This window comes from Pseudomonas marincola, from assembly GCF_900116605.1.
Lineage (GTDB): Bacteria > Pseudomonadota > Gammaproteobacteria > Pseudomonadales > Pseudomonadaceae > Aquipseudomonas > Aquipseudomonas marincola.
In genome coordinates this window covers 228752-283788 of the sequence record NZ_FPBC01000007.1, presented here as the reverse complement: position 1 = coordinate 283788, position 55037 = coordinate 228752, and the positions used below count along the sequence as shown (strand labels likewise).

41 protein-coding genes (1 of these 41 cut by a window edge) are annotated in these 55037 nt (G+C 58.3%); 15 read left to right on the top strand and 26 right to left on the bottom strand.

From position 1 onward, the window contains the following. Positions 1–369 precede the first annotated feature (369 nt). The 11 genes from pelG to pmrG all read right to left on the bottom strand — a co-directional run bounded on the left by pelG (position 370) and on the right by pmrG (position 17003). Positions 370–1740: an exopolysaccharide Pel transporter PelG gene (pelG, locus tag BM395_RS13725; RefSeq protein WP_090512698.1), complete on the bottom strand. Its 1371-nt coding sequence runs from the start codon at positions 1738–1740 to the stop codon at positions 370–372. Between the two features lies 1 nt (position 1741). Then, positions 1742–3271, bottom strand: a complete 1530-nt coding sequence (gene pelF / locus BM395_RS13720) for a GT4 family glycosyltransferase PelF (RefSeq protein WP_090512695.1) — start codon at positions 3269–3271, stop codon at positions 1742–1744. Beyond that, on the bottom strand, positions 3268–4257 hold the full coding sequence (locus tag BM395_RS13715; RefSeq protein ID WP_069900801.1) for a HEAT repeat domain-containing protein: 990 nt from the start codon (positions 4255–4257) through the stop codon (positions 3268–3270). Before BM395_RS13715 ends, pelF begins: the two co-directional genes overlap by 4 nt. After that, entirely contained in the window at positions 4235–5611 is a 1377-nt protein-coding gene (locus BM395_RS13710; protein ID WP_170860595.1) for a PelD GGDEF domain-containing protein, read from the bottom strand. Before BM395_RS13710 ends, BM395_RS13715 begins: the two co-directional genes overlap by 23 nt. Next, entirely contained in the window at positions 5611–6129 is a 519-nt protein-coding gene (locus BM395_RS13705; RefSeq protein WP_069900805.1) for a penicillin-binding protein activator LpoB, read from the bottom strand. Before BM395_RS13705 ends, BM395_RS13710 begins: the two co-directional genes overlap by 1 nt. A gap of 27 nt (positions 6130–6156) precedes the next feature. Beyond that, positions 6157–9768 carry a tetratricopeptide repeat protein gene (locus BM395_RS13700; protein ID WP_090512689.1) on the bottom strand — a complete coding sequence of 1204 codons (3612 nt, stop codon included), beginning with the start codon at positions 9766–9768 and terminating at the stop codon, positions 6157–6159. Further along, positions 9746–12481 carry a bifunctional glycoside hydrolase/polysaccharide deacetylase family protein gene (locus tag BM395_RS13695; protein ID WP_425287615.1) on the bottom strand — a complete coding sequence of 912 codons (2736 nt, stop codon included), beginning with the start codon at positions 12479–12481 and terminating at the stop codon, positions 9746–9748. Before BM395_RS13695 ends, BM395_RS13700 begins: the two co-directional genes overlap by 23 nt. 305 nt (positions 12482–12786) lie before the next feature. Next, positions 12787–14010 carry a CaiB/BaiF CoA transferase family protein gene (locus BM395_RS13690; protein WP_090512684.1) on the bottom strand — a complete coding sequence of 408 codons (1224 nt, stop codon included), beginning with the start codon at positions 14008–14010 and terminating at the stop codon, positions 12787–12789. A 94-nt stretch (positions 14011–14104) separates the two neighbouring features. Beyond that, positions 14105–15283, bottom strand: coding sequence for an acyl-CoA dehydrogenase (locus tag BM395_RS13685; protein ID WP_069900811.1), 1179 nt, complete (start codon positions 15281–15283; stop codon positions 14105–14107). A 159-nt stretch (positions 15284–15442) separates the two neighbouring features. After that, complete coding sequence (locus tag BM395_RS13680) at positions 15443–16291, bottom strand: phosphatase PAP2 family protein (protein ID WP_090512681.1); 849 nt, start codon at positions 16289–16291, stop codon at positions 15443–15445. A gap of 46 nt (positions 16292–16337) precedes the next feature. Next, positions 16338–17003, bottom strand: a complete 666-nt coding sequence (gene pmrG, locus BM395_RS13675) for a lipopolysaccharide core heptose(II)-phosphate phosphatase PmrG (RefSeq protein ID WP_090512679.1) — start codon at positions 17001–17003, stop codon at positions 16338–16340. A 447-nt stretch (positions 17004–17450) separates the two neighbouring features. Here pmrG and BM395_RS13670 point away from each other — a divergent pair, with 447 nt between their 5' ends. From BM395_RS13670 to BM395_RS13655, 4 genes are all read left to right on the top strand, one after another. Continuing rightward, on the top strand, positions 17451–18359 hold the full coding sequence (locus tag BM395_RS13670) for a LysR family transcriptional regulator (protein ID WP_090512677.1): 909 nt from the start codon (positions 17451–17453) through the stop codon (positions 18357–18359). A gap of 533 nt (positions 18360–18892) precedes the next feature. Continuing rightward, complete coding sequence (locus tag BM395_RS13665) at positions 18893–20014, top strand: Re/Si-specific NAD(P)(+) transhydrogenase subunit alpha (protein WP_069900819.1); 1122 nt, start codon at positions 18893–18895, stop codon at positions 20012–20014. A 12-nt stretch (positions 20015–20026) separates the two neighbouring features. Next, positions 20027–20344 carry an NAD(P) transhydrogenase subunit alpha part 2 gene (locus BM395_RS13660; protein ID WP_069900821.1) on the top strand — a complete coding sequence of 106 codons (318 nt, stop codon included), beginning with the start codon at positions 20027–20029 and terminating at the stop codon, positions 20342–20344. Positions 20345–20346: 2 nt separating this feature from the next. Continuing rightward, a complete protein-coding gene (locus tag BM395_RS13655) occupies positions 20347–21783 on the top strand; it encodes an NAD(P)(+) transhydrogenase (Re/Si-specific) subunit beta (protein ID WP_090512675.1) in 1437 nt (478 codons plus the stop codon). Between the two features lie 79 nt (positions 21784–21862). Here the strand turns inward: BM395_RS13655 and BM395_RS13650 are convergent, their stop codons facing one another. Then, positions 21863–22417 (bottom strand): cytochrome P460 family protein, encoded by a 555-nt coding sequence (locus BM395_RS13650; RefSeq protein ID WP_069900825.1) that lies wholly within the window; start codon positions 22415–22417, stop codon positions 21863–21865. Between the two features lie 612 nt (positions 22418–23029). Between BM395_RS13650 and BM395_RS13645 the strand changes: the two genes are divergently transcribed. Then, positions 23030–23245 carry a DUF1127 domain-containing protein gene (locus BM395_RS13645; protein ID WP_069900827.1) on the top strand — a complete coding sequence of 72 codons (216 nt, stop codon included), beginning with the start codon at positions 23030–23032 and terminating at the stop codon, positions 23243–23245. Between the two features lie 220 nt (positions 23246–23465). Here the strand turns inward: BM395_RS13645 and BM395_RS13640 are convergent, their stop codons facing one another. Further along, positions 23466–24902 carry a mannose-1-phosphate guanylyltransferase/mannose-6-phosphate isomerase gene (locus BM395_RS13640; RefSeq protein ID WP_090512672.1) on the bottom strand — a complete coding sequence of 479 codons (1437 nt, stop codon included), beginning with the start codon at positions 24900–24902 and terminating at the stop codon, positions 23466–23468. A gap of 244 nt (positions 24903–25146) precedes the next feature. Between BM395_RS13640 and BM395_RS13635 the strand changes: the two genes are divergently transcribed. The 3 genes from BM395_RS13635 to BM395_RS13625 all read left to right on the top strand — a co-directional run bounded on the left by BM395_RS13635 (position 25147) and on the right by BM395_RS13625 (position 27901). Then, a complete protein-coding gene (locus BM395_RS13635; RefSeq protein ID WP_069900831.1) occupies positions 25147–25464 on the top strand; it encodes a DUF2388 domain-containing protein in 318 nt (105 codons plus the stop codon). A 167-nt stretch (positions 25465–25631) separates the two neighbouring features. Beyond that, positions 25632–25952 (top strand): DUF2388 domain-containing protein, encoded by a 321-nt coding sequence (locus BM395_RS13630; RefSeq protein WP_069900833.1) that lies wholly within the window; start codon positions 25632–25634, stop codon positions 25950–25952. Positions 25953–25981: 29 nt separating this feature from the next. Then, on the top strand, positions 25982–27901 hold the full coding sequence (locus BM395_RS13625) for a DUF7844 domain-containing protein (protein ID WP_090512727.1): 1920 nt from the start codon (positions 25982–25984) through the stop codon (positions 27899–27901). 5 nt (positions 27902–27906) lie between these two features. Here the strand turns inward: BM395_RS13625 and BM395_RS13620 are convergent, their stop codons facing one another. Beyond that, on the bottom strand, positions 27907–28320 hold the full coding sequence (locus BM395_RS13620) for a GFA family protein (protein ID WP_090512670.1): 414 nt from the start codon (positions 28318–28320) through the stop codon (positions 27907–27909). A 95-nt stretch (positions 28321–28415) separates the two neighbouring features. Between BM395_RS13620 and BM395_RS13615 the strand changes: the two genes are divergently transcribed. Next, the gene (locus tag BM395_RS13615; protein WP_090512666.1) at positions 28416–29321 is read left to right on the top strand and encodes an AEC family transporter; all 906 of its coding nucleotides are present in this window, start codon (positions 28416–28418) and stop codon (positions 29319–29321) included. Between the two features lie 28 nt (positions 29322–29349). Here BM395_RS13615 and recD read toward each other — a convergent pair whose 3' ends face one another. From recD to recC, 3 genes are read right to left on the bottom strand one after another with little or no spacing between them, the layout of a single operon-like run. After that, the gene (gene recD / locus BM395_RS13610; RefSeq protein ID WP_090512663.1) at positions 29350–31188 is read right to left on the bottom strand and encodes an exodeoxyribonuclease V subunit alpha; all 1839 of its coding nucleotides are present in this window, start codon (positions 31186–31188) and stop codon (positions 29350–29352) included. Beyond that, positions 31185–34754, bottom strand: a complete 3570-nt coding sequence (gene recB, locus BM395_RS13605) for an exodeoxyribonuclease V subunit beta (RefSeq protein ID WP_090512662.1) — start codon at positions 34752–34754, stop codon at positions 31185–31187. The genes recD and recB overlap by 4 nt, the downstream gene beginning before the upstream one ends. Continuing rightward, a complete protein-coding gene (gene recC / locus BM395_RS13600; protein WP_090512659.1) occupies positions 34751–38005 on the bottom strand; it encodes an exodeoxyribonuclease V subunit gamma in 3255 nt (1084 codons plus the stop codon). Before recC ends, recB begins: the two co-directional genes overlap by 4 nt. Positions 38006–38194: 189 nt before the next feature. On the opposite strand from recC, the gene BM395_RS13595 reads away from it, so the two are divergent. Next, positions 38195–39313 (top strand): PilT/PilU family type 4a pilus ATPase, encoded by a 1119-nt coding sequence (locus tag BM395_RS13595; RefSeq protein WP_090512657.1) that lies wholly within the window; start codon positions 38195–38197, stop codon positions 39311–39313. A gap of 137 nt (positions 39314–39450) precedes the next feature. Further along, the gene (locus tag BM395_RS13590; RefSeq protein ID WP_090512654.1) at positions 39451–41097 is read left to right on the top strand and encodes a Na/Pi cotransporter family protein; all 1647 of its coding nucleotides are present in this window, start codon (positions 39451–39453) and stop codon (positions 41095–41097) included. A gap of 110 nt (positions 41098–41207) precedes the next feature. Here BM395_RS13590 and BM395_RS13585 read toward each other — a convergent pair whose 3' ends face one another. Both BM395_RS13585 and BM395_RS13580 read right to left on the bottom strand, forming a co-directional pair. Further along, positions 41208–43793: a TRAP transporter permease gene (locus BM395_RS13585; protein WP_090512652.1), complete on the bottom strand. Its 2586-nt coding sequence runs from the start codon at positions 43791–43793 to the stop codon at positions 41208–41210. 160 nt (positions 43794–43953) lie between these two features. Beyond that, complete coding sequence (locus BM395_RS13580; RefSeq protein WP_069900849.1) at positions 43954–44925, bottom strand: TAXI family TRAP transporter solute-binding subunit; 972 nt, start codon at positions 44923–44925, stop codon at positions 43954–43956. A gap of 200 nt (positions 44926–45125) precedes the next feature. On the opposite strand from BM395_RS13580, the gene BM395_RS13575 reads away from it, so the two are divergent. After that, positions 45126–46154: an AraC family transcriptional regulator gene (locus BM395_RS13575; RefSeq protein ID WP_090512649.1), complete on the top strand. Its 1029-nt coding sequence runs from the start codon at positions 45126–45128 to the stop codon at positions 46152–46154. 19 nt (positions 46155–46173) lie between these two features. Here the strand turns inward: BM395_RS13575 and BM395_RS13570 are convergent, their stop codons facing one another. Beyond that, complete coding sequence (locus BM395_RS13570) at positions 46174–47127, bottom strand: SDR family oxidoreductase (protein WP_090512646.1); 954 nt, start codon at positions 47125–47127, stop codon at positions 46174–46176. A 181-nt stretch (positions 47128–47308) separates the two neighbouring features. On the opposite strand from BM395_RS13570, the gene BM395_RS13565 reads away from it, so the two are divergent. Both BM395_RS13565 and BM395_RS13560 read left to right on the top strand, forming a co-directional pair. Further along, complete coding sequence (locus tag BM395_RS13565; protein ID WP_090512644.1) at positions 47309–48694, top strand: M16 family metallopeptidase; 1386 nt, start codon at positions 47309–47311, stop codon at positions 48692–48694. A 116-nt stretch (positions 48695–48810) separates the two neighbouring features. Beyond that, complete coding sequence (locus BM395_RS13560) at positions 48811–49824, top strand: DUF5924 family protein (RefSeq protein WP_090512641.1); 1014 nt, start codon at positions 48811–48813, stop codon at positions 49822–49824. Positions 49825–49932: 108 nt separating this feature from the next. Here the strand turns inward: BM395_RS13560 and BM395_RS13555 are convergent, their stop codons facing one another. The 6 genes from BM395_RS13555 to BM395_RS13530 all read right to left on the bottom strand — a co-directional run bounded on the left by BM395_RS13555 (position 49933) and on the right by BM395_RS13530 (position 53968). Then, the gene (locus BM395_RS13555; protein ID WP_090512638.1) at positions 49933–51162 is read right to left on the bottom strand and encodes a nucleoside recognition domain-containing protein; all 1230 of its coding nucleotides are present in this window, start codon (positions 51160–51162) and stop codon (positions 49933–49935) included. A 169-nt stretch (positions 51163–51331) separates the two neighbouring features. Next, a complete protein-coding gene (locus BM395_RS13550) occupies positions 51332–51793 on the bottom strand; it encodes an inhibitor of vertebrate lysozyme family protein (protein ID WP_090512635.1) in 462 nt (153 codons plus the stop codon). Positions 51794–51842: 49 nt separating this feature from the next. Further along, positions 51843–52007: a DUF1328 domain-containing protein gene (locus tag BM395_RS13545; RefSeq protein ID WP_069900861.1), complete on the bottom strand. Its 165-nt coding sequence runs from the start codon at positions 52005–52007 to the stop codon at positions 51843–51845. 89 nt (positions 52008–52096) lie between these two features. Then, on the bottom strand, positions 52097–52351 hold the full coding sequence (locus BM395_RS13540; RefSeq protein ID WP_090512632.1) for a hypothetical protein: 255 nt from the start codon (positions 52349–52351) through the stop codon (positions 52097–52099). 236 nt (positions 52352–52587) lie between these two features. Then, positions 52588–53022, bottom strand: coding sequence for a ferritin-like domain-containing protein (locus BM395_RS13535; protein ID WP_069900865.1), 435 nt, complete (start codon positions 53020–53022; stop codon positions 52588–52590). A 109-nt stretch (positions 53023–53131) separates the two neighbouring features. After that, a complete protein-coding gene (locus tag BM395_RS13530; protein WP_069900867.1) occupies positions 53132–53968 on the bottom strand; it encodes a BON domain-containing protein in 837 nt (278 codons plus the stop codon). 230 nt (positions 53969–54198) lie between these two features. Here BM395_RS13530 and algB point away from each other — a divergent pair, with 230 nt between their 5' ends. After that, positions 54199–55037, top strand: the 5' portion of a protein-coding gene (gene algB / locus BM395_RS13525) for a sigma-54-dependent response regulator transcription factor AlgB (RefSeq protein WP_090512630.1). Its footprint extends 508 nt past the window's final position; 839 of the gene's 1347 nt are visible here — the first part of the coding sequence; it begins with the start codon at positions 54199–54201; the stop codon falls past the right edge of the window.

Below are 55037 nucleotides of genomic sequence, written 5' to 3'. Positions count from 1 at the left end.
TGTCAAGCTGTTTTTCGAAGAATTTCTTCAATCTACTCAACCACTTGCGCTTCCGATCAAACCAGCTTCTCGTCAGCGGGAGGCGCATTCTACAGCGTTCAAAGCCGCTGTCAACACCTCGTTTTCTACCGCTTCCGATCACCGTGGCGATCACTCTAAAAGGCTTTAAAACCACCCTTCAGAGCCCGACGCATTCTACACAGCTTTCGCTGTTTTGCAACCCCTCTTTTTAAGCTAACTTCTTGTTTTCTAAGAAGTTTTCCGAGAGGTCGACGCCGGAAGAGGTGCGCATTATAGGCACCTCAGTTTTGCCGTCAAGGGTTTATTGCGGATTTGTTTCAAATAGTGGTTATACCAGGTGCAACCCACCTAACGACTAAGCATGAAGGTTTCATACTCAAGGTCGTCCAACGAGCTGGATAGCCGCCCCAGCGCCAGCAGTACGCATACCAGCAGCGACAAGGTAAAGCCGTAGCCGAAGAAGCTTGGCCCCATATAGATGCTTAACAATGTCAGTGCTGCGTTCTTCACCACGAACAGGATGCACAGCTCAAGCACTATGGCGCGCTTGTCCAGGTAGAAGAAGACGTTAAGCAGTGCCATGAACACCACCTGAATACTCACGCCCACCACGTCGACGTAAAACAGCGGCAAATAGTGGCTGGACATGCCCAGCCACTCGAGCAGCTGTGGCGCCAACAGGAACAACAGCGTAATGGTCACGCCCTGAACCTTGCAGATCTCGAGCAGGCCCTGACGGATAGACAAGACCATCTGCTCTTTTAACTGAGCCACGTGTTGCAGGGTTTCACCCCCACGAATCGCCGAGTACAGGCGCTCGTTCCATTCGGCAAAATCGGTTTCGATACGCACCAGGAACACGGCCATGCCCGGAATAATGGCCAAGTACGCCAGAAAGATTGGCAAGTCATATAAGAGAGAGGCACGCATAGGCCCAATGACCTGGCTGGACGTGCTGGGCGTGTACCAGAAGATGAACTTGTCGATCCACACACCAAGGTTGTAGCAGAAGCCGGTAATGAAGAGGCTATAGAACACCCGTCCGCGCTTGACGAAGTCGAAGGCAACCAGCTGCTTGGACGGATACTCGCGCAGGATGTCGAACAGGTACATGAACAACAAACTGGCGTGACCAATAAGGAACGCCAGCAACAGGCCTTCGGTTTTCAGGAAGCGCAGTAGTACAGCGCACACCAGCATTAACGAATAACCCAGCACCATGACCATCAGGATGCGGTTATAAGCCTTCATGCCCGAGAGGAAGGTAATAACCAACCAGAGATTGCACAGCACCACGAAAATCGAGACGACCAGCAAGCGATAGGTGAACGAAGCATCGAATAGCGTTGCCATCAGCACAAAGGCCAGCAGCCCTGCAATGACAGTAGTCACCAACAGCATGCCGACCAGATTGGGCAAGATCGTGTCATTGGCTTTCTTGAACAACTGATCCGATATAAAGCGGGTAAACATCAACTGGATGCCGCCGGTAATAATCAGCGAGCTAGCCATCAAGTAGGTGATGGTGATCAGGAACTGGCGAATGAGCAGCTCCGGCACAACGATGCCAATACTCAACACGCCGATCATCATCACACTGAGAATCGACAACACCCAGGGGCCGGAGCCGATCAGCCCGGCGTATACATAGGCGCGTAAGGTCGAGGTGTAGGAGTCGCGCGAAAGAATCTTGCGCAGTTCAAAGCCAATGCCAGCCATCTTATTGTGCCTCCTTGGCAATAGCTTCAAGGTAAAGGTTGCGATAGCGCTGCAGCATCAAGGTCTCGGTGTAATATGTGTTAACCCGCTTGAGGCCGACGGCTTGCGCTGCATGCCAACGTTGAGAGTCGCTCAACAGGCCGACAATGGCCTGCGATGTCGCTTGAGGATCGGCAATGGCGACCACTTCCCCCGCAAAACCAAGCGCTCGGTCTTCCCCCGCAGCACCTTCGATCAACTCGCGACACGAGCCCACATCGCTGCTCACCACCGGCGTGCCTGCCGCCCACGCCTCAAGAATCACCAGCGGCTGCGCTTCACTAATAGAGGTCAGCACCATCATGCCGAGATTGGGTAACAGCTCGCGGATGTTCTGGTAGCCGAGAAACTTGACCTTGTCTTGCAGCCCCAGACTCACCACGAGGCTGTGGCATTCGCTGGCGTAATCAGGATCTTCTTCCTCAGGGCCGACAATCCAGCCTTCGGCTTCAGGGATCGCACTGATAACACCGCGCATGGCGCGGATAAAGGTTTTTACGTCCTTGATGGGCACAACACGGCCAACCAAGCCCACCGTCAAGGGAATACCGGCCGGCCGTTGCTCGATCGAGCTGGCCCAAACGTCCATGGCAATCCCATTGGGGATTACCAGCGTGCGCGCAAAGTCCGCACCATCGGCAACCTGACGCTGACGGTTACCGTCATACAAGGCCGTTATTGGATTCGCCGAACGGTAGGCCAACAAACCAATGCGCTCAAAGAAGCGAATCCACAAGCGCCGGACATAGTTCACATCCGAATTGATGCCGGTTTTCAGCGCTTCATCAGGACTTTCGGAGATCCAGTTGGCCTGCGCCAGATCGATCTTGCGCTCCTTGGTGTAGATGCCGTGCTCACTCAGTAAATAGGCGCAGTTCCAACGGGCCTGCAGAATGCTCCCCAGCAAACCGGCATATCCTGTTGAGATCGAGTGCAAGGCACGCGCACGCGGCATGCGCATGGCGGCCTCGCAGAGCATCATCAACGGCGCCTGCATGGTGCGCACGGTCCAGAAGTAATTGACGAAAGAGGGGTCGCTGCAGTGATGGGTATAACCATCGGTCACAGCGTCCCAACTGGCGCGGCTGTGCAGAACGTCATCGAGTGTCACGCTGCCTGCAGCGAGGATATCCAGCACGCGCGCACCGTCCTCCGGCAATGGCGTGCCGGGATGATGGAAGAACTCGTGCAGTGCATTGATCTCATCCCGGGGCCCTTCACGCTTGGCCGACATAACGGCTCGCCCAGCGGTCCATGAACTCTCAAGGAAGTGTTCTTCGATGTGCACAACATTGGGCGGGATCGCATATTGACGCTTGGGATAGGCACTTTTCTGCCCGCCAATGAAGAAAACCGAGAACGTCATCTCGGGTAGCCCGAGGATCAGCTGGTTAACCCAGCTGGAGACACCGCCGCGAACATAAGGCCAGGTCCCTTCCAGCAACAGGCAAACATCAGCAATCGGCGCGGTGTCTTGCGCTTTGAACTTCATAACCAGTATCTCGCCAGCTCGGCAAACGGTGGACGCTTCAGGGTTTCGGCCGAAAGCTGGGAAAGGTACATCGGAATATCGGTGTAGCGACCTTGCTGAAACGCAATCTCTGCCTTGAACGGGGCAATCTTTTCCTGCGCCAGACCCGCTGCCTTGGCTGTCAGCAAATGACTGACCGCCTCATCCAGAAAACCCTGCTCCATGGCTATACGGGCCGCCAACAGATGCGCGTCATCACCCACTCCCTGAGCCAAGGCCAACTCCACATGCTCACGCGCCTGGCTCAGTACATGCTCCAGTACACTGCCTTGCGCCAATCCCATATAGGCGAGTTCCCAGTACCAGCGCGCCAGCGTCGAATGTAAGGGACCATGCTGCTGCTCGGGCGCCGCCTGCAGTTGCGCAAGGGTCTTCTCGATTCGCTGGTTGATCTGACTTTCCTGCTGATCAAGCATCGAATAGGCCAGCAAGCGCACATCATCAGATGGATCGCGCAGGGCCAGTTTGAGAATCGGGATGGAGTCCTTGCCATTCATTCGCCGTGTCGCCATCAGCGCCATGGTGCGGCGCTCCGGGTTCGGCGCATGACGCAGTACATCCTGCAAGCCGCCATCGTTGAACATCAACTCGCCGCTTGCCTCCTGAGCCCGGAATGGCAATTCCGGCACACCCATTGAGCGCCATACCGACTCTTTTTGCCGACGCGGCAGGTACAGAGCCGGGAACACTGCCAGCACTACGCCCAGCGTTCCGAGAATCGGCATAAAGAAAGACAAGCTGAAGAGCACCAGCGGGCTCCACGGCAATGGAAATTTGTAACGGGTAGGCAACAACAACCAGACACCGGCACTCAGCAGCGCGCTGGCCGCTCCATGCGCTGAGATATACAGCAGGGTGGCCTCAACTATTGATAACTTATCGAGGAAAGCGGCAAAGCTGCTGACCTCAAATAATACCGCCCCGCTAAATAGCCACTTGCTGATCATTGATCGCACACTCGTTGAACAGGAAACGCCGCAAGCTCTCGCGACCACCTTGGCCGCTGATGTCGAACTCGCGGATGTTTATGCCTAGCGACTCGAAACTCTGATCCAGACCAAAACGCTCGTGAATGATGCCGTTGAGACGCGTCAGATAACCCTGCCCGCCATCAGCCGAAGTCAGCGGCAACAGCACCAAGACACAGGGATTGCCGTGCTCGTTATCCACCCGCAATTGCACATCGAGACCACGGCGACTGTCTTCGACCAGACGCAGCAAAGCATCACGGTGCTCACCGGGGCTGGCCTCTATGGCGAACATGTGCGCTTCCAGATCATGTTCGACTGCATCATTGAGAGAACGCTTAAGCTGCTTGCTGAAATCCTGCGCATCCATGTCAGCCAGTTGCAGAGTCTGCTGATCGGTCTGCAGCAAGTCGGCAATGTGCCCGCACAGAATCATCAGCAGGCTCAATACCCGCTGCGTGAAGGCGAAGAACGGCATCTGCTCGACCGCCAACAGAGCGACAATCCGATCTTCGGTGTCTTTCAGCGGTACGCACACCTGGTATTGGGAAAACTTGCGATTCTCGCCGCGCTCCATCAGCTCCTCGCGGACGCTGACCAACTGCCCTTGTTTCAAACACTGGCGCACCAGCAAATCATCAGCCGGCATCGGGCGCACTTCGCCCATGCTGCTCAAAGGCTCAAGCACCACGGAGTGATCAGCGTTGACCTTATGCAGGCTGGCAACCCGGAATGAGCCATATTGCGCGAGTAGCGTAAGAATCGACTCGGAGAGCACCGAAATAGCTGCTTCACCGCGAGGTAAATCGCGCATCTTGGCGCGCAAACCCAGCAAGGAACTGCGCAAACTTTGATCGTTGCCCGCAACACGCTTTTCGAGACGGTCATGGGAAATGCGCAGGATATAGTGCGCCCGCGTGAACTCATCAAGGCGCAGCTGACGGTATTCGTTAGCCAGATCGAGACGCTCTACGCGCCGCTCCCAGATGTCACGAAACTCACCAATCAGCATCGTGCTGATCATCACGCCCACCACAAAGGACGCCGGCAGCTCGGCATACAGGCCCAAGCCACTGGCCCGGTATGCAAACAGCGCAGCAACCAGAATCAGCGCACTGATCAACCCGCGCATGAAGCCGTAGCGCACAGCCAGCAGCAACGGGGCAAGAATCAGCCATGAGAACGTGCCGTATACCAGCAGCGGATCGGCGGGTGACAACCAATAGCCCAGCGCGATAACGACCACGCTGAGCAAAATGGTTTCAATCCAGGAGACCTGACCACTGGCGCGCGGCGCCAGGACAAAGTCCTTGTGAGCAGACTCAGTTGCCATTATTCAACCTGCAATTCGCCGACCAATTCGCGGAGTACTTTCTGCGTGGTACCGGACAGACTTTCGCGTGACCAACCCGCGCGAGCGCCACTGTTGCTCCAGAGCACACGCCCTGTTGCCGGCTCCAACACCTGCAGGCTCAAGCCGACCGCTGGCTCGCCGTCCAGGCCGCTCTTGTACTGCCATTCTTCAACACTGCCGCTGATGACATAGTCCAGGCCTTCTTTACGTGCCCAGTTGAGGGCTTCGTCCAGTCGGGCGCGGTCATCCAACAGCGGCAGCTCGCTCTGCACACCTGCCGGATAAAGGCGCGGATGCAAGCCCTCTTCCGACAGTACGCTGAGCAAAATTTGCTCACTGCGCTGACCGGCTTGCGGAGTCTGCGAATAGTTGACCATTGGCAGCACGCCCCACTGAGCCGCGCGCGGGAACACCTGACCATCTGGGCTGGTGAAACTCGAACAGCCCGAGACAGCTACAACCACAGCCAACAAAGCCAGCTTACGAATACTCAACATTGTCAGTTCCTCCATTTAAATCGTTGTTCAGCGCCCAAAGCGGGAGCTGTAAGTAATTGCTGCCGTACCGCCCGGCTCGCCATTGCCGTTTTGCGGTGCCGACTGATAGCCCATGGAAAATGCCAGCTCATCATCGCCCAGCACTTCCATGCCGACGCCGGTGCTAACGGCGTAGTTGATGTCTTGCTCGACCCACTGCCAACCGGCCTGCAGATCAACAAACCAGGTGAATTGCGGGTGACTGCGGTTCAATGAACCGGGCAAGCCCCGCTGCCAGCTAGTCCCCAGATAGAGTTGGCCATAACGTTCTTCCAGTAAGGTCTCCGGCGTTGCGTCATCAACCGCCAAAGCGCCGCCAAGCGGAATGAAGAAGTCATCACCGTTGTCGTTGACCACCTCTTTGCGCACCAGCAGATCATCCGGCAGGCTGTCTTCCAGATTGTTGCGTTGATACGTCACGCCGCCACGAACGAACCAGGCCGGCCCCTCGAAGAACAAAGCATGATTCAGTTCAAGGTTGTAGTTCTGGCCGCGGCCGATGTCATCGCCCTGACGGGTCTGATAATGCTGCTGGCCAATCGACCAGGAGAGCTGGTCACGCGCCGTCAGGCTGTGCTGGCCGCCAATGGTCAAACCATCACGCATGCCCAGCGCCCGGAGCAGCCCTGTTTCATCCGCTTCGCGGTGATAATCGAGATCGACGCGCAGCACATCACGCGATGTCAGCTGCAGGGTGCGAAATAGTCCAAAACCGAAGCGGTCTTCGTCATCACGCCAGCTGTTGTCGGAGGTGATACCCAGCAAACCATCACGCAGCGTGCGCTGTAGCGACAATTCAGCGTTGCGCTCAGTACCGATCACACTGGAATCGAGGCTTGAAGAGTCATAACGGCCCTCTGCCATATCCAGCCGCGCGTACCAGTCATCATTGAGATTGCGCGCAATGGCGCCGCGCTCGCCCTCAAATTTCAACCCACCGAAGTCCTCGCTTTTCCAGCCCAGTTGTGCGCCCTGCGGCGTGCGCTCCAGCATGCTGGTCGCTGTAGCCCTGAGCTGATGACTGATATCTTGCGGGTATACATCAGAGATATGGCTGAGCGCGAATGCACTAGCCCGGCCTTCTTCGCCCAGCGCTGCGAGGACTTCAACCTGCTGTAATGGGTCGAGCCCGCCCTTGTCCAGCTGGGTCTGCAACATTGGACGATTAACCGTACGCAGCGCTTGTGCCAATTGCTCATAACGCTCGATCTGCAAGCCCTGGCCCCGCGCCCAGCCGGCCCAGTTCGAAGCGATATCGGCCTGGCCGTTAGCACTCAGCTGTGCGGTGAAGTACTCGTACCAGATTTGCAGCATGGCTTTTGAGTCGCCGCGCCCTTGAGCCGCCTGCAGACTGGCAGCACCCGGAGACTGGGAACTGCTCAGCAGGCGAAGATAGGTGCGCAGGGTTTCCGGTTCTGCCGGCAGAGGCTGCTCCTGCAGTTGCTTGAGCAAGCGGGTGCGCAATCGCAGCGATGCGTCCTTATAACCCGCCGAATCAAGGGCATCGGCGTAGGTGGCATTTGCCAGAAGGTCGTTCGGATTACCTTGCAGGTACAGCTTCAACCAACCCAGCGCCCGCTCGTTACGGTTGAGCATCAGGTTGGCACTGGCGAATGGCAGCCACATGATGCCATCGGCGCGGGCAATCATTTGCCACTTGGCCAACGACTGCTGAATGTCTTCGCGCCGGCCCTGCTCGATGTAGAGCCACATCAGTTGCTCACGGTAAATGTTCTGTTCCGGGAAGCGACTGAGCGCCTGCGCGTAGATGCGCTCTGCAGCAGCAATATCGCCTGCACGCATAGCTAGCACCGCCCGTGCGTTCCAGAGAACCGGCAACTTCTCGGTGCCCGGAACTTTCTGTGCGCCTTCAACCAACGCCGCGTATTGTTCCCAGTCACCCAGCTTTTCAGCCAGATCCAGCGCACTGACCAGACGATCCGGTTTGTGCCGGGCATTCCAGAATTCAACCAGCAATGCCAAAGCCTTTTGCGGGTTCGAGGTCTGATAAATGGTCAGCAGTTGTTCGCGGTCAGAGCTGTAGAGTGGCGAACCCAATGCCAGCAGACGCTCGTAAGAATCCTGGGTGTCCTGATCGTTTTCGGTAATCCAGGCAAGCTCCGCCCGAACACGCCAGTACTCGGGATCAGTGATCTTCTCGGCATTAGCGTTTTTGGCAGCCATCACGCGCCAGGCGGCATCTTCGTCAAACAGCTTCCAGTGTGTTTGCGCCCAGCTAACACGGTCGGCCGGGGACAAACCAAAGCGCTTGTCGAGTTGCGCCCACGCCTCGGTTTCTGCCTGGAATTGCTGAGTACGCTCAAGCAATTGCTGCAAACGCACCCATGCCAACTGCTGATTCGGCTGCGCCTTGAGGTAGCTGCGCAGCCATTGTTCCTCTTCTTCGGGCTCACCCAGCGACTCGTAGCTGTAGACGAGAGCGTCCAGCTCTTCCGTCGTCAGTTGACGCATCTCGCTGAGCGTCACCAGCAAGGGGATGGCCCGTTCAAACTCAAACAACTGCGCCGCCAGACGCCATGAGTGCTCGCGTATTACCGGGTCTTCTTCCAGAGCAAGCAAGCGTTCCCAATAGTCCAGCGCCTCGACGGAATTACCAACCCACTCACCCAGCATACCCATGGTGCGCAGCAGCTCCGGGTTTTCCGGGTCGTTATCCACCAGCATATTGCCTAACGGCCACGCCGCCACAATATCGCCCGAGGCCATGCGCAGATCGAACTCGGCCTTGATGGCCTGCATGTCTTGCGGTTGTTGCTCGCGCCAGAGCTGAACAAACTTCTCGGCCAGATCGTAACGATTGCTGCCCAGCGCGGCATGAAAACCTTCATCCAGCAGGATCGAGTCATCGCCGCTGAGTTCAGACAAATGCCCAGCCAGAAACTCTGCTGCCTGACTTTCCCGGCCCGCTCCGCGCAGGGCCATAACCGCTTGCTGAATCAAATCGAGACGCTTTTCGGCAACCTGCTCATCTGCCAGCAATTGTTGATAGATCAGCGCAGCGCGCTCGGACTCAGACGCCGCCATGTGCCATTTGGCCGCCTCGGTCAGCCACTCGGTCTTTTTCTCGGGCTCACGCGCTGCCAACACTTCATAGATCGGCGCGGCAACAACCGGCGCGCCGAGCGCGAGGGCATATGTAGCTTCACGCCGGAGTTGCTCTGGGGTAAGGCTGTCGAGTGACAGCGCCTGCATGCGTGCAACCAGTTCGGCGCCGGTCTTGGCCGGAACACCGCCGCTCAAAGACAACGCTTGCAACGTGTCGAGCTCAAGCGCGAGGAAATCTTTAAGGCCATCACTGGACTGCGGCAACTCTTGAATATGCCGGCGTGCAGCGTCGTAATTACCAAGCTCGATCAGTTGGCCGATGAGTTTTTCGCGAAGCGCCTGATTGGTCGGATCTGCCTTTAGCAACAGTTCGGCGTAGTTCACCGAAACAGCGTCGGGCTTGCCGTCATCGGGCAAGAAGGCGTCTTTACCGGAAAAACTGACGACCAATAACGCGCCGACTACGACGACAATCAGTAGCAGAATCCAGGGGCTCAGCAACCGGGTCTTATTAGCGACAGGTGAGTTGCGCATCTTTCACCTGTTTTTGATCGAGATTGAACTGCCAAAGGCCACTCACTGACTTGGCTGCGTGCTTTTTGCCCGCGACATCCAGCGTACAGGCGCCCTTGGCGCGGACGCTGAACTGCAAGGGGAATTCTCCAGAAAAGGAAATGCGTACGCGCTGATCGTCCTGGTAAGTCCAGCCGGTCAACGGAATATTCGCCTCTTCAAGGGAAGGGCGCGGGTCACGCTTATCACGCAGCGCCAGCAGCGGAAATTCGCTGCTGAAATGCACATAACGCCCCTGCGGCAGATCCCGCACGCCCGCTACACCCTTGGAGCGCGTGAGGTCTGGCCAGCCCATAGAAGGATCAATGCGCACGGTGCGCAATTTATCCAGCCCACGAAATTGCCAACTGCCATCTGCTAGCTGCGCCATGCTGGTTTCATACAGGCCATGCATGCGCGGAATGTAATCACTCATCCACAGCGAAATCGGATGTTCGTCCTGCATCGAGCGATAAATCTTGTTCATCACTTTAATCGAGGCCTGCTTGGTGCCTGAATAGAAGTGGTAATACAGATGCAGGCCGCGCAAGCGACGTGGCTTATCAGTTAACGCATATGTCTGCAGCACATCGCGGAAACCGTAATAAGGACCGTGCCAGAGGTTGGTGTAGATATTTTCGTTGATTACCGGCGCGTAGTACTGCACGCCGCCCGCACTTGGCTTGATCAGCGGCGACAAGTTGGTCAGCGAAGGGAAGGCATTGGTCAGCGCCGTGTTGCCGCCGTTCACGTTGGCCAGTCCTTTGTCGTAGGCCAGCTTGACGGTGGCGGCATCGGGGATTGCATCGCCCGACCAGAAAATCATTTTCACCGGTTTATCAGGCGTAGTCAGGCGCTCGTTGATGTAGTCGGTAGAGCCGATTACCTCGCGCTTGAAGTCAATTTTCTTGTAGCCGGGAATGGCCATCATGAAGCCGTATTCAGGATCGAATTTTTCGCTGTTGCGCGCATCATCCGGCCGCCAGAAAAACGGGTGACTAAAGGTGTGAGTGGCGACCTCGACTTTGTCTTCGGCAAAAATCTTGCGCGCAATCGGCTCTAATTGGGCAGACAAGAACGGGTACATGCCTTTCGGGCCAACTTCACCTTCAATGACCGAAACCGAGGTCAAAAATGGATGAGGCTGGATAAACGACTTGAGCACTTCCTCACCGGAATACGGGCTGCCCGGCACCTCCGCGCGAGAGACGAAACCATCGCCGTCGATATGCACGGTCGCCACGCGACGACCGTTCTCGGTGGTCACATCAGGGCGCGGCAAGGTTTGCAGCTTCAAGGTGCGCTGGACGAATTTGAAAGGATCAATAATCCAACGCTTCTGATCCGGAATCGCCTCGAATACAAAGGGGCTCAGTGCAATGCCGCCCCAATCGCCGAGAGCGACCGGGTTGTATTGATTGTCCTGGTCGTGAACGGTCAGCGCTGGCTTGGGGCCATCCGCCAGAATACTGATTGAAGCCAATTCACGCGTGCGCATTTTCACCGGTGCTTCAAAGCTGCCAAGCAAGGTTTTGTCATAACTGCCAAGCGTCGCGCTCTTGCTGATAACCTCGTTGCTTAACTGCAAACCCAGACGACGCAAAAGCTGCGGGTCACCAATGGGCAAGCCCTGCATGAAGGCCAGCGGCACATGTTCATCAAGGCGCTGATTGATCCACTTGTTGAATACGCTGGAGTTCACCGGTGGCCCGGTATTCATCCAGGTAATAACGCCGGCGTAGAGGCCGGCGGCAGGCACTTCAGGCAACTCATCGGCCGGGATGTAGTCAACCCGGTAGCCCATGTATTCAAGGAGGCCGCCGAGAATGTTGAACCCGGTCGACTGATAGAGCATGCCTTCGCGCAAGTCGTAAATCAGGGCGATACGCCTGGGTGTCACCTCAATCGAACTGATGCCCAGGTAATTCAGGTCCGGCATTGTCACGAACGGAATAAAGCCTTCACGCTGCAACTTGGCTGCCAGCTTGCGCGCCTCATCGCGGCGCTCGGCAGGTAGATAATCGATCGCGACAAGCGGGATGCCTTGCTCACGCAGCGGCTTGAGATGCCCCTCCAACCATTCACGGTCACTGGCCGGCACTTCACGGTAAGTGCGTTTGTCCGGGTTCCAGCCAGCATGGATCGATTCGACCGCTACAGCGGCTGCAACACCCGGCAACTCCGGCAAGACTTCGAAGCCGCGGTTGAAGAACAATTTGAGATCGGGCTCTTGCCTGGCCAACTGCTTGAGGAAGTCGCGCAAGGCAATACGCTCAGCTTCTTGTTGATCTTTGGGCAGCAACTGGAAGCTATCGAGGGTGTCGAGGAACAGACCGCTGTAACCCTGTGCTTTTAAGGCCTTGGCCCGGGCCAACAGGTGGCGCTGCCAAACATCAGAGCTGAGCCGCATAACCTGGCTTTGCCACGCCTCGTTGCGCGTCGGGCTGGCGCCATTTTGCAGCCCTTGATTTTCTGGCTCATCGAGGTCGCCATCGAATTCGCCAACAGAAAGGTAAGCAAAAGGCTGCGAGCCTTGGTCGCGCAAATATTTGACGTTGGCGCTGGTCAAGTGTGCCGGCTCGACTACGCTCCAATCGAACTGAGCGAGTTCGGCCAGTGGCGGCGAGTCGGCGTACCAGAACACCACGCTCTTCGGTGCCTGCGGCTGAGCCAGCGCACTACCGGTAAAAAGCACGCAGCAGCATGCCAAAAGGTGCCGTCTCTTACTGATTAAAGTAAGCGGGATTTGGACCAATGAGGAGAGAAATGAAGCGGTGAAGATCACGAAGGACCGAATACAGCAATACCTAAACATCCACAGCCCTGTAGGATTATTCTGACGACCAAGTAGTCAGAATAGTAAGTATTTGCGTAGGCGTGAAATTAAATTATTAATAATTATCTGGATATCTCGAATATTCATAGGCGCCATTAATTTGGCATCAGGTAATTTATCTGACACCTCCGAAAACGCGCGCCATAAAGCCGCTCGTATTTGAGTTAGAGCACCCGCGCCTCGCGTAACTCGGCAATTTCTTCAGCGCTCAGGCTTAACCAGTTTTGCAGCACTTCATCCGTATGCTCGCCCAATAAAGGCGGCGCATTGCGATACTGCACCGGGCTTGCAGACAGCCGAATCGGGCTGGCTACGGATGGCGCAGTGCCGCCCAAGGAGTGCGCAATATCCACGCGCAAGCCGCGGGCAACCACTTGCTCATCCGCAAACACCTGCTGCAAATCATTGATTGGCCCGCAAGGCACACCCGCCTGCTCCAACTCGGCAATCCATTGCGCCGTGGTTTTGAACACCGTGGCTTGGCGGATTAACGGAATCAGCACCGCACGGTTGGCAACGCGCGCCTGATTGCTGATAAAACGCGGATCGTCGGCCCACTCCCGAAAGCCGGCGACCTCGCAAAACTTGCGAAATTGACTGTCATTACCCACGGTCAGAATAAAGTCGCCATCTGCGGTCGGAAAATCCTGATACGGCACAATATTCGGGTGCGCATTACCGAGGCGACGGGGCGCATTGCCCGTGGTCAGATAGTTCATGGCCTGATTCGCCAGGCACGCCACTTGAACATCAAGCAGCGCCATGTCGATGTATTGCCCTTCACCGCTCTGATCACGGTGCGCCAGCGCCGCAAGAATGGCGGATGAGCTATACAGACCGGTCATGATATCGGTGAGCGCAACGCCCACTTTCACCGGGCCTGCGCCCTCTTCGCCTTCAGCTCGGCCGGTCAGGCTCATGAGCCCGCCCAGGCCTTGAATCATGAAGTCATAACCGGCGCGTTTAGCATACGGGCCGGTCTGGCCAAAGCCGGTAATCGAGCAATAGATCAACCGTGGGTTGAGCGCTCGCAGCGAATCATAATCCAGCCCATAAGCGGCCAGACCGCCAACCTTGAAATTCTCGATAAGAATGTCGGACTTGGCAGCCAACTCGCGCACCAGTTTCTGCCCGGCCGCCTGAGTGAAGTCGATGGTCACCGATTGCTTGTTACGGTTGGCACTCAAGAAATAGGCCGACTCGCGAGTGTTCTCGCCCTGCGCATCGCGAAGAAACGGCGGACCCCAATGACGCGTGTCATCACCCACCGAAGGGCGCTCCATCTTTATCACCTCCGCACCCAGATCCGCCAGGATCTGCCCGGCCCATGGTCCGGCCAGCACACGAGAAAGATCAAGCACACGCAGATGAGACAGAGCGCCAGACATCGCAATGACTTCCTTATTAACAAGAACGGGGATTTTTACCGCGAAGCAACCTGAGCGGGTGAGGAATCAATGATTCACCACCCGCCACGAAGGCTTAAAAGAACGCCTGAATACCGGTTTGTGCGCGCCCGAGGATCAGCGCATGAACGTCATGCGTACCTTCGTAGGTATTCACCACTTCCAGATTGACCAGATGGCGGGCCACCCCGAACTCGTCCGAAATACCATTACCGCCGAGCATGTCACGGGCGACGCGGGCGATATCCAGCGCCTTACCGCAGCTGTTGCGCTTCATGATCGAGGTAATCTCAACGGCCGCAGTCCCTTCATCCTTCATACGACCCAGGCGCAGGCAACCCTGCAGAGCCATGGTGATTTCAGTCTGCATGTCTGCGAGTTTTTTCTGTACCAGCTGAGTTGCCGCCAGCGGGCGACCAAACTGCTGACGATCCAGCGTGTACTGGCGAGCGGTGTGCCAGCAGAACTCGGCTGCGCCCAGCGCGCCCCAGCTGATGCCATAGCGCGCAGAGTTTAGGCAGGTGAACGGGCCCTTGAGGCCACGCACGTCCGGGAAGGCGTTAATTTCTGGCACGAACACGTTGTCCATGACGATTTCGCCGGTGATCGAGGCGCGCAAGCCTACTTTGCCGTGAATCGCCGGCGTGCTCAGGCCCTCCCAACCTTTCTCAAGAACGAAACCGCGGATTTCACCGGCATCATCTTTGGCCCAGACCACAAATACATCCGCAATCGGGCTGTTGGTGATCCACATTTTGCTGCCGGTCAGGCGGTAGCCACCGTCAACTGCACGCGCCCGGGTAACCATCGCGCCAGGGTCGGAGCCGTGGTTGGGTTCAGTGAGACCAAAGCAGCCGATGTATTCGCCACTGGCCAGTTTAGGCAGGTATTTCTGACGGGTTTCTTCGTTGCCGAACTCGTAGATCGGCACCATGACCAGCGACGACTGCACACTCATCATCGAGCGATAACCGGAGTCGATACGCTCAACTTCCCGCGCAATCAGGCCATAGCTCACGTAGTTCAGGCCACTGCCGCCGTAGGCTTCGGGAATAGTCGCACCGAGCAGGCCGGTTTCACCCATCTCGCGGAAAATCGCCGGGTCAGTCTGCTCGTTACGGAAGGCTTCAAGAACACGTGGGGCCAACTTGTCATTGGCAAACTGCTGGGCGCTATCACGCACCATGCGCTCTTCTTCAGTCAATTGCTGATCGAGCAGCAGGGGATCAATCCAGTTAAAGCTTGCCTTGGCCATTGCGAAATCCTCAGTTGAGCAAGGGAGCAACAGGCCAGCGCCCGTGCTCCACGTATTAATCTTGTGGAGTGATCCTAGGCGCGCAGACAGGTTGAAGCAAACGAGTATTTCGCACTAACTTGTGCGAAATACTCACTCCGAAAGATTAAGGCGGCTGATTCACGAGTTGCCTGGCAACGCCTCTGGTGTTGCTTCACGCGAAGCCACGGGGACTTCATCGGCGCCCAACGGTGGCTGCTGCAAAGCCTCGCGACCATAGAACGCCAGCGCGGTCAGCAGCATAGAGAACCACACGACAACGCCCGACCAGAAAGTATGGGACATGTAATGCCAGCCCTGGAAAACCCGGGTTGTGCCAAAGATGAAGCCGAGCAGCATGATCGCACCGAGTAACTTGTACGCATGCTGCCAGCGATAGCGGCGCGCCACAAAGTACAGCGCGAGCATGGTGAAGCCGCCCGATGCATGGCCGCCCGGCCAGCAGCGACCGTCACCCGCCTTGTTCAGCAGCGTGAAGTTTTCATACCACTCCATTTTTGCCTGCAAGCCGCCATACAGCGTGGTCTCGACAGGGCAATAAATACTCGTGTGGCTTTTGAAGTAATGGATAAAACCTGTCGTGATGGCAAATGACACAACAATGAACAGCAGGTCGCGGCGGTGCTCGGCAAACCAGCGCAGAGGCCCGGCCAGCTTGAAACGCTGCAAGGTGCCAAGCATTTTGGGGTGCTGGCCCTTGCTCAACAGTGGCCAAACGAACGAAAGCAGGCTGCCGATAATCGCGAACTCACCGGTCCAGTTCGGGATAATCCGCGGCCATTTATGCGTGGCCTTTTCAAACAACACACTGTGCTGCAACACAAATGAGTGAGTTGCCGGGTCGTAAAACCAGTTGCTGATGGCCACGTCTATGTTGGTCATGTCGAAGATGACGAAAATGGCCACAGCGCAAAGCAGCGGCAGCCAGACATTGAACAGATAGAAGGTGCGCGATGACGAAGTGGGCATGAATAAACCTGTCGTGAGTCAATGCGGGCAGAGGGGCTCTGCCGGATTAATTAGCCAGTACTTTCGACCATTGCTGCTCGTTGACCGAGCCAAGAATATGGGCAGCACCATCCACTTCCCCGGACGCAATCATCAATGCCGTGCCGTAAGCCGGAGTTAGCGGGGAATGCACACCCAGTTCTTTTTCCATCTGGTCAAAACACTCACTGTGAGTCACCAGAACCAGATTGCGTTGGCGCACCTTATGCTTCAGCGCATTCTCGAGCATGCCGTTGCGGCACTCCGCCAGCCAGCTCTGGCTGGCCACGGCCTTGTTGAACATGAAGCCGGCTGTTTGCTCGGTGCGGGTTCGCGGGCTGGTGTAGATGTCCGAGTTAGTCACGCCGAGGCGCACAAAACTCTGGCCAATCGATTGGGCAACCTCTTTAGCTCGCGCGGTAATGCCGTCGGCACGATCGAGACAAGGCGCGCTCGAATGATCACAACGCTCAACATGACGAACTAACACAATCACGTGACCCTGCCTCCACTGCGCCAGCATATCGGCAGTCGTTTGCGCACCCGCACTGGCCAACTCAGGCACCTGCGGCACCTTGAGCATTGCGTAAACCGCGAAAAATGCGGCGATAAATAGCGCCACAATTGCCCCGACCCGAAGCTGACGCGGTAGCTTCAGCTTCGCAGGTGTTGCATAGGCATCTACTTTCAACATCGGCCCACTCCAGAGCGCCTGAGCACTCATCAATCGCTGCCAAGTCACTCGGCCTGACCGGTTTACTCACCGAAAAGACCAGGCGACTCTAAGCTGGTAACGCCTTATCAATCGCAAAACCTGACTTAAGACTGGCCTTACAGCGTTACACGGGTGAATTAATGCAGCGCATCTTGTCTGGGCCGAGATGAATAACTTGTGAAAAATACGTCCAAATATTGCTTCAAGGCTTGCGGGCAGCCGGTTAGCACTATTACCAACAACGCTGGGATACGCACACGAAACGCTCCGGACAGAAGAATTGTGCATCCGCTACCCAGTAAGGCAGGCATGCACCAGCGCGCTAGGCAACGAGCGCTGTAACCTGTGCAAGAAAGGAATAACTGGCCAAAGCACCGCGACGCCTTGATCATAGTCAGCAGGTAGCCAACCAAGACACAGCCCACCATGCGCCGAAAAATACCCAGTACCACTGCCCTGATCGCCTTCGAATCGGCTGCGCGCCACCAAAGTTTCACCAAAGCGGCAGAAGAACTCGCACTGACCCAGAGCGCCATCTGCAGGCAGATCGCCGGGCTGGAAGAGTTTCTTAATGTCGAACTGTTCCGCCGCTCGCGCCGTGGCGTTGTGCTCACCGAAGCGGGAGTGTCCTACTCACGCCGGATTGCCAGCCAACTGGATGCCGTCGAGCGCGACACACTGGCGGTTATCGGGCAACAGGGCGCCATGACTATCGAGCTGGCGGTTGTCCCGACGTTCGGCACACAGTGGCTACTGCCACGCCTCAAGGATTTCCAGAACCTGCACCCGCAAGTCACGGTAAACCTGACCAACCGCACCCGGCCATTCCTGTTTGCCGACACCGACTTCGATGCAGCCGTCTACTTTGGCGATGGCGTGTGGTCTGGCACCAGTGCACATGCATTGATGCGCGAGAACCCGATGCCGGTGTGCAGCCCGGCCCTGCTCGCCGGCGCAGCGCAACTGACCCCGCAAGCCGTGGCCGAGTTGCCATTGCTCCAGCAAACCACGCGCCCCTACGGCTGGCGCCAGTGGTTTAACGCACAAGGCCTGAACATTGCGCGCGACATGAGCGGCCCACGCTACGAGCTATTTTCGATGCTCGCTCAAGCGGCCATGCACCAGATGGGCATCGCCCTGATTCCGCCTTTTTTAATTGAGCGCGAATTGAGCGAAGGTCGTCTGGTCATTGCATCACCGCACGGTTACCGGAGTGACAAGGCCTATCATCTGATGATCCCTGAGCGCCGGGTCGAATCATCAGCGCTGCTGGCCTTTCGCGACTGGTTAATCCGGGAAGCGGAGCTCTATGCCGACGCCAATGGGCTAAAATAAATGACACCCTGCAAACTAACTCGATCTGCCGGCGCTGAAAAGCAGCAGAGACGAATCGCCTGTTTCCATTATAAATAAAGGCTTAGCGCTTATTGCTGACCCCGTAGTCAGAATTATAAATCGCTACAAAGCGCTACCTTCCAGCCCAAAGAACTGTTTAATTTATTGAACACTTAAGTGCATCGGAAGGCCACAGGCCGCCATCTCCACGCCTACTCTGTTGTTTATGCGACATTATTTTTCCTAAACATTTTCACCCCCGGGAAAACACTCGACAAAAACCTCTAAACCCGTATAAACCCCAATTTTTTCAATAGCTTAACCAAAAGTTATAAGCTTATAGTCACACTGTGACTTGTAGTTATCGCAATGTTTTACTCCAGAAATTGTTGATGCCCTCGCGCTTCACCTGCAAAATGCCGCCCCCGCCTTAATAACAGTAATGCTGTTGCGGGAGTGTGCTGATCCCCCTCTGCCAACACGCCACCCGTAGTGTGTCGGTTCACAAAAAAAGATCACGCAGGAGATTTGAAGTGCACATCGGTGTTCCTCTCGAAACCCATGACGGCGAGACGCGCGTTGCGGCGACTCCCGAAACCATCAAGAAGCTGGTTGGCCAAGGCCATCAGGTGACAGTTGAAAGCGGTGCCGGCATTACAGCCAGCATTACCGACGAGGCGTTTGCAGCAGCAGGCGCGACTATTGGCAGCGCCAGCGCTGCATTTGGTGCCGAACTGGTGCTCAAGGTCGTCGCTCCGTCTGAAGCAGAATTGGCGCAGATGAATTCCGGCGCTGTACTGGTTGGCATGCTCAACCCGTTCAGCAACGAAACCATTGCCCTGATGAACGCTCGCGGCATTACCGCTTTCGCACTCGAAGCTGCCCCGCGCACCTCGCGCGCGCAGAGCCTCGACGTGCTCTCCTCGCAAGCCAACATTGCCGGCTATAAAGCTGTGCTGCTGGCTGCTCACCATTACCCACGCTTCATGCCGATGCTGATGACTGCTGCGGGGACCGTTAAGGCCGCGCGTATTCTGATTCTCGGTGCCGGTGTTGCTGGCCTGCAGGCCATTGCGACCGCCAAGCGTCTGGGTGCGGTGATTGAAGCTTCCGATGTGCGCCCTGCCGTTAAGGAGCAGATCGAGTCGCTGGGTGCCAAGTTCGTCGACGTGCCGTTCGAGACTGATGAAGAGCGCGACGCGGCTCAAGGTGTTGGCGGTTACGCCCGCCCGATGCCGGCATCGTGGATGGAGCGCCAGGCCAAGGCCGTGCACGAAAAAGCCAAACTGGCAGACATCGTCATCACCACTGCACTGATTCCGGGCCGCAAGGCACCGACGCTGCTGCATGAAGCCACCGTGCAGGAAATGAAGCCGGGCTCCGTGGTCATCGATCTGGCAGCCGCTCAGGGCGGCAATTGCCCGTTGACTGAAGCCGAAAAGGTTGTGGTCAAGCATGGCGTGACCATCGTCGGCCACAGCAATCTGGCGGCACTGGTGCCAGCCGATGCTTCGGCGCTGTATGCGCGCAACCTGCTCGATTTCCTCAAGCTTGTCATCGACAAAGATGGCCAGTTCAACGTCAACCTCGAAGACGACATCGTCGCCGCGTGCCTGATGTGCCGCGACGGTGAAGTTGTCCGCAGCAACGGCTAAAGGAGTAGAGACATGGATATGATTTCCGACGGTATCTACAACCTGATCATCTTTGTACTGGCAATTTATGTCGGTTACCACGTGGTCTGGAACGTCACCCCGGCCCTGCACACGCCGCTGATGGCTGTAACCAACGCCATTTCTGCGATCGTGATTGTCGGCGCCATGCTCGCAGCAGCACTGACCGTCACCACGTTCGGCAAGATCATGGGCACACTGGCCGTTGCACTGGCAGCGGTTAACGTTTTTGGTGGCTTTTTGGTCACCCGACGCATGCTCGAAATGTTCAAGAAGAAGGCGCCTAAAGCAGCGCCGACGGAGAAGCACTGATCATGAGCATGAACCTCATCACTGTTCTCTACTTAGTGGCCTCGATCTGCTTCATTCAGGCCCTTAAAGGCCTGTCGCACCCAACCACTTCACGCCGTGGCAACCTGTTCGGCATGATCGGTATGGGTCTGGCCATCGTCACCACCATCGGTTTGATGTACAAACTCAGCGCCGAAGCCACATCGCCAGGCATTGGCTGGGTGATCCTTGGCTTGCTGGCTGGCGGTACTGCCGGCTCGATCATGGCCAAGCGCGTTGAAATGACCAAAATGCCTGAGCTGGTGGCCTTCATGCACAGCATGATCGGCCTGGCCGCGGTGTTCATCGCTATCGCCGCAGTCGCCGAGCCGCAGTCACTGGGCATCGTGGCTGCACTGGGTGACGCGATTCCGGCGGGCAACCGTCTGGAGTTGTTCCTCGGCGCTGCGATTGGTGCTGTGACCTTCTCCGGTTCGGTCATCGCCTTCGGTAAGCTGTCGGGCAAGTACAAGTTCCGCCTGTTCCAGGGCGCGCCTGTATCGTTCGCCGGTCAGCACAAGATCAACCTCGCCGTGGGTATCGCGATTCTGGTGCTGGGCCTGTACTTCACCTTCACCGGTAGCATCACCGCGTTCACCCTGCTGCTGATCCTCGCGTTCGTCATCGGCGTGCTGATCATCATCCCGATCGGCGGTGCAGACATGCCGGTTGTGGTGTCGATGCTTAACAGCTATTCCGGTTGGGCGGCTGCAGGTATCGGTTTCTCGCTGAACAACTCGATGCTGATCATCGCCGGTTCGCTGGTGGGTTCGAGCGGCGCGATTCTGTCTTACATCATGTGCAAGGCGATGAACCGTTCGTTCTTCAACGTGATCCTCGGTGGCTTCGGCGCCGAAGCAGATGCCGGCCCAGCCACGGGCAGCAAAGAGCAGCGTCCGGTAAAATCCGGCTCCAGCGACGATGCCGCCTTCCTGCTGACCAACGCCGACACCGTAGTGATCGTCCCCGGTTACGGTCTGGCTGTAGCCCGTGCCCAGCACGCGCTGATGGAACTGGCCGAGAAGCTGACGCATCGCGGTGTTACCGTTAAGTACGCGATTCACCCGGTTGCCGGTCGTATGCCTGGCCACATGAACGTATTGCTGGCTGAGGCCGAAGTGCCTTACGAGCAAGTGTTCGAGATGGAAGACATCAACTCCGAGTTCGGTCAGACCGACGTGGTGCTGGTTCTGGGCGCGAACGACGTGGTTAACCCGGCCGCGAAGAACGATCCCAAGTCGCCAATCGCGGGCATGCCGATTCTTGAGGCTTACAAAGCCAAGACAGTCATCGTCAACAAGCGCTCGATGGCCAGCGGCTATGCCGGCCTCGACAATGAACTGTTCTACCTCGACAAGACCATGATGGTCTTCGGCGATGCCAAGAAAGTCATTGAAGACATGGTTAAAGCTGTCGAGTAATCGCAGCCAGGCCAAATAAAAATGCCCAGCCCGAGTGATCGGGCTGGGCATTTTTTTATCGCGTGCGTGGCGCGATTGACTACTTGGCGGTCAGCGTTGGATACGCTTCTGTGTAGACCCAGTCATTCTTCTTGGCGGGCACGTGGCAGCCAAGGCAATCCTTCTTGTAGTCGGTTGCAACGTTCTTGGCATTATCGCCTTTGAACAAAGCCCAACCCCAACCTTCGCCCCACATCGGGTTCTTCTCAGCAAAGCGATTGGTGCTGTCCTTGACCATCACAAACGTCTGCTTGACGTCACCTGCGTACTTAACACCCTTACCGGTGGTGTAGTCGCCCTCTTTGCCGTGGCGCAACTCTTTGATCATGACCGCGCCATCCGGGAACTTGCCGGTCTTGCGGAAAGCACCCACGGCATCCGGTTCCAGATAAACATCATGGAAGCCACTGGCGCCGCCTTCCGGCACATACCAAGAGCCGAGATGGACCATGGTTGCGCGGAAATCAGCCGGCAAACTGATGTTGCCCTTGGCGTCGACGCTATTTGAGAAGCCCGTTTCAGCTTGGGCCGCCAGAGGCAAAGCTGCACATGAGGCGATGATCAAAGCACTTGTCAGCGTATTTGTAATTTTCACGGTTATCACTCCTTAATAAATGACGCGTCCTGCTGGGATTGCCCCCGCAACACGCCATGGCACGTGGCCTAGCTCCCTGATACCAACCGCAACGCAGTGAACAATCCGCCTGGCGGACCCGAGCATCTGGCGCGGCCAAATACAGCGTTACCCATCCCGCCGTACGAGGCTTTCGGGCTCCCGCAGCCTATAGGAATTACTGACTCAGAGTGGCTATAGAGCCCGTCCATGGCAATTCATTACAGCAAGACCAACCTTTCGCTTGGCACAAAATTCTGCTGCCAAACTGGGCGTGGAGAAGTGGGAAATCGAAGGCAAAAAATTGAATTAGCGGTCAAGTTACAATCTCGATCAATTTGCAACTGTACCTATAGCAAGTCACTACCACCTTGCTCGGCAGTAGTGATAAATCTCGCTAATTTAGAAATAAACAGACCTTTAACTTACAGGCAGTACAGTTGAGTCAAAAATGGCAGATACAGTTACAAAGCAAGCTAGCTATCTAAATAGTAATTGAGCGCAGCTGTGACTACTGCGTATCACTGTATTTGGCGATAATTAATTCACCCTAATTAGTCACTCCAACGCCGCCACAAGCGGAAGGATATCAACATGGAACGTACCCTTAGTTCCGATCTGGTTTTTGCTGAGTCTTCATCTAAAGCTACTGCATCGCTGCCGCTACGCCTGGCATCGACTCTGGTTCTCTGGCAGCGCCGTTTGGCCAGCCGCCGTCAACTGGCTCACCTTGACTCCCGCCTGCTGGCAGACGCTGGTATCAGCGAAGCGCAGCGCATGAGCGAGCTGAGCAAGCCGTTCTGGCGTTAAGCCGAACGCCGAATCGACTGGCCCAATAGCCGCTAGATTCGCATGACAAAAAAGCCCCGCCAGTGCCAAGCACAACGGGGCTTTTTGCATTTCAGGGCCGGCGAACCCGTACAGTTTCGCCGCATCATCCAATCCCACCTGAACAGACACGCCCAACGCGGGCTAGCGCCTATGCAGCACGCTCAGTGGCGACGCTTAAACCAGTCATCCAGCTAGCCGCTCAAGCCTCGCGACCGTAATCGTCGTCGTAGCGAACAATGTCGTCCTCTTCCAGATAATCACCGCTCTGCACCTCGATCAGCACCAGATCCGACTCCCCCGGATTAGCCAGACGATGGCGCTGGCCGGCGGCAATATAGGTCGACTGATTCCGCTCCAGCACGCATTCGGTATCCCCGCTGATTACCCGCGCCTGCCCTTGCACCACAACCCAATGCTCACTGCGTAACCGGTGCGACTGCAACGAAAGAGCCGCGCCAGGGCGCACCACCACCCGCTTGATCTTGAAGCCCTGGCCCTGCTCAAGCACCGTGTAATTACCCCACGGCCGCTGCACCGTGCGGTGGATCAGGTGCGCTTCATGCGCCGTGGCCTTGAGCTGATCGACCAACACCCGCACATCCTGTGCTCGGTTTGCATGCGCGACCAGCACAGCATCGGCGGTGTCGACAATCAACAGGTCCTCAACGCCCAGCGTGGCGATCAACCGCGAATCACCATGCACCAGATTGCGCTGGCTATCGACCAGCAGCACATCGCCAAGCACCCGATTGTTGGCGCTATCGGGCGGCATCAGTGCAGCCACCGCCGGCCATGAGCCGATATCACTCCAGTCAAAACTGGCACGCACTACCGCGACTTTTGTGCTGTGTTCAAGCAAGGCGTAATCAATCGAGATATCTGCACACTGGCCAAAGTGCGCGCCGTTCAGCTCTTGCTGCACCAACGCCGGCGCGGCCAATGCGGGGCTCAGGTCTACGCAGCGCTTAACTTCAGCCAGCAGTTCTGGCGCATGCACGTGCAGCTCGCTTAGCAGGGTGCTGGCTGTGGCGCAGAAAATACCGCAGTTCCACAGGTATTCCCCGCTGCTGACAAACGCCTGAGCGGTTTCACGGTTGGGCTTTTCAACAAACCGATGAACCATCGCCCATCCCTGCCCGACCAACCCGGCTGCGGCCTGAATGTAGCCAAAGCCGGTTTCGGCGGATTGCGGTTCAAGGCCAAAGGTCACCAAATACCCCTGCTCAGCCAGATTGCGGGCCTGCGTTACCGCCTGCTCAAACGCCGCCGTGTCTGCGATCAGGTGATCGGCGGGCATAATCAAAACAATGGACTGATCACCGTGGCGCGAAGCAATGGCCAACGCCGCCGCAGCAATCGCGGGGGCGGTGTTGCGTGAACAGGGTTCCAGAATGAAATGTGCCGGTTGCCCGGTGCCGACGGCCGCGTGCCAATGGTCGCGGCTCTGAAAGTAATAATCGCGATGCGTCACCGTCACGATCTCGCCGCTGCCCGCCAGCCCAGCTGCGCGGCGGTAAGTCTTTTGCAACAGCGACTCGCCATCCGGCAAGGTCATGAACGGCTTGGGCTGGCCCGCTCTGGACACTGGCCACAACCGCGTACCAGCGCCACCGGATAGCACAACAGGGACCAACATCTACACTCTCCTCGCAGCCAGTATTGGTTAATCAACACGCACAGTCAGCTCGTCTTGGCCAGCACTCAAACCGCATGATGAAGACGCGGCGCAACTTTTGTCACATTTTCCAGACTAATCCCAGTCGCCGGCTGAAATTTTATGTGTAGAGTTATCGCCGTGCGTCTCGGCGCAGCTGAGCTAATCTATTATTCGACAAGCATGCAAAATGGCGTGCTTTTATAAACCCTTTGGAGCTTTCAGGATGAATCCTATCCGCAGTCTTAGCTTTCTCGCCTTGTTTGCACTTGCAACCAGCGCTTCGGCTACCAGCTTTGTGGTAACCACCGACGCAACCGTAGGCGCACTTGGCGCCACAACCGATGCGACATCAGATGTCAGCTCCTCATTCAAAGACGACAAAGTTGTGCTCGCCGCCCGCGATGACGCCGCCAGCTTCGTTGCCAGCGAAGGTTCCATCCGTGGCGCCCATCTGGAAGCCGCTCTGGTCCACGTGCGTCAGGTCGCACCAAGCCTGCAAGCCAATGACATGCAACTGGCTCAGGCTATCCTCAGCCTGTAACAGAGACAGCCAGCCCCAACGCATCACGCCATGGGGCTGGCTGATTATTTGATAGCAACGCGGGCTTTAATGCAGCCAATCGCGTCAAGGCTATTGCGCCCCAAGCAGCTCCCCGCTGTAATGCGCACGCTGTACCCAAACCAATTTCTGCTTATCGGATATCGTCCATGTATCGTCCGCTCCTCGCTGTTGTTGCCGCCACCGCATTGATTACCGGCACTGCCCAGGCTCAAACCATCATTGCCACCAGCAATGTGCTGATTCGGGCACTTGATCGCTCGTTGGACTTTACCTCGGACACGACCACGTCGATCCGCGACTCGAAAATTGTTCAGCTGGCGCATGAAGACGCCGCCAGCTTTGTCGCCAGCCAAGGCGAAATTCGCGGCGCCAACCTCGAAGCCGCGCTCACGACCATTCGCGCTCAGGTGCCTGAAGCGCAAAATGCTTCAGACCAGGAACTCGCAGAAGCCATTCTTTCTCTGTGAGCTGGCTGTGCAAAAGCCTGCTGCTGATCATGCTGCTGGCCAGCTCCGGCAGCTATGCAGCACTCAAACTGGAACTGGCAGACAGCGCGCTCAATGACGCGCAAAAACAAGCCAGCCAGCAACTGATCAAGCAGGCCTTTGCCGCACTCCCTCCGAAATTTATCCAACAACTCGATCGCAGCGTTGCTATTGAATGGCAGCCGCTGCCGAGCGAAATCTATGGTCAGGCCGGACGCTTCTCGGGGATCACCCTTAATCAGCGGTTACTGCCTGCACTGGTCGATGGCAGCGCAGCGACGCAAACCACCCAGCGCCCGCACGGCACCGTGCGCAAAGAGCTGCTGGCAACCCTGATTCACGAACTCACGCATCTTTACGACCGCGAACGCTTGTGGTCTGCCACGGAGCGCCAGCAGTTCCGCCACTGCCAGCAACGCGCACACAGCAGCGGCCTGGTCGGTTTGCCAGATGGCTGCCGCGGCCAGACCGAACGCCGCTTCACCCTCAGTGACGACCCACGCCTGCTGGATTTGGCCGGCTGGCAGCAATATGTCGGGCGCCGCGGTGAGCGTGAAGATGAAAACCATCAGAATGTCCGCAGCCCTGATGAATACGAGCTGACCAATCCGCTCGAGTTTGTGGCCGTGAACATGGAGTACTACCTTCTCGATCCGTCTTATGCCTGCCGCCGACCTTCACTCGCGGCGTACTTCAACCAACATTTCAACTGGTCACCCAGCACGCAGACTGCTTGCGGTAACGAACTGGCTTATTTGAATGCCGGCAGTGACTTTGCCCGCGAACCGCTCGGCATGCTCGATCCGGAGCGAGTCTACGAAGTCGATTACCTGCTTGCCGAAGCCAACGACGCACTCGCCAGCCGTTGGGGCCACAGCATGCTGCGCCTGGTTATCTGTGCGCCGGGCCGCCCACGCGGGCCTGCCTGCCGGCTTGACCTGGACCAGCATCTGGTGCTGTCGTATCGCGCCTTTCTCGGTGATGTTCAGCTCTCCAGTTGGGGCGCACTGGTTGGCCAGTACCCGTCGCGGTTGTTTGTCTTGCCGTTGGCGCAGGTAATCGATGAATACACCAAAACCGAATTACGCAGCCTGGCCTCGGTGCCGCTGAAACTCGATCGCCAGCAGATCAACGATCTGGTAACCCGTTCGCTCGAACTGCACTGGAGTTATGACGGCGACTACTTCTTCCTGTCGAATAACTGTGCGGTCGAAACGCTCAAACTGATCCGTACCGGCGGCAATCAGGCACCAATGCAATCGCTGGACAGCATCATGCCCAACGGCTTGCTGGAAGTACTCGATGCACACAATCTGGCCGACAACACAGTGCTCGATGACCGCCGTGAAGCCATGCGCCTCGGTTACTGGTTTGACTCTTACCGCGACCGTTACCAGAAAATGTTCGAGGTGCTTCACGAGCGCCTGAACATCCCGCAAAAAGCCGTTGAAGACTGGCTGACACTGCCGGCAACCGAGCGCCGGGCCTGGTTCGAAAAAGCCGACATGCGCGCCAGCGCGGCCATGTTATTGCTGGAGAAAGCGGCGCAGCGCAAACAACTGCTGCTGGCTCAGGACGAACTCAAACAACGCTATCTGAGCGGTAACGACAGCAACGACCCAAGCCTTGAGAAGGCGGGCAATGCGCTGGAACAGCTCTTGGCCAACTCAGGTTTTCTCAGCCGTCCGGCAGAGCTGCTCAGCAGCGGCTACGGCCTGCCGCAGCCGAGCGAACTGGATGACCTGCGCGACTCCAGCAGCAGCCGCCAACAGCTGATGTTGCGCTTTAGCGAAGAGCTCAATCAGGAGGTTCGCAACTTGCTCGACCCCGAGCGTTTGGCTGAAATGGAGGCCATCGGGGTTAACCTCAAGCAACTCGCCAATCACCTGCACGAGGTGCATAAAGCCAATGGCGGGCTGATGTTGCCCTGAGCGTTCTAGATCAGTGGATCAATGTCTTCTTCATGCTCTTCGGGCAGATGCGTATCGAGCTGCAACCACGGCAACCGGTTCTGCACCCAGATATGCCGGTCTGCCGGGGCCAGTTCAGGCGTATCCAGCGTCGCCACCGTTACATCCAGCGTGCTCGGGCTAAGCGTGGTGAACAACGCCAACTGGGCGCCGCAATCCGCGCAGAAACTGCGCACGCAACTGGACGATGAAGCAAAGGTTCTTGGCGTGCCCTGCAACCACTGAAAACGCTCCAGCGGCACCGTGATCCAGGTCGTGACAATACCGCCACTGCTGCGCCGGCAAGTGGCGCAATGACAATGTGCGATATCGTGCAACGGCGCGTCGAATTGATAACGCAACGCGCCGCACTGACAACCACCGGTGTGTAAATCGCTCATAAATTCTCCTCTATAAACGCTCTGATCAAGCCTCTTTACTTGCTTTGCACGCTGGCGCTGATCAAGATAGCTCCCTAACTACTTGGGAGGTGATCGTGCTTGATCTGCTGTTGGCGCTGTGGCCACTTTTTGCCCTGATCATCGCGGGTTTCTATCTGCGCCGCTGGAACTTCCCCAATGAAGAATTCTGGCCAGGCGCTGAACGCCTCAACTATTTCATACTCTTCCCGGCACTGCTGTTCAGCAGTTTAGCGCGTGCACCGCTGAATAATCCGGCGCTGCCACGTCTGGGTCTTGCGGTCATGCTCGCCCTCGCTATCGGCTGGGTCGCATTGCTTGTCATTCGTCGTATACGCGGTTGGCCAGCGGCACGTTTCGGCGTATTTACCCAAGGCGTTTTGCGTTTCAACACCTACTTGGGGCTTGCCGCCGTTGGCAGCCTGTTCGGCCCGCAGGGTTTGACCCTTGCCGCAATAATGCTGGCCTTGATGGTGCCGACGGTCAACGTCTTGTCAGTTTGGTCGCTAACCGCCGAGCGTGGCGTCAGTGCGCGGAGCCTGCTGCTACCGATTGCCAAAAACCCGCTGATTCTGGCCTGTCTTGCCGGGGCTTTGATCAATTTTAGCGGGATTGGCCTGCCGTTTGGCAGCGATCGCCTGCTCAGCCTGCTTGCCGCTGCCAGCTTGCCGCTGGGTCTGCTTTGTGTGGGCGCGGCACTGCGGCCCGAGCAGTTGGGCGGCGAAATTCCGGCCCTGGGCTGGAACAGCCTCGCTCGCTTGTTGGCGATGCCCCTGATGGCCTGGCTGGTGGCTTATGCGCTGCACTTGCCTGCAATGGAAAGCACCGTGCTGGTGTTGTTCTTCGCCTTGCCGACTGCACCAACCGCGTATGTGCTGACGCGGCACCTCGGTGGTGACAGCCAGTTGATGGCCGGCGTAATTACCCTGCAAACGCTGCTGGCAGCGGCCAGCCTGCCGATTATTCTAACCCTGCTGAGTTAGGCCACTGCGGGCCTGACTCAGCAGCGGCTCAGAACAGATCGAGTTGATTGCCTGCGGGCGTGGCAGCGGGGGTTTGCACCGGCGCAGCCGGCGCTTGCACGCAGCTCTGCAGTCGCTCGGCCAGCCCCGCCGCGCGCTCGGCGCGAGTACTTACCGCCTCGGCCAGACGCACCGGCAGCCCCCAGATCTCGACCTTGTTCTTGGCCCGGGTAATACCGGTATAGAACAGGCTGCGGGTGAGCAAAGGGCTCGGCTGTTCAGGCAGCGCCAGCAACACCTGATTAAACTCGGAGCCCTGGCTCTTGTGCACCGTCATGGCGAAGGCACTGTCATGGCTGGGCAATCGTGCCGGGGCAAACGGGCGGAAACCCTGCTCGGCCTCGAACACCACGCGCAGCCCATGTTCAGTCATCAGGCAAATGCCGATATCACCGTTGAACAATCCCAGCGCGTAGTCATTCTGGCGCACCATCACCGCCCGCCCGGCGTACCAGCGCTCACGGCTGGCAACCTGCAAACGCCGTTTAAAGCGCGCTTCCAGTGCCTCGTTGATCCCGGAGACGCCCCACGGGCCCTCGCGCTGCGCCGTCAGCGCCCGAAAGGTATTGAACGCCGCAAAGGCTGCCGCCGGATCAGCGCTTTTGGCCGCCTGCAAAAAGCCCGCATAACCTTGCTCCAGCCGCACCAGCAAATCATTGGGCGTCGGCGTCTCAATCCAGGCCAAATCTTCACGGCCCTCTCTGAGCACTTTCAAGGTGCCGGGCACATCGCCACCATTGATCCGCCGGGCCAGTTCGCCAATGCCGCTGTCACCAGCAAAGCGATGGCTGTGAGTAAGCAGAACCACCGCATCCCCGAGCTTTGAGCGCGGTTGTTCAACTGCCACCTGCTGCCCGGTAATACGCTGCAAGTCGGCCGCTGCCTGCGCATCAAAACCGCGTCCCTCACAGAGCTCAGCAAACACTGCACCCGCTTCCACAGCCGCCAGCTGGTCTTTGTCACCCAGCAGAATCAGCCGCGCACTGGGGGCCAGCGCATCCACCAGTTTGGCCATCAGCGCCAGATCGACCATCGACGCTTCGTCCACCACCAACACATCCAGCGGCAACGGATTGGCGGCGTTGTGCCGGACCTGCGGGCTGTCACCCCGGCTGCCGAGTAAACGGTGCAACGTACGCGCCTCTTCCGGCAACGCAGCTTTAACCGCATCACTCACCGGCAATTGCGCCTTGGCATTGCGAATGGCTTCGGCCATGCGCGCCGCCGCCTTGCCTGTAGGCGCTGCCAAACCGATAGCCAGATGCCCGGAGTCAGGTTGCTCCAACAGAGCCGCGAGCAAGCGCACCACCGTGGTGGTTTTGCCCGTGCCGGGGCCGCCGGAAATAACCGCCAACTTACGCCGCACCGCTTGCGCCGCCGCTAAACGCTGCCAGTCCGGCTGCTGGCTGTTAAACGCAAACAGGCGGGTCAGGCTGGCGCTGAGAACGGCTTCATCTACCGGCGGAATATCACTGCAACGCGCCAGCAACTGTTCTGCCAACTGTTGCTCGTAGGCCTGATACCGCGCCAGATACAGGCGCTCGCCAGCCACAATCAGCGGCTTGAACGAACCCACCGGGCCCACCAGCTGCGATGCGTTCAGCGCTTCTAGTAATTCTTGCAGCCCCGGCAGGCTGAACGGCTGATCAGCCCAGGGTCGCTGCCCGGCGATGCGCCGTAGCGGCAGACACACATCGCCCTTTTCCAGCGCACTGCACAGCAATGCGGCGCACGCCAGCAGGACTGGGCTGGCATCCGGATCAAGGCGCTGCAGGCTGTTGACCAGTGCGCGCTCCAGCGGGCCGAGGTCGATCTTGTCGAGAGTCATACGCCTGCCTCACCCGCAAATAACTGATCCAATGCATCCAGCAACGCGTCACTGGGCCGCGCAAAATACACCCCTGCGCCCGGCATTCCGCGCAGGAACAGGTAATAAGCGCCGCCCAGTTGCTGATCCTCAAAATCACTCAGGCGCTGGCGCAGGAAGCGCCGCAAGGCGACCAGATAAATCAGGTATTGCAGATAGTAATGCTCGGCCGCGAGCGCCTGAATAAGGCGCTCGCCACCGTAGTAACTGGCATCCGGCCCCAGCCAGTTGGACTTGTAGTCGGCGATATACCAGCGGCCCTGATACTCGAAAGTCAGGTCGATAAATCCCTTGAGAAAGCCCTTGAGGCTGTCGAATTCCAACCGTGAAGCGGCGTCGCGCATCTGCTCGTCCAGCCCATACGCCGGGTCACAGAGAATCTTGCGCAGGCGCTGCACATCCAGCCCGCCAACCGGGAAGGTAAAGCCCAGTTCGGGCAAGCGGCGCGCAGCTTGCAGCGTCGCCAGCGTCAGGCCGTTGCCGTCCAGATCAGTATCCACCACTAACTGCAAATGCGTCTGCGCCACGGCAGTCCAGTCAGTATCAATACCGTGGCCTGCCAGCGCTGGTTCGACCAAGTCAGCCAGCGGCGCTTTGTTCATGGCCCAGTCTTCGAGAATCGCGTGCAAGCAAGTACCGGCGCGCGCGCCACGCGGGAAGGCGTAGAAACCGCTGCCGGGCTCGCTGGCATCGGGAATCACCAACCCATCGCGGTCCGGCGCTTCCATGTGCATGCCTGCCGCCAAACCGGAGAAGCTGCCAATTCGCCAGGCGCTGTGCAAGGAACGCGGTAACTGCGCCAGTTGCTCGGGGGCCGGAGCGCGTTGCTCACCGGCGCTGTGCGCTTCATCCTGCGCCAGTGCGAGCACGCTGAACTGGCCGTTACTGCGGCTCACCAGTTGCTCCAGCTCAGCCAGCAAACCCTGGGCAGACAAAGTACGCATGTGCTCGGCCAGCTCACTCAGCGCATCCTCGCCCGCCAAGTCACGACCGTGCAGCAGCCACGCCATCGCGCTGCTGTGCAGGCCCTCTTCACTCAGCGTGCCGTCCTTTTTCGGCTTGCTATCAACCGGCCCCCAATGCAGCCACAAACGGTCGCGCGCGCGGGTAAGCGCCACATAAACCAGTCGCAGCCGCTCAGCGAAACGCTCACGACGGGCACGTTCGCGGTGGTGATCGAGTTGCTCGCCGCCAAGGTCGAGCAGCGGCGTGCCGTCATCGGCGTGACAGGTGATGTCTTCCTGTTTACGCAGCAACGCGCCGTCCCACAAATACGGGCAAAACACCAACGGGTACTCAAGCCCTTTGGAGGTATGGATGGTGACGATCTGCACCCGCTCGGCATCGCTTTCCAGCCGCAACAAGGCATCTTCGCCGTGGTTATCCACTTCGCGCTGGGCATTGAACCAACTGAGCAATTGTTCCTGCCCGGGACGACTCAGGCTCTCGGTTTGCAGCAATTCGGCCAGATGCAGCAGATTGGTCAGTCGTCGCTCGCCGTCATCCATCGCCAGCAAGCGCTGGGCCACCTGTTGCTCATCCAGCCAGGCGCGGAACGCGCGCATGAAACCCTGCTGCTGCCAGAGCTGGTGATAGCGCTCGGCAGCCTCGCGTTCTTCATCCCACGCGCGGGCATCGTCCTGGGTTGCCGCAAGATCGCGGGCATTACGCCCGAGCAAGCGAGTGGCCAGGGCAAAGCGCAGCGCGCCTTCGCGGCCCGGTTCGATATAGGCGGCCAGAACGGCGGCCAACGCCGTGGCCTCTTCGCTGTGCCACACGCTTTCCTTGCCACGGCGTACACTCGGCACACCGCGCGCGGTCAGCTCGCTGGCCACTTCACTGGCCTGACGATGGCTCGACACCAGCACCGCAATATCGGCACCGGCCAGTGGCCTGCGCTGGCCTTCCTGCTCGAAATAAGCCTCGCCACGTGCGCTCGCCGCCAGCAATCCGGCAATTCGCCGCGCGGTGTCGGTGGCGACCAGACCACCCGCCTCACCCTTGCCCAGCGGCTCATCGCCCAGCCAGACCAGCCCGACGGCCGCCTCATCCTGCCCGGTCAGCACCAGTTGTTCACGCGAACGCGTGCTGGCCGCCACCGGTGGATAACTCAGGTCGTGTTCGGCAAATGGCCGCGCGCGGGCGAACAGCAGGTTCAAGGCGTCGATCAATTGCGCCGTGGAGCGGTGATTGGTGCCAAGGTTGTATTCACGATCCGCTTCGCTGCGCGCCTGCATGTAGGTCGCCAGATCGGCCCCGCGAAAGGCATAAATCGCTTGTTTGGGGTCGCCGACAAAACACAGATCGGCAGATTCAGTGCTGCTCGACGCAGGCGCATCGGCGGCATAAATGGTGCTGAAAATCTGATACTGAATCGGGTCGGTGTCCTGAAATTCGTCGATCAGGGCCACCGGATATTGTTCGCGCAAGGTTCTGGCCAGATGCTCGCCGCCTTCGCCATAGAGCGCCTGCTGCAAACGATTGAGCAGGTCGTCAAATGCCAGCATGCGCTGCGCCGCCTTACGCGCCGGTAGTTGCTCATTGAGCTGGGCGATGAGCCGCACTTGCAGGTCAATCAGGCGCATCTCCGCTTCGGGTTGCGCAGCATCCAGCGCATCACACAAACCTTGCAACGCATCGGCCACGGCCTCAAGCGGCGGTTCAAAACCCTTGTTGGTGCCTTTGATCAGTGCTTCGCGGGATAAGCGCTTGAGCCCGTCGACCTTACTGAACAGCGCCGCCGGATCACAGAAGTAGCCGTCCAGTTCGACCTGCCACAGGGCAAACTTGGCAGCATCGTAGCTGCGCTTGTTGAAGCCGCTGAATGCGCTCAGCTCGGCGATCCAGCCGGCGCTCTGACGCTGCCAGAAATCCCGTGCATGCTGCCAGGCACGTTGCAGATCGGCCATATCGCCTGGCTCACCCGGCTGCGGCTCAACGCGCATGTACGGTTTGCCCAAATGATTGCGCAAACGCTGACGCAAACTCTGCGGGGTGATCTTTTTTTGCACCAGAAACGCCGCCCACTCGGGCTCGGCAGCAGCCAGTTCATGGCGCCACAAGTCCGCCAGCAGCGCATCAAGAATCTCGCGGTCATCCTGCGTCAGCTCGTTATCAAAATCGCCGCCCGCCTCGAAGGCTGCATCTTGCAACGCGCGCTGACAGAAACCGTGAATGGTGAAGATCGCCGCTTCATCGAAACCGTGCACCGCCAGCAACAAGCGCCGGTGGCTGGCCGGGTCCGGGTATTGCGCATACAACTCGTTGAGCAACGCATCTTTGCCGGGGCCGCTGTTGTATACCTCTAGCAATTCGGCGAGACGTTTGCGGATGCGCTCGCGCAATTCGGCCGTGGCGGCGGTGGTGTAAGTCACCACCAGAATCTGCGAAACAGTCAGCTGCTTTTCCAGCAACAAGCGGGCGAACAGCGCTGTAAGAGTCCAGGTTTTGCCAGTGCCGGCACTGGCTTCGATGAGTGAGCGACCGCTGAAGGAGTCGTGCAATAAGTTCAGTGGCTGGCTGCTCATTCGTCATCCTCCGCGCCGAGTGCATCCATGGCCGGGCCGTATAATTCGTTGGCCAGCGCTTCAAATGTTTCATCCAGCGGATCACGCCCGCGAAAGGCCAACTCGTTCCACGGGTCTTCGCCTTCACCGGTCATGAAATCGTTGCCTTGCCACATGAGTCGCGCTTCGCTGCGCGCTGCATCAATCGGCTCCTTGCGGCCCGGATTGCGCATTTTATGAGCAAAGCCGTAGCTGCACTTGGCGAACACCGGCAGCGGCTCGCAGATAGCCTGCCGGTAGGCACGCAACCACGGCTCCAGCAATTGCAGAGGATTGCTCAGCGGTCCCAGCTGCCAGTCCTTTTTCGGCGACAGCAGGCGGCTCTGGCGAGTGATACCGGGAGTGGCCGCGCTGTTGAGCATCAAGTGGCGCAACCACATTGGCGCCAACTCCCACGCGCCGATATCACGCAGGCGGTAATCAAACAAACCATCCGCTGTGACGCCATCGAGCCAGCCATGAATGCGCACGCCAGCCAGCTGGATATCCACCAGCAGCGGCTGCGCGGGATCATGCGGGCGCTGCTCAAACAGCGTCGGCGCAAAGGCGCGGATCGGCCCGCGAATCTGCCCCCAGTACGCCTGCCCCAGTTCACCGACCGGCAACCAGCCAGAGGCTGCGGCAACACTGCGTTCCTGCTGCTCGCTCCAGCCCTGTTCGACCGCTTGCAGCGCCAGCTTGCGCAGCCCGTGCAAGGCCGTCCACTCCACGCTGAATGGCTCGTCTCCGGCCAACGCCTCTTCACTTTGCGCCAGCCGTAAACCCAGCCGCTGTTCGAGCAGGAACCGCGCCGGATGTTTGAAGCAGCTGATCAACTGACTCGGTTCGAGGGTTAGCCAGTCTTCGCTCGGTTCGCCCAGCGCCTCTGCAAATACCGCCGCCTGCGCCAGCACAGGCTCGGCTAGGCGCTGAGCCGCGCGGAACCATGGCGCAGCAAAGCCGACATGACGGGCGCGGCTGAAATTACCCGGAGCGAATGGCTGCAGCGGATGATCAAGGCAAATGTATTCGCTGGCTGGCGCACCATCGCTGCACACGGCCGTGAGATCGACTACATCTAGCAATTCGCTGATCAGCACCGAAGGCGGCAACACCGCGTTGCTGCGCGGGTCGCGGCCGACATAACTGAGGTACAGACCGCTGCGTGCCGAGAGCAGGGTTTCGAGCAGCAGATAACGGTCATCCAGCCGGCGGGCGCGATCACCACGGCGTGGCTTTTGGCTGATCAGGTCGAAACCGGCGGCGGGGGTGCGTCGCGGCAACGCGCCGTCATCAAGACCAAGCAGGCAGACCTGACGAAATGGCAGGCTGCGCATCGGCACCATCGTGCAAAAGGTCACGGCGCCGGTGAGAAAGCCCGACGCGCTGTTGCCTTGATCCAGCGCAGCGCTCAACTGCTGACGAATCAAGGCCATCTCGATGGGTCGCTCGATACCGGCCGCTTCTGCTTGCTCGTTCAGCGCCGCGCACGCCTTGGAAAGCAGCAATAAGGTGTCGCCCGCTTCGCGCTCATCAAACAGCTCATCAATCATTTTTTGCAGGGTTTCAGCCCAAGTCGCTAACGGCCTTGGACGCTGCATGTCTTCGGCAATGCGCGCCAGCCGCTCGACAAAGCCCGCCAAGCGCCCGAGCAGTTGCGCACGCGCGCCTTCCAGTGCGTCCAACGGCCAGCTATCGCCCAGCAACGGGGCGGCCAGACCGGCTAATTGCGGCGGCGCGGCAAAGCCCAGCAACAGCCGGTCTAGCCCCTGACGCCAGGTAAACGCCGAGTCCGCCGGCAGGCCCAGCTCCGCACGGTGTTGCGCATCACGGCCCCAGCGGATTCCGGCATCCCGCAGCCAGTCGCGCAGCAGCGGCAAGTCTTCCGCTTCAATCCCGGCGCGGCGGGCGATGGCAGGCTGTTCAAGCCAGCTGAGAATGTCTTCACCGGTAAAACGGCTTTCTGCCAGCCCCAAGAGACTGATGAACGCTTCAATCAGCGGGATTTCCGCGCGCATGCTGCGATCCGCGAGGCTGAACGGAATCCGCGGCACGCCTTCGCGCGGCGCGAATACGGCTTCAATATAGGGTGCATAACGCTCGATATCCGGAGTCAGCACGACCACCTGATCCGGCGTCAGCTCGGCGTCGCTGGCAAAGCGCGCGAGCAATTGATCATGCAGAATTTCCACTTCGCGCAGCGGCGAGTGCGCAACGTGAATCTCCAGCGAACGGTCGCCGCTGTCGAGCACCAGACGTTCTTCAGGCGCACGGGTGTGCAGGCGCAAAATGTCGTTTTGCAGGGCATGCAGCAGGCTGTTGTCGGCGAGGTCGCTGTCTTCCGAATAAATTCCGATTTCCTGACTGCCCTCACTCGACGCCAGCGACAGCAAGCTGTCGAAGAAATCGCGGCCCTGCTTGCCGAGGCTGGCCAGCAGCGGATGGCCGACATCCAGATACCATTCATCCGGGCTAAGCTCGGGCTGACGCGCCAGTTCGCGAATATCACGAATCTCGCCCCAGGCCTCACGGCACGGGTTGAGGGCAAAAATGACCACTTCGGTGTGCCGCGCCAAACCGTCGAGCACGCGCATGTGGTGCGGCGGCAAGCTGCTGATGCCAAACACCAGCAAGCGCTCGGGCAGGCCGGCAATAGGCTCATCGGCATACAGATGGCGCAGCAGGTCATCCAGCAACCGCGCACGGTGCGGGTGGCCGTCTTTGGTCAACTCACGCCAGAGCAAGGCTTGCCAGCCTTCATCCGGGCCCAGATCGAGCAGCTCACCGCGCTCCCACGCAGCCAGCCAATCATCGCGATAAAGCAGGTATTGGTCGAAAACGTCGGATATTTTCGCCGAAAGCGATAAACGCCGACGCTCGTCGCCGCCGTCCAGATAATGCGCAAGACGCGGGGTTTGCGCCAAATGCTCGGGCTCGCACAGCCAGTCGTAAATCCGCCAGCTCAGGGTGGTCGGCGAGAATGCCGAGTTTTCCGGCAGATCGCCCAGCACGGTGCGCGACAGCGCCCAGATAAAACTCGCCGGCAGCTGCACGTCGAGTTGCATCGCAATGCCCTGCTTGCGCGCCAGCTGCAATGTCAGCCAGCGGCCCATGCCCTGGCTGGGAACCACAACGTGCGCGGGCGCAAACGGGTCGCTTAAGGGTTGCGCGAGCAGCGTGGTGGCCAACTCGCCAAGCGTTTCCAGATCGGGGGCATGATAAAGACTGAGCATCGACGATTCGCATCCTTTGAATATCGCTAGGTTACCAGCCTCCCACACCCAAGCGACATTTGCTGTCGCAACAGATTACCTACGGAGTGTCGCCTCACTGCCAACTGCCGGGCCGCTTAATGCCATGTAATTGGCCAACAGCCAACTATGCTTGCTGTAACAGTGTTACGACAACCGCAAGGAATGGTCATGACGGAAGAACAGGGAAGCCCGGCGCTGGATATTGCTGCATTTCTGCACTTCATGCAGCGCCACAAAGGTTCGGACTTCTTTTTTAGTGTCGGCGCGCCACCGCACCTGAAAATCGAGGGCCACAGCCAGCCCGTGGGCCAGCGCAAGCTGCAGGCGGGCGATGTGCAGAAGCTGGCATATCAGCTGATGAACCCCAAACAGATCGCCGAATTCGAGCGCAATCTGGAACTGAACATAGCCGTCAGCCAGAAACAGGCCGGCCGCTTTCGGGTGAATGTTTACTATCAGCGCGGCGAAGTGGCGATGGTTATCCGCTTGATTCAAAGCCACATAACCCACCTTGAAGGCCTTGGCCTGCCGCCTTCTGTTGCCGCGTTGGCGCTGGAGGATCGCGGCCTGATTCTGGTCACAGGCCCGGCCGGCTCCGGTAAATCGACCACGCTGGCCTCGATGCTCGACCATCGCAGCCGCAACAAGAGCGGGCATATTGTCTGCATTGAAGACCCGATCGAGTTTCTTCACACCCATCAGAAGTCGATTATCGATCAGCGCGAAGTCGGCCTCGACACGCACAGTTTCGAAGACGCCCTGCGCAATGTTCTGCGCGAAGCGCCCGACGTAATCATGCTCGGCGAGATCCGCGACGAGAGCACCATGCGCCAGGCTTTGCACTATGCTGAATCTGGGCACTTGTGTTTAGCCACGCTGCACGCGACCTCCAGCAGCCACGCGGTTGAGCGGCTGGTGCGGTTCTTTGATGACAGTGCGCGCTCGCAAGCACTGGCCGATGCCGCGAACAACCTGCTTGCAGTGGTCTGCCAGCGTTTAGTGCCGGGCCTGCAAAACAAGCGCGTGCTGGCGGCCGAGGTGATGATATCCACGCCCTATATTCGCGACCTGATCCAGCGCGATGAACTGCACACCCTGCGGGCGGCCATTGGCGAGGCAATGGAGCAAGGCCTGCAAACCTTCGACCAGCATTTACTCAAGTTGGTCGAGCAGGGTCTGATCAGCGAGCAAGAGGCATTGCAACACGCCGACTCGCGCACCGACCTGTCTCTCAAAATGAAATTCGGCGGCAATTATGAAGATAACTTCGACAGCAGCGGGGGATAAAAACCAGTAATCCCTGCCCGCGCCCATACGGATAGTCGGCGCCGCGATAAAACAACAACGTGGTCACCACGCGTTTGACGATTCAACACACGCCGGGTCCAGTCATAATTTACCGGCTTGGTTTGGGGTACGTATTTATGTTGACCCTACTCAACTTGCTTTCCGCCATCGCCCTGCTGGTGTGGGGCACGCACATTGTAAGAACCGGCATTCTGCGCGTATTCGGCTCGCAGTTGCGCAACGTCCTCAGCAACAACATGGGCCGCATACCCGTGGCTTTCGTGGCCGGTATTGGCGTGACCGCAATGGTCCAGAGCAGCAACGCGACGGCCTTGCTGGTCACCTCGTTTGTCAGCCAGGGCTTGATGAGCCTCGCTCCGGCGCTGGCGATCATGCTCGGTGCCGATGTGGGCACCGCGGTAATGGCGCGCGTGCTGACCTTCGACCTGAGCTGGTTGTCGCCGCTATTAATTTTTCTCGGCGTGATCTTCTTTCTCTCGCGCCGGCAGACCCGCGCCGGCCAGCTTGGCCGTGTCAGCATCGGCTTGGGCCTGATTCTGCTGGCGCTGGACTTGATTGTTCATGCGGCCGCGCCCATCACGCAGGCACATGGCATCAAGGTGCTGTTCTCATCGCTGACCGGCGACATTTTGCTCGATGCCCTGCTCGGTGCGCTGTTCGCCCTGATCACCTATTCCAGCCTGGCCGCCGTATTGCTGACGGCAACACTGGCCGGTGCCGGGCTGATCAGCCTGCCCGTGGCCATTGGCTTGGTGATTGGCGCCAATATCGGCAGCGGCTTGCTCGCGTTCCTCACCTCCAGCCTGCAAACCCCGGCCGGCCGGCGAGTCGCGCTGGGCAGCCTGCTGTACAAGATTATCGGGTTGTTGCTGGTGATTCCGATACTCAACCATGTAGCCAGCTGGCTCGACAGCCTCGATTTGAGTCCGCAGGGAGTGGTGATCAGTTTTCACCTGCTTTACAACACCCTGCGTTGCCTGATCATGCTGCCAACCGTGCGCTGGATGGCGAACCTGTGCAACTGGCTGATGCCCGACAAAATGGAGCAGGAAGGTATTGCCCGACCGCGCCACCTCGACCGCACCGCCTTGACCACACCCAGCCTGGCGCTGGCCAATGCGGTGCGCGAAACCCTGCGCATCGGCGATTTGGTCGAGACCATGCTTAATCATCTGCTGGAGGTGCTGCACAGCAACGGCGCGGGGCTGAGCAAGGAGTTGCGCCGGTTGGAAGATGATGTCGATACGCTCTACAGCGCGGTGAAGCTGTATCTGGCGCAGGTTCCGCGAGATGCACTGGGGCCGAAAGACAGCCAGCGCTGGGCAGAGATTTTCGAATTGGCGGTCAATCTTCAGCAGGCGGCAAGCATCATCGAGCGCATGCTCGGCAAGGTCCAGAATCAGAAGACCGCGCAGCGCCACGACTTCTCCGAAAGCGGCTTGCAGGAGCTAAGCGACCTGCACGCCCAACTCACTCGCAACTTGCGTCTGGGCCTGTCGGTGTTTGTCTCCGGGGATCGCGAAAGTGCCCAACAATTGCTCCGCGAGAAACGCCGTTTCCGCGCACAGGAGCGGCGTCTGGCACACTCGCATGTGGCGCGTCTGCATAAGCAGGTGGTGCAGAGTATTGAAACCAGCTCGCTGCACCTGACCCTGATCAGCGACATGAAACGCCTCAACTCGCTGTTTTGCAGCAGCGCCTATGCGGTGCTGGAAGAACATGAAAGCGGTGCCCTGCGCGTCGAAATCATGGGTGGCGAGTAAGTCAGATGCATCCTAGCCACGCACTCGGCAGGCAATAAAAAAGGGCCTCAAACATGAGGCCCTTTCTGGCAAGCCGCTGTGCATCAGGGCGTGGCCCCCAATGCGTTGCATCAAGCGGAGGTTGCGCGAGGCAACTCGTTGCCCGACTGCGCAGGCTTGCGTCGGCGCTGCAACCAGATAACCAGCAGGAACAGCAGAATGCCCGGTATCCACATCAGCTCCTTCGGCCAGCCCTGAGTGGGCGCCCGCACCAGCATGATCTGCTGATCGAACTCGATACCGGCCTCGGCAGCCGGGCTGCCAAAGGTCACGCTATCAACCAGCACCTTGTCACCGTCGACATAGGTCATCAGGCCGAGTTTCTCCATGCGCTCGTCACCGCTGGCCCCTTCCGGGACCGGCAACAGGATGGAGAATTCGCGGGCATCACCCACCGCATCTTCACCCTTGATGCGCATGCGCAGCTTGCTACCGGGCTCAACATCACCGAGGGTTTGCGCCAGCTCTGCCGGGGCAATGTTGCGATACGGATCGTGGACGATATCCATCCAGAAACCCGGGCGGAACAGCGTGAACGCAATCAGCAACAGCAGCACGCTTTCGTACCAGCGGCTCTTCACCAGGAAGTAGCCCTGAGTGCCGGCGGCAAAGATCAGCATCGCCCCCGTGGCGACAATGAAGATCAGCACCCCGTGCCAGAAGTCGACATTGATCAGCAGCAGATCGGTGTTGAAGATGAACAGGAACGGCAATGCTGCCGTGCGCAGGCTGTAGTAGAACGCCGTGATCCCGGTCTTGATCGGGTCACCTTTGGACACCGCCGCCGCCGCGAACGAGGCCAGCCCCACAGGTGGCGTTACGTCAGCCATGATGCCGAAGTAGAACACGAACATGTGCACAGCAATCAGCGGCACGATCAGGCCATTCTGTTGGCCCAACGTGACCACAACCGGCGCCAGCAAGCTCGACACCACGATGTAGTTGGCGGTAGTCGGCAGGCCCATGCCCAGAATCAGGCTGAACACCGCTGTAAGCACCAGCATCAGCAGCAGATTGCCCATCGACAGCAGTTCAACCAGATCGGCCAGTACCAGCCCGACGCCCGTTTGCGACACCGCACCGACAATAATGCCCGCAGCGGCCGTGGCAATACCGATGCCGATCATGTTGCGCGCACCGGCAATCATGCCTTCGCGCAGATCAATGCAACCGTCGAGGAAGGTGCCGTGATCATGCGAACCATCGGTGCGCATCCAGCTCAGCAGCGGGCGCTGGGTGAGCAGAATGATCACCAGCATCATGCTGCCCCAGAATGCCGACAAGCCGGGCGACAGCCGCTCGATCATCAGGCACCAGACCAACACCACAACCGGCAGCAGGAAGTGCAGACCGCTGAGCAGCACTGCGCGGGTTTGCGGCAATGTTTCCAGTGGCGCATCCGGGTCTTCCGGCGGCAGCGGTGCAACGCTGGCCGCCACCTTGAGCAGCGCCAGATAGATCAGCGCCAGCAGCACGGCAATCACCGGCAGAGCATTTTCACCCAGCGCCGGCTTGAGCCAGCCAAGGCCGTAATACACCGCCAGCGACAAGCCGCTGATCAGCGCGGCGCCAAAGGCAAAGCCGGTCAGACGACGCAGCCAGGGCTTGGGCTTGTGCCCGGCAATCGGCTGCAGGCCCAGCTTGAGGGACTCAAGGTGAACGATGTAAAGCAGGGCGATATACGAAATGGCCGCCGGCAAAAAGGCGTGCTTGATGATTTCGACATAGGACATGCCGATGTATTCGACCATCAGAAACGCCGCAGCGCCCATGACCGGCGGCATGATTTGACCATTCACCGAAGAGGCCACTTCCACTGCGCCGGCTTTTTCAGCCGAGAAGCCGGTGCGCTTCATCATCGGGATGGTGAACGTACCGGTGGTGACCACGTTGGCAATCGACGAACCGGAAATCATGCCGGTCAGACCGGAGGCGACAACGGCCGCTTTGGCCGGGCCGCCGCGCAGGTGACCGAGCATGCTGAACGCCAGCTGGATGAAGTAATGCCCGGCACCAGCACGTTCCAGCAGCGCACCGAACAGCACGAAGAGGAACACGAAGCTGGTCGATACACCCAACGCGATACCAAACACACCTTCAGTGGTGATCCACTGGTGGTTGGCCATCGCCGTGAAGCTCACCCCACGGTGTGCCAGCAGACCTGGCATGTAGGGACCGGCAAGGCTGTAGATCAAAAATATCAGGGCGATAATCGCCAGCGGTGGGCCAAGCGCGCGGCGCGTGGCTTCCAGCAACAGCGGAATACCAATACAGGCGGTCACCAGATCAGCCGTTGTCAGGCTGCCGGGACGCATCGCCAGGTCTTGGTAAAAAATAAACAGGTAAGCAGCACTCGCTGCGGCGACGAGCCCGAGGGCAATGTCGATCAGCGGCACACGATCTCGTGGCGAGCTTTTGAACGCGGGATACGCCAGAAACGCCAGCAACAAGGCAAACGCCAAGTGAATAGCGCGGGTTTCGGTGTTATTGAGCACACCGAAATGAAAAATAAACGGCAGTGGAGAAGCAATCCACAGCTGGAACAACGACCACAACAGGGCCAGTCCGGCAATCGCTTGCGCCATCAATCCAGTGGGCAGGCGCGCGCCAACATCCTGGGCAATCAATTCTTCAGTGGTAAGTTGTTTGTCTACCATCGGCTGGAACCTGATTTCGAGTAATCAAAGACGACAACGCCCGTAATTTGTTTTACGAGCAGGCTTAACCGTTAAGGCTAGTCGAGCGCATTGCGCTTGGAGGGTTTTAGCCAAAGAAAAGGCCCAGCCAACCATTGAGCTGGCTGGGCCGCACGGAGAATTACATCCAGCCGCGTTCTTTGTAGTAACGCACCGCACCTTCGTGCAGTGGAGCGGTCAGGCCGACCTTGATCATGTCTTCAGCCTTGAGGTCTTTAAACGCCGGGTGCAGGCGCTTGAAGCGGTCAAGGTTTTCAAACACGGATTTAACCAGTTGGTAGACCACTTCCGGGTCTGCCTTGGCGGTTGTCGAGAGCACCGCTTTACCACCGATAGACGGGGTAGCTGCGTCGTTGCCCTTGTACATACCACCCGGGATTTCAGCCTTGGTGTAGTAAGTCTTGTCAGCCAGCAGCTTGTCAATGTCAGCGCCAGTTACCGGTACCAATACTGCGTCGGTAGTGGTGGTAGCTTCCTGGATCGCGCCGTTTGGATGACCGACAAAGTAGGTCATCGCGTCGATGTTGTTGTCGCCCAGAGCAGAGGCTTGCTCAGCTGGCTTCAACTCTGCAGACAGGGCGAATACCGACTTGTCCCAGCCTTTGACGCGCATGATTTCTTCCAGCGTGTCACGCTGACCGGAACCCGGGTTACCGACGTTTACGCGCTTGCCTTTGAGGTCATCAAAGCTGGTGATGTTGGCGTCGCGGCGAGCAAGAATGGTGAACACTTCGCTCTGCAAGGAGAACACTGCACGCAGGTCATCCATTGCGCCTTCGGCTTCGAATGGTGCCAAGCCCTTGAGCGCTTTGAACTGGTGGTCGGACTGCATGATGCCGAAGGTGAACTCACCGGTACGCAGACCATTTACGTTGGCAACACCGCCGCCACTGGCAGGCGCGTTACATTTGATGTTGGTCTCGTTGCTGGTGCGATTGGCAAAACGGCAGATCGACTGACCCGCTACGTAATACACACCCGTCTGGCCACCAGTGCCAATGGTGATGAAGTTTTCTGCGGCCTGTGCCGTGCCACCCAGAGTAATGCCTGAGAGAGCTGCGGACAGAACCCATGCCAAGGATTTGCCTTTCATGGGAGTGCTCCTTTTGTGGTTGTTTGAAACATCGGTACCTTTTGAGCCCGATGAGGCAGGAAAGTGTAACCGCTCAGGCGCAAGTTGCACGGATATTCAGCGGCCTGAAACACTTGAAAATGCGTCATCAAGACGTTTAGAGCATAACTTACTGGTGCGTCGGGCTATCCTCGGCCTTAAGCTTTGGGCAAAATCAGGCCATGCAAAATTCAACTTCCAGCACGTCACAAGCCACGGTTAGTGCCAGCCTCACTCAAGCCATCCTGCACGCGGCGACGCGTCTTGGGCTCGACCGCGCCAGCCTGCTCAAGCACAGTGACCTTAGCGAAGAACAGCTGCTGGACCCCGATGCACGCGTGCCGTTTTCGAGCCAGCTGCAACTGTGGCAAACCCTCGCCCGCCTGCCGCTGCCAGAGCCCGGCCTTGAAATTGGCAGCAATCTGGCGCCTGGACCGTTTAGCGTACTGGGCTACCTGCTGCAAAGCAGCACAACGTTAGGCGAGGCCCTGCAAGCTGCTTTGCGTTATCAGCGCCTGGTCGGCGAAGGCGGCGAAGTCCTGCTGCGCGAGCGCAAAGACGCCATCGAACTGTTCTACCGGCCGCTGCATCCGCAATTGCCAGTCACCCGCATCCGCGTGCTGTCACTTATGGCGTGCTGGGTGCAGATGGTTGATCCGTTGCTGGAAAATTTCCGCCTGAGCAAAGCCCGGTTCGTGCATCAGCAGCCTGACGACATCAGCCCGTATGAGCGAATTTTTGCCTGCCCGCTCGAGTTTGGCACCAGCGAATACGCCATTCTTATCCCGCGGGAGCTTCTCGACGCACCGCTGATTCAGGCCAATCGACCGTTGCAACAGGTGCTCCGCCAGCACGCCGAAGCACTGCTCGCGCGCCTGCCCAGTGAAAGCTTGAGCGTGCGTGTGGTGGCGATTCTGGGCGAGCAACTGGCGCATGGTGAACCCGACCGCAGTGAGTTGGCGCGGGCGCTGAACATCAGTGAGCGAACCTTGCAGCGTCGCCTTGCCGATGAGGGTTGCAGCTACCAGTCGCTGCTCAATGACACACGTCGGCAACTGGCCGAGCGTCATCTCAGCAGTGGCAATCTGCCTGCAGCTGAAATCGCGCTGCTGCTGGGCTACTCGGAACCGAGCGTGTTTTTTCGCGCATTTCGCCAATGGACAGGGCTCACGCCCGGCGAATATCGCAGTCAGCACAAAGCCGAAGCCTGATTCCCGCGCCGTTTAGCGATTAGCTGTTGCCCTGCGCACGAAGGAATTCCTCAAACGCTTGCAGGCTGGTATAGCGGGGCGTGTAGCCGAATTCCTGCTTGAGACGCTGGTTACTCAACACCGGCCGGTAACGCAGAAAGTCCAGCTGTTCCGGCCCGTATTGGCTCAAACCCAACGGCTGCATGATGCGCAGGCCGAGCTTGATCAGGCTCGAGGGAATCGGCCGATAAGGTTTGTGCAACAAGCCGGCGATTTCCTTCAGCGACAACGCGCCGTCCCCGGCCAAGTTGTAAATCCCCTCAACCTGACGCGCCACACCCTGACAGATGACGTTGACCACATCCTTGTCCCAGATGAACACAAAACGGCTGTCGTAACCCCAAACACCGAGCACTGAGCGTTTTTTGAACAGCTCGGTAATCTGATTGTTGACCTGCTTGCCGAGAACCGTGCCGGGTCGTAGTACAAGTTGCTTGAGCTGCGGATGCTCCACCCGCGCGTTGGCCAGCAATTGCTCAACCTCGCGCTTGTGCTTGGCATAGGCAAAGGTGTCGTGACCCCGCAGCGGCTGGTCTTCGCTGATCCACTCGGCGTTGTCCGGGTGATAGCCGTAGGCCGCGCCAGAGCTGGTGAACACCAATTGCTCGACGCCTTCGGCGGCTGCGGCCGCGATCACCGAGCGGGTGCCGCCAACGTCGATGGCGTGCAGGCGCTTTTCAGTCATGTCACGCGGTGGTGTGACAACTGACGCCATATGAATAATCACCTGCGGTTTCCAGCTGGCGATGCACACCTTCACTTCCCGGGATTTGCTGATGTCGAGCTGAATAGGCTCAACATTGGCCCGCAAGCCCTGCGTACTGATCGGCTGAATATCGGCGGCGATCAGGCTCCACTGCGGATACTGCACAGCCAATTGTTCAAGCACCTGGCGCCCGATAAAACCGGCAGCCCCAGTAATCAAAACACGCATATCACTCTCCGAGCCCGCATTAGCGAGGTATTACAGCTGATGTAACAAAAACAGACTGACCCACAGTAACCTAGCAACTCAATCGGCTTTGCGCTGTGATATGCGCGGACAATACACATGATCAATCGCGACAACCCACACCAACAGGTATGCTTCGTTGAGGATTGTCAGGAAGACCTTCATGCGCCAATTGCTTCTGCCACTCGTGTTGGTGGCCCTTAGTTGCCTGAGCACCACGCCCAAGGCAGAAAGCCTGTACCGAGTGGAAGGCTATCAGCTGGAAAATGGCTTACAGGTGCTGCTTAAAGCAGTACCGGGCACCGGCCATGTGGCCATTCGACTAGTGGTTGGCGTCGGCTTTGACCAGTACAACTGCGCCGAGAAGGAACTGCCACACCTGTTCGAACACCTGCTTTTCAGCGGCACCGACGACACTGGCGAGGCGGGTGTAGAGGCGCGCATGCAGGCCCTTGGCGGCGTCTGGAATGCCTATACCCGCGACACCGACACCACGGTCACTGTCGAGGCGCCCGCGCGCAACCAACGCGCAGTGCTTGATCTGATGCTGGCGAACCTGACCCAAAGCGAGCCAGACTCACGCAAACTGGCCGCAGCCAAGCTAGCAGTCGAGCATGAAAGCGGGGTCAACGACTCGCCGCTGCAACACGTGCTGCTGGAACACAACATTGGCCGCGAAGCCCATCAGCAAATCGCCCAGGAACTGGGTTTGGCCTGCGCCCAGCCTGCCACAGCCGCTGATCTCACACTGGAGCAGGTAAATGGTTTGCGGGCCGACTGGTACGTGGCCAATAACATGACCTTGATCGTCGTCGGCGATCTCGACTCGCGCCTGCCGGCCTACATTGATCGTCAATACGGCTCGCTGCCCGCCGCTGAACTCCCCGCCCCACGTCAACAACCCGAGCCCAACAGCAACGCCCAGCAGCGTCGCCAGCTGATCAGCCGCCTTTACGGCGAAGACGGCAGCATAGCCTGGATGTTTTCTGAGCCGTGGCTCGACCACCATGACTTTGAAACATGGGAGTTGCTGCGTGACTACATCGACTGGCAGCTCTACCAGCAGCTGCGCATCAAACACAGCCTGACCTATGCCCCGTTCACCGAGCGAGAAGTGTTCAGCAGTTCGAGTTTTTTCAGCCTGAACGCCAAGGTGCAGAGCAAAGACTTGCCGAAGGCCGAGAAGGTCATGCGTGAATTGCTCGCCGATCTGCGCAAGAACGGCGTCGATGCCGAGGTATTCAAGCGCTTGCAGAACGCCGCAGTTGCAGAACAATCGTGGGCGGTACAAGGCGCCAGCGACATGGCCGATTACTACTGGGGCGCGCTCGCTGACTATGATGGCAGCCACTTCGCAGACAGCCGCAAAAGCTTACAGTCGGTTACCGTCGAGGACGCCAACAAGGCGCTGGCCAAGCTGCTGGATCAGCCAGGGTATTTGCGCATCAGCAAGCCTCTGCTCAACACCTACGGCGTGTACTGGCTGTCTACCGCACTTCTACTGCTGATTCTGATTCTGCTTGGGCTGGCCATCTGGCGCCGCCGCTGAAAATGCTTACACGGTCACGTGAATAGCCCGATGCTCCGGCGTTTTCCCGCTAAACTTAAGGCCTGCGCAGGACAGGCCAAGTGGCGCAGCCTCCAAACTTTTCTGCGTGACCCTAAATGACCACCCTGAAAGACCGCATCACCCCGTTCATCGCATTCGCCCAGCGTCATCCGTGGTTGATCGCCACGTTTGGCTTTTGCTCCGGCTTAGCGAGCTTCTTGCTGGTCAAACGCCAGGCCGAGCTGGCGCAAGTGCTGGCAGTGGTGATGCTTCTCAGCTGGCTGTGGCTGGCCCTTGAGAACCTGTTGCGCGATCAAATCTCGAAGCGCTTTGGTTTCGAGTTGCCCAAACCAGTGCTGCGTTACGCGACCCAGATGATCCACCAGGAAAGTCTGTTCTTCGTGCTGCCGTTCTTTCTCATCACCACCACCTGGAACAGTGGTCAGGCGCTGTTCAGCGGCATGCTTATCGCCGCAGCGCTGGTATCAATCATCGACCCGCTCTACTACAAGCATCTGGCGGCGCGGCGCTGGGTGTACCTGATGTACCACTCGTTGACCCTGTTCGCCCTGACGCTGACGGCATTGCCGATTATCTTCAAACTCACCACCACACAGAGTTACCAGTTGGCGCTGGCGATTGCTGCGCTGCTGTCTTTTCCCAGCCTGCTGGGGATTATCACGGTGCAACGCTGGTGGCGCAGCTTGTTACTCATCGCTGCGACGCTGGTATTGGCAGGTGCCGGCTGGATGGCGCGGATATGGGTACCGCCCGCCACTTTATGGATGACAGAAGTCGCGGTTAGTACAGAACTTAACAGCAAGGAGCGCGAGCCCGGCAAGCGCATCAAACAATTGTCGGTCGCCGAGCTTGGCGCTCAGGGTTTGTATGCCTACACCGCAATAAACGCCCCGCGCGGCCTGAACGAGCGGATTTATCACGTGTGGCGCCTTAACGGCAAAGAGGTTGAGCGCATCGCGCTGGACATAAAAGGCGGGCGCAAACAGGGTTATCGGGCCTGGAGCCATAAGCGCAACTACCCCAAAGACTCGGTCGGTCGCTGGCAGATTCAGGTACTCACAGAAGGCGGCCAGATGATCGGGGTGCTGCGCTTCAAGGTGACACCTTAACGAGCAGGCCTTGGTGCACACACGAGCATCGAAAAACTGACGACTGAATGGCTCAATTTACCCGAATCAATGAGCCGCTCAGTCGCGCCTTAATCCTGGAAATTCGGCTTAACCGAAGAACCAGTAGCACACACTAATGGCCGCGACCACGCCGGCAAACTCGGCCAGCAGGGCGCAACCCACAGCGTGGCGGACACGCTGTATACCCACCGCACCAAAATACACCGCGAGCACGTAAAAAGTGGTTTCAGTACTGCCCTGCACCGTCGCTGCAACCAACGCCGGGAAGCTGTCCACACCCTGACTTTGCATGGTCTCGATCAACATGGCGCGCGCGGCACTGCCGGAGAAAGGCTTGACCATCGCGGTGGGCAACGCCTCAACAAAGCGCGTGTCCCAGCCCAGCATATCGAGCAGCCAGCGAATGCCATCGAGGCCGAAGTCCAAAGCACCCGAGGCGCGCAGCACACCAATCGCACAGAGCATCGCCACCAGATACGGCAGCAGACTCTTGGCCACGTCAAAGCCCTCTTTGGCGCCTTCGATAAACTCTTCATAGATCGGCACCTTTTTCAGCGCACCGAGCAGCAGAAACAGCACGATGATGCCGAACAGGGTCAGGTTGCCCGTCAGCGAAGACAAAGCGCCCAGCGCCGTGGCCGACATAGTGCCCAGTACCGCCATGAACAACCCGAGCAACGCTGCACCGGGCAGCAGGTACGCCAGCACCACCGGGTCCCAGAGACGCAGACGCTGCATGAAGGCGACCGATAACAGGCCGACCAGACTCGACGCACTGGTGGCCAGCAGAATTGGCAGGAATACCAGCGTCGGATCTTCCGCCCCTTGTTGCGCGCGGTACATGAAGATGGTCACGGGCAGCAGCGTCAGGGACGAGGCGTTGAGCACCAGAAACAGGATTTGCGCATTGCTCGCGGTGGTGCTGCTCGGGTTGAGTTCTTGCAGCGCGCGCATGGCCTTGAGGCCGATCGGCGTGGCGGCGTTGTCGAGCCCGAGGCCATTGGCCGCGAAGTTCATGGTAATCAGGCCCAGTGCCGGATGCCCCCGCGGCACTTCCGGCATCAGCCGCGCAAACAGCGGGCCGAGCAAGCGGGCCAACGCTTCGACCAGACCGGCTTTTTCAGCAATGCGCAGCAGGCCCAGCCAGAGGGTGAGCGTGCCGAACAGCAGGATCATCACATCGACCGACAGCTTGGCCATCGCAAACAGGCTTTCAACCATGGCCGCGAATACCGCCGGATCATCGCCAATCAGCCAGCGCGACAAACCTGCCACCGCCGCTACCATAAAAAAGCTCAGCCACAAGCCGTTGAGCATGTTCCATCCCCCCAATCAATGGCGCAGATGATAACGCGCGAGGGCTTGCGCGGGGGCAGCTTATCGAGTCGTGAGGGAAGTGTGCGGGCTGAAAAGGGTTCAGCTCCTGGCCACTGGCGCCTGGAACGGCGCCATGACCTGATCGTCGCGGGGAGCGACAAGGTGCAGCTTAGTACCAGTTAGGGTCTTTCTTGAGTTGCTCGTGCAACAGCTTCTGCATGCCCTCGTCGGGCTCGCCCAGCCATTTCTCGGTCGCGTAATTGCTGGGTGCCTTGCCTTTAGGCAGTGCATCCGGCACTTGCACATAAAGCGCGTAAGCTTCTTTCTTGTCCCAGCTGAAAGCCACATAAATGCGCTGATTGAAACAGTTACTGGCCTGACACAATTCGCCAACCAGGTACTTGTCATCATCCTCCAGCATGGCCTCCATCGGCGGCGCAACACCGTCGAGATTGATCAACCATTCAGGCATCCGTTCCTGCTCTTCGAGCACATCATTCCAGGCTTCCTGATACTGGGGATCGCTCTTGAGTACATCGTTAAGGCGAACATCAGTCACTGTGTCAGCGGCCAAGGCCGCTCCACTGCCGCTAATCATCAGGGCGGCAGTGAGCGTCTTGAGAACGTTCATAGGGGCTCCTTAGTTAATGTGAATGGTTGCTCAATGTGACCCATCAGGGTCAACCTCGTGGGCGACGGCCCATGATGAGCGACACGACAAACAGCACCAAGAACACGAGGAACAGGATCTTGGCGATACCGGTTGCGGTGCCTGCGATACCACCGAAGCCCAGTACTGCAGCGACAATGGCGATAATCAGAAAAGTAATTGCCCAGCTCAACATGGCGTATCTCCTTGGTTTTTAGAAAGTCCTGCGGTGTATCAGCTTGAATTCGTTTGTGTGTGCCCGTAAAGGCGCAACCACGGTCAATCTCAGATGTTCTGGCCTAGCGCCCGACGTGGCGACTGCCCGGTGAACGTGTTTGCCACCGCGCCGCGCTGGGCAAACAAACCCTGCGCCTGTGGCTTTGCGGCTTGTACCGCCAACGCAGCAGCATTGGCCGTAGCCTTGTGCACAGGTTGCGCCGTATTAATCAGGCTGCCTTCGCCAATCATCACCAGCAGCAGAGCTGCACTGCTAAGCAGATACTTGATGCATGAACTGGGGCTGGGAATCTGACGGCTCATCTGTTTGCTCCTGCAAAGCAACCTTCAGGGCTGCTCGTTTATGTTCGTTAACCTTGTAACTGCAGTGGTTGTGCCAGTTTTGCTAAAAATAAAAACTCAATAAAAACAGTCACTTAGAAATAAAATAAAGCGATTGAAGCTTGCATCCTGCACGGTCTGGCGGTTTCATCAGGCGTTTTGCACGACTCCCTGAGAGTCCGCCGTGAAAGCGGGGCATCCTTGCCCCGCATACAGGCTTACTGCATGGACTGCTTGAGGTTGCGCATGCGGTCATGGCAAGCGCGCACCTTCGGCATTTCCACACCCAGCAGGGCCTTCACATCCGGATCAGCACTTTCCAGCGCATCTTCAAATGCGTGCAGGATGCGGTCTTCAGCTTCTTCGAGCTGGGCGACGTAAGTCGCTTCCTCGTCGCTGGACAGAGTTGCCCGCGCATCGGCATAGACTTCGCGCATTTTGCCGACCATGGTGCCGCCAGATGCTGGCGAGTCCTGGTTGGCGGCGACCTTCACGGCCAGCGCTTCGATGATTTGAGTTTTCACGGTTGAGAGATCACGGAACATGGTCTGCAAACGGACATCTTTCACTTCAGTGATCGCGTGGTCGTAAAAACGCTTACCGTCACGGGTAATTTCGATCAGTTCGTTCAGTTGCTCTGTTTTATTGCTCATGATGTTTCTCCTTCAGATTGGACGCAGCCAACTGGCAACGCCTGAAGCTGGGTGACACTCGGGTTCTAAACAATCAGTCACTTTTTGCCTTCCCTGGCACATAAGATCCTTAACTCTCTACGCGCAGGGCATCACCATCGACGCCCCGGACACCGCGGATATCGCGGGCGGTTTCGACCGCCAGATTCTTCGCTGCACTGCTCAATACCGTGCCGCTCAACTTGACCACACCGTCGTGCGTTTCAACGCTGATGGCGAACGCATCCAGGTTGCGGGTGTAGACGAAACTCGATTTCACCTTGCTGGTGATCCAGGCATCGCTGATCGCGGCACTGGCATCATCGGCGGCGGCTTGCGCCTCGGCAGCAGTGCTGTCGGCCTTGCTGATGCTCAGGTGGTTGAATACTTCACGCACACCCTCGGTGTTGGAAGCCAGGCTACCGGCCAACTCCTTGGCCGCCGGGGTACGTGCATTACCGGTGAGCGTCACGGCGCCCTCTTCGGTTTTAACGCTGATGTCGAGGCCTTCGGTGTTGCTGTTCCAGAGCAACTTGGACTTCACCGTGGCGGTGATGCTGGCATCATCTAAACGATTGGCCAGAGACTTCGAATCGTTAGTCTTGCGCTCAACTTTGCTGTCGACCTTGAGCTGGTTATCAACCTTGTTGATACCTTCGATGCTCAACGCTACCTGCTCGGCAAGGTCACGCTCGACACTGCTCTCGACTGTACCGGTGAGGACGGCGGTACCGTTGTCGACTTCACTGTCGATGCTGAAAGGGTTGAGATGACGGTTGAGCGCAATTGCAGTCCAGATCGAGCCTTCCTGGCGCGCTTCACTCAACTGCTGGCTCATGTCACCTTCTGCTGCGTTGGCCGCCAAAGGGGTCAGAGCAAACATGCCGACCGACGCTGTGGCCAATACCAGAGTTTTCAACTTATGCATGTTGTCCTCCTGTCTCTGTGCATAAACAATCCGCGTTTAGCGGGATATGCAGTAGATATCGCAAGCGCTGTGCCAGCTTTTGGATAAATATTTTTACCAATAAAATCAGACACTTACGACATAAAAAGACAGGGTGCCAGCATGCAGCCTGCAAGATAAGGTCATACTCGCCGTGCAACTTGCACGATTTCTTGTGGACTAATCTCTGCACACATCAATTGGAGCCTGAAATGGATGCGGTAGAACCTAAAAGCGGACGTATTTTGCTGGTCGATGATGAGTCGGCGATCCTGCGTACCTTCCGCTACTGCCTCGAGGACGAGGGCTACACCGTGGCGACCGCCAACAGCGCAGCGCAGGCCGAAAGCCTGATGCAACGCCAGGTGTTCGATGTGTGCTTTCTTGACCTGCGCCTCGGCGATGACAACGGCCTCGACGTGCTCGCCGAGATGCGCGTACAAGCGCCTTGGATGCGCGTGGTGATAGTGACCGCACACTCAGCCATCGACACCGCCGTGGATGCCATGCAGGCTGGCGCAGCCGATTATCTGGTGAAACCCTGCAGCCCCGAACAACTGCGTCTGGCCGCCACCAAACAGCTCGAAGCACGGCAACTGGAAGCGCGCCTGGAAACTCTGGAAGGTCAGGTGCGCCAGCGCAAGAACGACCTCGACTCCAGCAGCCCGTCGATGATGGCGGTGCTGGAAACCGCCCGCCAGGTGGCGGTAACCGACGCCAACATCCTCATTCTTGGCGAATCCGGCACTGGTAAAGGCGAACTGGCCCGCGCCATTCACCACTGGAGCCGCCGCGCGAAGAAGAATTCAGTCACCATCAACTGCCCGTCACTGACCGCTGAGCTGATGGAAAGCGAATTGTTCGGTCACACCAAAGGCGCGTTTACCGGCGCCAGCGAAAGCACCCTCGGCCGGGTCAGTCAAGCCGACGGCGGTACGCTGTTTCTCGACGAAATCGGCGATTTCCCGCTCAGCCTGCAACCGAAACTGCTGCGTTTTATTCAGGACAAGGAATACGAACGCGTCGGCGATCCGGTGACCCGTCAGGCCGA

Excerpts from the sequence above, each read along its gene's own strand:
- BM395_RS13560 (WP_090512641.1), top strand. The coding sequence starts at position 48,811 with ATGACCACCCTGAAAGACCGCATCACCCCGTTCATCGCATTCGCCCAG.
- BM395_RS13635 (WP_069900831.1), top strand. The coding sequence starts at position 25,147 with ATGAATCCTATCCGCAGTCTTAGCTTTCTCGCCTTGTTTGCACTTGCA.
- recB (WP_090512662.1), bottom strand. The coding sequence starts at position 34,754 with ATGAGCAGCCAGCCACTGAACTTATTGCACGACTCCTTCAGCGGTCGC.
- BM395_RS13530 (WP_069900867.1), bottom strand. The coding sequence starts at position 53,968 with ATGCATAAGTTGAAAACTCTGGTATTGGCCACAGCGTCGGTCGGCATG.
- BM395_RS13535 (WP_069900865.1), bottom strand. The coding sequence starts at position 53,022 with ATGAGCAATAAAACAGAGCAACTGAACGAACTGATCGAAATTACCCGT.
- BM395_RS13680 (WP_090512681.1), bottom strand. The coding sequence starts at position 16,291 with ATGCCCACTTCGTCATCGCGCACCTTCTATCTGTTCAATGTCTGGCTG.
- BM395_RS13625 (WP_090512727.1), top strand. The coding sequence starts at position 25,982 with ATGCTGCTGGCCAGCTCCGGCAGCTATGCAGCACTCAAACTGGAACTG.
- BM395_RS13540 (WP_090512632.1), bottom strand. The coding sequence starts at position 52,351 with ATGAGCCGTCAGATTCCCAGCCCCAGTTCATGCATCAAGTATCTGCTT.
- BM395_RS13555 (WP_090512638.1), bottom strand. The coding sequence starts at position 51,162 with ATGCTCAACGGCTTGTGGCTGAGCTTTTTTATGGTAGCGGCGGTGGCA.
- pelG (WP_090512698.1), bottom strand. The coding sequence starts at position 1,740 with ATGGCTGGCATTGGCTTTGAACTGCGCAAGATTCTTTCGCGCGACTCC.
- BM395_RS13550 (WP_090512635.1), bottom strand. The coding sequence starts at position 51,793 with ATGAACGTTCTCAAGACGCTCACTGCCGCCCTGATGATTAGCGGCAGT.
- BM395_RS13710 (WP_170860595.1), bottom strand. The coding sequence starts at position 5,611 with ATGGCAACTGAGTCTGCTCACAAGGACTTTGTCCTGGCGCCGCGCGCC.
- BM395_RS13565 (WP_090512644.1), top strand. The coding sequence starts at position 47,309 with ATGCGCCAATTGCTTCTGCCACTCGTGTTGGTGGCCCTTAGTTGCCTG.
- BM395_RS13575 (WP_090512649.1), top strand. The coding sequence starts at position 45,126 with ATGCAAAATTCAACTTCCAGCACGTCACAAGCCACGGTTAGTGCCAGC.
- BM395_RS13705 (WP_069900805.1), bottom strand. The coding sequence starts at position 6,129 with ATGTTGAGTATTCGTAAGCTGGCTTTGTTGGCTGTGGTTGTAGCTGTC.
- BM395_RS13685 (WP_069900811.1), bottom strand. The coding sequence starts at position 15,283 with ATGGCCAAGGCAAGCTTTAACTGGATTGATCCCCTGCTGCTCGATCAG.
- BM395_RS13655 (WP_090512675.1), top strand. The coding sequence starts at position 20,347 with ATGAGCATGAACCTCATCACTGTTCTCTACTTAGTGGCCTCGATCTGC.
- BM395_RS13690 (WP_090512684.1), bottom strand. The coding sequence starts at position 14,010 with ATGTCTGGCGCTCTGTCTCATCTGCGTGTGCTTGATCTTTCTCGTGTG.
- BM395_RS13570 (WP_090512646.1), bottom strand. The coding sequence starts at position 47,127 with ATGCGTGTTTTGATTACTGGGGCTGCCGGTTTTATCGGGCGCCAGGTG.
- BM395_RS13630 (WP_069900833.1), top strand. The coding sequence starts at position 25,632 with ATGTATCGTCCGCTCCTCGCTGTTGTTGCCGCCACCGCATTGATTACC.
- BM395_RS13700 (WP_090512689.1), bottom strand. The coding sequence starts at position 9,768 with ATGCGCAACTCACCTGTCGCTAATAAGACCCGGTTGCTGAGCCCCTGG.
- BM395_RS13585 (WP_090512652.1), bottom strand. The coding sequence starts at position 43,793 with ATGGTAGACAAACAACTTACCACTGAAGAATTGATTGCCCAGGATGTT.
- BM395_RS13595 (WP_090512657.1), top strand. The coding sequence starts at position 38,195 with ATGACGGAAGAACAGGGAAGCCCGGCGCTGGATATTGCTGCATTTCTG.
- BM395_RS13545 (WP_069900861.1), bottom strand. The coding sequence starts at position 52,007 with ATGTTGAGCTGGGCAATTACTTTTCTGATTATCGCCATTGTCGCTGCA.
- BM395_RS13670 (WP_090512677.1), top strand. The coding sequence starts at position 17,451 with ATGCGCCGAAAAATACCCAGTACCACTGCCCTGATCGCCTTCGAATCG.
- BM395_RS13580 (WP_069900849.1), bottom strand. The coding sequence starts at position 44,925 with ATGAAAGGCAAATCCTTGGCATGGGTTCTGTCCGCAGCTCTCTCAGGC.
- pelF (WP_090512695.1), bottom strand. The coding sequence starts at position 3,271 with ATGAAGTTCAAAGCGCAAGACACCGCGCCGATTGCTGATGTTTGCCTG.
- BM395_RS13590 (WP_090512654.1), top strand. The coding sequence starts at position 39,451 with ATGTTGACCCTACTCAACTTGCTTTCCGCCATCGCCCTGCTGGTGTGG.
- BM395_RS13645 (WP_069900827.1), top strand. The coding sequence starts at position 23,030 with ATGGAACGTACCCTTAGTTCCGATCTGGTTTTTGCTGAGTCTTCATCT.
- BM395_RS13620 (WP_090512670.1), bottom strand. The coding sequence starts at position 28,320 with ATGAGCGATTTACACACCGGTGGTTGTCAGTGCGGCGCGTTGCGTTAT.
- BM395_RS13640 (WP_090512672.1), bottom strand. The coding sequence starts at position 24,902 with ATGTTGGTCCCTGTTGTGCTATCCGGTGGCGCTGGTACGCGGTTGTGG.
- BM395_RS13715 (WP_069900801.1), bottom strand. The coding sequence starts at position 4,257 with ATGATCAGCAAGTGGCTATTTAGCGGGGCGGTATTATTTGAGGTCAGC.
- recC (WP_090512659.1), bottom strand. The coding sequence starts at position 38,005 with ATGCTCAGTCTTTATCATGCCCCCGATCTGGAAACGCTTGGCGAGTTG.
- recD (WP_090512663.1), bottom strand. The coding sequence starts at position 31,188 with ATGACTCTCGACAAGATCGACCTCGGCCCGCTGGAGCGCGCACTGGTC.
- pmrG (WP_090512679.1), bottom strand. The coding sequence starts at position 17,003 with ATGTTGAAAGTAGATGCCTATGCAACACCTGCGAAGCTGAAGCTACCG.
- BM395_RS13660 (WP_069900821.1), top strand. The coding sequence starts at position 20,027 with ATGGATATGATTTCCGACGGTATCTACAACCTGATCATCTTTGTACTG.